The following is a 54977-nucleotide window of genomic DNA, read 5'->3' on the forward strand; positions in this document are numbered from 1 at the left end:
CGAGATGATGCCGAGCGTACGGCCGGTGCGGGCCGTGGTGATCGGGTCCCAGAGCGCGGATTCGATCAGCACGTCGGTGGTGTTCTCGTCGCAGCCGGAATGCTCGCCGCCCATGATGCCGGCGATCGATTCGACGCCATTGTCGTCGGCAATCACGCACATCTCCGGCGTCAGCGAGTATTCGCGCCCGTCGAGCGCCAGCACCTTCTCGCCCTCCTTCGCGCGGCGCACCACGAGGTTGCCGGCGACCTTGGCGGCATCGAAGACATGCAGCGGCCGGCCGCGGTCGAAGGTGACGTAGTTGGTGATGTCGACCAGCGCGCTGATCGGGCGCAAGCCGATGGCGATCAGCCGCTGCTGCAGCCATTTCGGCGACGGGCCGTTCTTGACGCCCCTTACCAGAGTCAGCGCGAAGCCGGGGCAGAGTTCCGGCGCTTCGATCGTCACCTTCACCGGGCACATGCCATCGCCGACATGCGGCATGATCGCGCCGCCGGTAAGCCGGCCGAGCCCGCTCGCGGCGAGGTCGCGGGCGATGCCGTAGACGCTGGTGGCGTCCGGCCGGTTCGGCGTCAGGTTGATCTCGATCACCGGGTCGTCGAGATGCGCGTAAGCGGCGAAGCTGGTGCCGACCGGTGCGTCTTCGGGCAGGTCGATGATGCCGTTGTGCTCGTCGGAGATTTCCAGCTCGCGCTCGGAACACATCATGCCATGGCTCTCGACGCCGCGGATCTTGCCGACCGAGAGCGTCACGTCGATGCCCGGGATGTAGGTGCCGGGCGCGGCGAAGGCGCCGATCAGGCCGGCGCGGGCGTTCGGTGCGCCGCACACGACCTGGACGGGCGCCTTGCCGTCGCCGGTGTCGACGGTCAGCACGCGCAGCCGGTCGGCGTCGGGATGCTGCGCCGCCGTCAGCACCTTGGCGATGACGAAGGGCTTCAGGCTCGCCTTGTCGTCGACATATTCGACCTCGAGGCCGATCGCCGTCAGCCGCTCGACGATCTCGCTGAGCGATGCGTCGGTCTCGAGATGGTCCTTGAGCCAGGAGAGGGTGAATTTCATGACTGTGTTCCGTCTGGTCTTTGCCCGTCCGGGCTTCGCATGTCTGGTCTGGGCACGCTGGTTCGCAGATGGCGCGGCAAGTCGTCCGGCATGTGCAGGAAGGGCAACTGCTCGCGCACATAGGCGTGCAGCGTCGGCTTGAAGTAGGCCGGCATGTCCATGGCGCCGAGCATGAAATAGATATGGCCGTTGAGCCGCTGATCGACATAGGCGATCGGCGAGCCGCAAATGCCGCAGAAGGAGCGCGTCACCGGGCCGTTCTCGAACGTCTTCAGCGCCTTGCCCTCAAGCGCGATCTGGTCGGCCATGAAGCCGACAAAGGCCGACACCGGCGCGCCTGTGGCGCGGCGGCAGTCGCTGCAATGGCAATAGGAGATGTGGTGCGGCTCGGCCGAAGCCTCGAACCGCACCGCGCCGCAGCGGCAGCCGCCCGTGTGCGGGGCGGTCATGTCGAAAGCCCCCCGAACAGCGTCGGCAGGTCGAGCGGCCGAAAACCGTAGTGCGACAGCCAGCGCACGTCGGCATCGAAGAAGGCGCGCAGATCCGGCATGCCGTATTTCAGCATGGCGATGCGGTCGATGCCCATGCCCCAGGCAAAGCCCTGATATTCGTCGGGATCGAGCCCGCCGGCCTTGAGCACGTTGGGGTGCACCATGCCGCAGCCAAGGATCTCCATCCAGTCGGAGCCTTCGCCGAAGCGCACTTCGCCGGGCCGCGAGCGGTCGCACTGGATGTCGACCTCCAGGCTTGGCTCGGTGAACGGGAAGAAGGACGGCCGGAAGCGCATCTTGACGCTAGGCACCTCGAAGAAGGCCTTGCAGAACTCCTCCAGCACCCACTTCATGTTGGCGACATTGGCAGACTTGTCGACCACCAGCCCCTCGACCTGATGGAACATCGGCGAGTGGGTGGCGTCGGAATCCTGCCGGTAGGTCTTGCCGGGGATGACGATGCGGATCGGCGGCTTCTGCCGCTTCATGGTGTGGATCTGCACCGGCGAGGTGTGGGTGCGCAAAAGCTTGCGCTCGCCATTCTCGTCCGGGTGGAAGAAGAAGGTGTCGTGCATCTCGCGCGCCGGATGGCCTTCGGGGAAATTCAGCGCGGTGAAATTGTAATAGTCGGTCTCGATGTCCGGACCTTCGGCAATGGCGAAGCCGAGATCGCCGAAGATCGCCGCGATCTCGTCGATGACCTGACTGATCGGATGGATGCGGCCGCGCTCGGCCGGCGACTGCCGCACCGGCAGCGTCACGTCGACCGTCTCAGCGGCGAGCCGTGCGGCGATCGCCACGTCCTTCAATTCGGCCTTGCGGGCCGTCAGCGCCTCGCTGACGCGATTCTTAAGGCCGTTGATCGCCGGACCCTTCACCTGCCGCTCCTCGGCGCTCATGGCGCCGAGCGTCTTCAGCATTTCGGAGACCGAGCCCTTCTTGCCCAGCGCCGAGACGCGCACCGCCTCGATCGCCTGCTCGTCGGCAGCCGATGCGATCTCGGCAAGCAGCGAGGTTTCCAGGGCTTCAAGATTTCCAGCAGTGGCGTTCACGGCGAAACTCTCTTGATCAGGCGACCGCCGGCACCGGGCGTGTCACCAATTAGGTTGCATCAGACATAAAAGAACCCGCGCCAGCCGTGCCAGCGCGGGTTCCCTAAAATCAGAATTGCGAATGCTTGGGAAGCGCTGGCTTAGGCGACAGCGCTTTCAAAAGCGTTCGGCGTGGTGTTCTTCAGATATTCGAGCGCGACCTTGGCCTTGGCGACCAGCGCGGCGAAAGCCTGCGGCTCGTGGATGGCCATGTCCGAAAGCACCTTGCGGTCGATCTCGATGCCGGCCTTGTTGAGGCCGTCGATGAAGCGGCCATAGGTCAGGCCGTGCTCATGCGTCGCGGCGTTGATGCGCTGGATCCACAGCGCGCGGAACGACCGCTTGCGGTTCTTGCGGTCGCGGTAGGCGTATTGCAGCGACTTCTCCACCGCCTGCTTGGCGATGCGGATGGTGTTCTTGCGGCGGCCGTAGAAACCCTTGGCGGCTTTCAGGACCTTCTTGTGCTTGGCGTGGGCGGTGACGCCTCTCTTTACGCGTGCCATGTCATGATCTCCTTAAAAGCAATTCCGGAAAAGTGGCGTGCGGTTTTCCGTTCGGAATTGCGTAAAAACAAATGCGTTCCAGACCGAATGCTCAGAGGCCGTTCGGCAGAAAATTCTTGATGACCTTCTTGCCGTCCGGTTCAGCCAGAACCATCGTGCCGCGGGCATTTCGAATGAACTTGTTGGACCGCTTGATCATGCCGTGACGCTTGCCGGCCGCAGCCGACAGCACTTTACCCGTACCAGTGACTTTGAACCGCTTCTTGGCGGCCGATTTGGTCTTCATCTTGGGCATTTTGCTTCCTTTCCTGGAGGCCCACGATCGGGCCGTTGTTCGCTTCGGGCCGACCAGAGCCCGAAAAGCAAATGAAACCGCCACGGCATGCCCTGCCGGGCGGTTTTCTTGAACGGCGGTGCTATAGATCAAAGATGGCTTGTGCGCAACACCTCAAGCTCTGCGACGCTCTGTCCCGATCAGCGCCCCCGAATCATGGCAGCGTGAACCACACCGGCAGCATGCCCGACTGCTGCGCGCCGTCGATCAGCTCGAACGCCGGCAGCGCCACCAGGAACACCAGCCCATCGAGCAGCGTGGTGAGAAGCAGGCGCGGCTTGAAGCTGCCGGTATCGCCTTCCTGGTAGAGCGAGAGATTGGGAAAGAAGCGCGGCACGCGCGCCAGGTAGGCTTCGTAGGGGGCGCCGAGCGCCTGCCTGAGGAATTTCTCCTCGCGCAGGATGACGATGTGGAACGCCCCGGCGCACAAAAGCGCAAAGAGAATGATGCCGCTGAACGAGCCGATCTGGGCGCCGACGCCGGCGGCCGCCACGGTCGAGAACACGTAGAGCGGGTTGCGGGTGATCGAATAAGGCCCGCCGGTTACAACTTCGGAGGATTTGCGCCCGCCTATATAGAGCGTCGACCACAGCCGCCCGACAATGCCGAGGAAGATCAACAGCACGCCGAACATCTCGATCGATTCATGCATCCATGTCTCGGGCGCAAAGCTGGACTGGCCGAACAGCAGCGCCGCGAACAGCACCACGATGAGCGCCGCCAGCACCATCCTGCGTATGTACTGGTAACCGCCCAACCCTTTTATTTGGTCTGCAGGCGGGACGTTCACGTCATCGGCCATAAGAAAAATCCGATCGTCGAGGTTTGCCGGCGATCGGATAGAAAACAGGCGCCCCGCCGATCGTCGGGACGCCCTGCTCCGCAATTCAGGCAGATTTTAGAGCACGATACGGTGGCGGCTGGTCAATTCTGCTTGTAGTGGCCGTGATCCCGCGAACGCTTTGGTGGTCGCGCCGGCACGGATCGAAACAAGCTGGAAAGGACGGGCGCCCGCTGTCAGCGGGGCGCCAGCACCATCATCATCTGGCGGCCTTCGAGCTTCGGCTCGGCTTCGACCTTGGCGATCGGCGCCACTTCCTCGCGCACCTTGTTCAGAAGCTGCATGCCGAGCTCCATATGCGCCATCTCGCGGCCGCGGAAGCGCAGCGTCAGCTTGACCTTGTCGCCTTCCTCGAAGAAGCGCCGCACGGCCTTCATCTTGGTCTCGTAGTCGTGGCTGTCGATGTTCGGGCGCATCTTGATCTCCTTGATCTCGATGACCTTCTGGTTCTTGCGCGCTTCGGCCGCCTTCTTCTGGTTGGCGTATTTCAGCTTGCCGAGATCGAGGATTTTGACGACGGGCGGCTGGGCGTTGGGCGATATCTCGACAAGGTCGAGCCCCGCCTCTTCGGCGAGCAGCAATGCGTCGTTGATGGAAACGTCGCCGCGATTTTGGCCTTCGGCGTCGATGAGCTGGACTCGGGGAACCCGGATGTCTCGGTTGGAGCGCGGGCCATCCTTGGTGGGCGCCGCTGCTTTGAAAGGTCTGCGAATGGTCGTGGTCTCCTCGGCCGTTTCGTTAAGGGTTCTTTAGATCAAATACGTGGACGCGCCTATGTGGTGAGCGCGCGGCCGGAGTCAATAGCACAGCCTCGCCAGGAAATCACCTGCCCGCATGCCATTGCGTGCACCAAGCAAAGCCATTTGCCTGCACTAAGCAAAGAAAGCGCGCGAGCACTTTCCGTTGAACCACCGGCTGTGCCAAAAGACCGGCTGGAAGGACAAGGGTCATGACCGCCAGCGCGCCAGTTTTCCTCGACGTCGACGGATCGGGCATCGCCGTCAGGCAGGTGCCGGGCAGCGCACCCGGCATCGTCTGGCTCGGCGGCTACAAGTCCGACATGCTGGGCACCAAGGCCGAGGCGCTCTCGGCCTGGACCGCAAGCCAAGGCCGCGCCTATCTGCGCCACGATTATTCCGGCCACGGCGAATCGGGCGGCGCCTTCGCCGACGGCACCATCTCGAAATGGCTGGCGCAAAGCCTCGCCGTCTTTCGCCGCTTCAGCAAGGGCAAGCAGATCCTGGTCGGCTCCTCGATGGGCGCGTGGATTGCGCTGCGCATGGTGCAGGAATTGCGCAAGGCCGGCGACGGCCGCGTCGCCGGGCTGGTGCTTCTGGCGCCGGCGCCGGATTTCACCGTCGAGCTGGTCGAGCCTATGCTGACCGACGCGCAGCGGCAGGACCTCGAGGAAAAAGGTTTCTTTGCCGAGCCGTCCGACTATTCGGACGAGCCTTACATCTATACGCGCGCGCTGATCGAGGACGGTCGTGCGAACCGGGTGATGACCGGACCGATCGACACCCACTGCCCGGTGCATATCCTGCAAGGCCTTGCCGATCCGGATGTGCCGTCGGGCCATGCGCTGAAGCTCGCCGCCCTGCTGCCGGCCGACGACGTCACGCTGTCGCTCATTCCCGATGGGGACCATCGTCTGTCGCGTCCCGAGGATCTCGACCTGCTGTTGCGCGCGGCGGGCGATATGGTCCAGCGGGTCGCCTGAGAATGCGCCTTTCCATTCCGATATCGGCGTTTGTCGCCGCGATCGTCGGCTTCGGCGGCACGCTCGCCCTTGTCATTGCCGCCGCCAAGGCGGTCGGCGCCACGCAGGTCGAAACCGCCAGCGGCGTGACGGCGATCTGCCTGGCGATGGTGATCGAATGCCTGTGGCTGTCCTGGCGCACGAAGATGCCGATCATCACCGCCTGGTCGACCCCCGGCCTGGCGCTGGTCGCCGCCTCCAGCGGCTTCACCATGGCGCAAGCCGTCGGCGCCTTCATCGTCACCGGCGTCCTCTTGGTCGCCACCGGCCTGTTCAAGCCATTGACCCGGCTGATCGCGCAGATACCGCCTTCGGTCGCTTCAGGCATGCTGGCCGGCATCCTGCTGAGCTTCGCCGTCAATGCGGTCAAGACCATTCCTTCCGACCCCTGGCTGGTGCTGCCGCTGATTGCCGCCTTCTTCGTCATCCGGCTGTTCAATCCGGCGCTCTCGGTGCTGGTCGTGCTGATCGGCGGCGGTCTTGCTGCCTTCCTCACCGGCCGCGTCGGCGGCCTGCCGACGCCGGAACTGTCGACGCTGACGCTGATTGCGCCTGAGTTCAGCGCCGCGGCGATCATCGGCCTTGCGCTGCCGCTCTACCTCGTCACCATGGCCTCGCAGAACCTTTCCGGCATCGCCGTGCTCAGGGCCGCCGGCTACAATCCGGAGCCCGGCCCGCTGATCGGAGTCACCGGCCTGTTTTCGCTGCTCTCGGCGCCGTTTGGCGCCGCGACCACCAATCTGGCGGCGATCTCGGCGGCGATATGCACTGGACCGGACGTCCATCCCGATCCCGCCGAGCGCTGGAAGACCGGTCCGTTCTATGCGCTGGCCTACCTGATCTTCGCCATCTTCGGCGCCTCGCTGGTGGCGATCTTCGCCGTTCTGCCGCAGAGCCTGATCGTGCTGGTCGCCGGCCTGGCGCTGATGGCGCCGCTTGCCAACGCGCTGTCGATCGCGCTCAAGGACGAGGGCGAGCGCATGCCCGCTACCGTCACCTTTGCCGTCACCGCCTCGGGGCTGACGCTGCTCGGCGTCGGCGCGGCGTTTTGGGGCCTGGTTGCCGGCATGGTCGTGCTTTTCCTCGAAAAACTCAAAAAGCGATAATCATTTCAGTTGCTTCGCCGGTTTTGGGCGAACTTGTCTTGAATCGCCGATTTCGCCATCCCATTTCGATTCCACGCAGCCGGTTTGGCTGTCTCCAACGGAAGGATTGGGAGAAATGAATACGACCGCATTGATCCGTCCGGCGTGGACGCCGGCGACCATCGCGCTGATGGTGATCGGTTTCATGGTGTTCTGGCCGCTCGGCTTCGCCATGCTTGCCTATATCATCTGGGGCGATCGGCTCGAGGGCTTCAAGCGCGATGTCAATCGCGCCACGGACGGCATCTTCGCCGGCTGCCGCCGCCGCTCCGACAAGGCCGCCCGCTGGGGCCATGGCTCGGCCCGCACCGGCAACGTCGCTTTCGACGACTGGCGCGAGAAGGAGCTCGAGCGCCTCGCCGAAGAGCGCCGCAAGCTTGACGAGATGCTGACCGAGTTCGACGACTACGCTCGCGAACTGCGCCGCGCCAAGGACCAGGACGAGTTCGACCGCTTCATGGCGAACCGCAACAAGTCGACAGCGCCGACGACCAACGAGTCGGCACCGAAGGGCGACAAGGGCTCGAACCTGCTCGACGACTGAAGCCGCGCGACAGGCTTCGGCATGATAAGGCGGCGTCGCGCAAGCGGCGCCGTTTCTTTTTTGTTCTCTCTGTATCCTCACTCCACTAGTCGTTTTTCTCGAATCGCGTATCGTCCGGCCATGACCCTCGGCTTCTTCCGCACCCTGACCAAGCCCAAATCCAAGCCCGTGGTGGAGCGCGAGCATTGCGTCGCCGGCCGCACGCTGCCGCTCAAGATCGTCGAGAGCGCGCGCGCCCGCCGGCTGACGCTGCGCATCGATTCCGGCGGCCAGGGCCTGCGCATCACGGTGCCGCCGGGTCTGCGCCGCGGCGAGGTGGAGAAATTTCTCGACCGTCATCAGGACTGGCTGGAGCAGCGTCTGGCCAAGGTGCCGACAAGGCCGCAGGTGCGGCCCGGCATCAAGATCCCGATCCGCGGCGTGCCGCACCGCATCGTCCATGAGCCGGCAAAGCGCGGCACCGTCACCATCTTGCGCGACGAGCGCGGCCCGCTTCTGGTCGTGCATGGCGAGCGCATCCACCTGCCGCGCCGCATCGCCGACTATCTGAAGCGCGAGGCCAAGCGCGAGATCGAGAAGCTGGTGGTCAAGCACACCGAAGCGATCGGCAAGCGCGCCAAGGCGATCCGCTTCAAGGACACTTCCAGCCGCTGGGGGTCCTGCACGTCGGAAGGCAATCTGTCCTTCTCCTGGCGCATCATGATGGCGCCGGCACCGGTGATAAACTACCTCGTCGCGCATGAGGTGGCGCATCTGAAAGAGATGAACCATGGCCCGAAATTCTGGAAACTGTGCGAAAAGCTCTGTCCCGACACCGAGCGCTGCAAGGACTGGCTGAAGCGCAACGGCGGCGCGCTACAGGCGATTGTGTTTGAGTAGGGTGGGTTGGGCAGCGGCTGAGAGCCATCGAGTGCCAGCGCAAACGCTGGAGATTGGCCGAAGCCATCTCAGGTTCGTCATCCTAGGGCGAAGCAAGGAGCGAAGCGACGCGGCGCAGACCCTAGGATCCATTCCGTTACGCGCGAGCGCTGCAACGGTGCAGACCCTTGGGTGCCCGCAAGAACGATCGTTGCAGCACACTATCCCATTCTCCGCGGCAGCATTCTTCGGCAAAGGTAACGGAATGGATCCTAGGGTCTCCGCTTCGCTCCGCCCTAGGATGACGAAGGCGTGACTAGCGCCAGCATAGCCTCTCAATCGTCATTCGCCGCATTCAGCTCCTCCGGCCGCAGCCCCTCTTCGCCATGATGCGGCCACGGCAGGAAATTCCGGTCGAAATCATCGCTGCCGAAATAGTCGAGCGCCCGGTGCGCTTCGGCGCCGTTGAAGGCTGCCTTGTCCATCAGATGCGCGATCACCTCGCGCGCCTGCGCGATCTTGAGCCTGAGTTCGGCGATGGTCTGGTCGGCCATGGTTGCTGCTCCCGCCTCTATGCCTGATTGAAAGGTAGCGCTTTCCACTGCGTCGGCAACAGCATGCTTTTTCTCGACTCTTCAGCCGTTTCGTGCCAATCCCGCCCGATGGCGCTCGACATCAAGATCTGCGGTTTGAAGACCGACGCTGCAATGGCAGCTGCCCTTGCCGGCGGCGCCAGCCATGTCGGCTTTATCTTTTTCGCCAAGAGCCCTCGCTATATCGACCCCGCCGATGCTGGCCGTCTGCGCGAAGCGGCGCGCGGCAAGGCCTTGGCGGTCGCCGTCACCGTCGATGCCACTAATACATTTCTGGAGGAGATCGTCGCAAAGTCGCAGCCGGACATGCTGCAACTGCACGGCTCCGAAACGCCTGAGCGGGTAGCGGAGCTTAAGGCGCGCTACGGCCTGCCGGTGATGAAGGTGTTTTCCATCAGCGAGCCAGCCGATATCGAGCGGATAAAGCCATTCGTCGGTGTCGCCGATCGTTTCATGTTCGACGCCAAGCCGCCGAAAGGCTCGGTATTGCCGGGCGGCAACGGCGTCGCCTTCGACTGGCGCATCCTTGCCGGCCTTGACGCCGGCGTCGATTACATGCTTTCCGGGGGGGTCAACGCCGCCAATATCGGCGACGCCTTGAGATTGGCAAACCCGCCCGGAATAGACGTCTCGTCCGGTGTGGAAAGCGCTCCCGGCGTCAAGGATCCGGCGCTGATCGAGCAGTTTTTCCGGGCCGTCAGGGCCGCGCGCGACGACCGCGCCGCCTGAGGACCTAACCCGAGCATGTCCCGGAAAGTGGAATCCGGTTTTCCGAAAAGGACATGCTCAAGAACTAAAAACAGCATGTCCCGGAAAAGTGGGAACCGGTTTTCCGACATGGACATGCTCACTAAGTCAAGGAGCGATCGGCGATGAACAAGCCGGCTATGCCCAATTCCTTCCGCACCGGGCCCGACGAGCAGGGCATGTTCGGCATTTTCGGCGGCCGTTTCGTTGCCGAAACGCTGATGCCGCTGATCCTCGATCTTGAGCGGCACTGGAACGAGGTCAAAAACGATCCGGACTTCAAGGCTGAATTGCAGAACCTTTCCACCCACTATGCCGGCCGGCCCTCAAAACTCTATTTCGCCGAAGGCCTGACGAAGCATCTTCGTGAGATTTCCGCGGCGAAGGGCCTCGGCGGCGGCGCCAAGGTCTATTTCAAGCGCGAGGACCTCAACCACACCGGCTCGCACAAGATCAACAACTGCCTCGGCCAGATCCTGCTCGCCAAGCGCATGGGCAAGAAGCGCATCATCGCTGAGACCGGCGCCGGCCAGCACGGCGTCGCCGCCGCTACCGTCGCGGCACGCTTTGGCTATCCCTGCGTTGTCTACATGGGCGCCACCGATGTCGCCCGCCAGAGCCCGAACGTCTTCCGCATGAAGCTGCTCGGCGCCGAGGTGCGGCCGGTCACCGCCGGCCACGGCACCCTCAAGGACGCCATGAACGAAGCCCTGCGGGACTGGGTCACCAATGTCGAGGACACCTACTACCTGATCGGCACCGCCGCCGGCCCGCATCCCTATCCGGAGCTGGTGCGCGACTTCCAGTCGGTGATCGGCACCGAGGCGCGCGCCCAGATCCTCGAACAGGAAGGCCGGCTGCCGGATGTCATCATCGCCGCTGTCGGCGGCGGCTCCAACGCCATCGGCCTGTTCCATCCTTTCCTCGACGACAAGGATGTGCGCATCATCGGCATCGAGGCCGGCGGGCGCGGCCTCGATGGCGTCGAGCATTGTGCCTCGATGAATGCCGGCGCGCCGGGCGTGCTGCACGGCAACCGCACCTATCTCTTGCAGAATGCCGACGGCCAGATCCTCGACGGCCACTCCATCTCGGCCGGCCTGGACTATCCCGGCGTCGGCCCGGAGCATTCCTGGTTGCGTGACAGCGGTCGCGTCGACTATGAGCCGATCCTCGACGACGAGGCGCTGGATGCCTTCCAGTTGACCACCCGCGTCGAGGGCATCATCCCGGCGCTGGAATCGGCGCACGCCATCGCGCATGCGATGAAGATCGTGCCTGCCATGGACAAGGATCAGCTCGTCATCGTCAATTTGTCCGGCCGCGGCGACAAGGACGTGCACACGGTGGCCAAGATGCTGGGCATGGAGATCTGAGATGACCACCCGCATCGACCGCCGCATGGCGAAGCTCAAGTCCGAAGGCCGCCCGGCCTTGGTCACCTATTTCATGGGCGGCGACCCGGACTACGGCACCTCGCTGTCGATCATGAAGGCGCTGCCGATCGCCGGCGCCGACATCATCGAGATGGGAATGCCGTTCTCCGACCCGATGGCCGACGGCCCGGCGATCCAGGCCGCCGGCCTGCGCGCGCTGAGGGGCGGCCAGACCCTGGTCAAGACACTGAAGCTGGCGGCCGACTTCCGCGCCGCCGACAACGAAACGCCGATCGTGCTGATGGGCTACTACAACCCGATCTACATCTACGGCGTCGACCGTTTCCTCAAGGATGCGATTGCCAGCGGCATCGACGGGCTGATCGTGGTCGACCTGCCGCCGGAGATGGACGAGGAACTCTGCATCCCGGCGCTGAAGGCCGGCGTCAACTTCATCCGACTGGCGACGCCGACCACCGACGACAAGCGCCTGCCCAAGGTTCTGGAGAACACCTCCGGCTTCGTCTACTACGTCTCGATGACCGGCATTACCGGCTCCGCGCTTGCCGACACCGCCAAGATTGCGGCGGCGGTCAAGCGCATCAAGGGCCATACCGACCTGCCGGTCTGCGTCGGCTTCGGTGTCAAGACCGCCGAGCAGGCGCGTGTGATCGGCGCCTCGGCCGACGGCGTCGTCGTCGGAACCGCGATCGTCAACGCGGTCGCCAATGTGCTTGGCCCCAAGGGTGAAAAGACCGCCGATCCGGCCGAGGCCGTCGCTACGCTGGTCAGCGGTCTTGCCCAGGGCGTCCGCTCGGCCCGCCTTGCTGCCGCCGAATAGTTTTCCTATTTGTTGCCAACGCAATTCCCGACGGAAGACCGCCACACTTTTCTTGGAATTGCTCTCGGTCAGGACAGGAGCCGAAGCGAATGAACTGGATCACCAACTACGTCCGCCCGAAGATCAATTCGATGCTCGGCCGGCGCACCGACATGCCGGAAAATTTGTGGATCAAGGATCCCGAGACCGGCGAGATGGTGTTCCACAAGGACCTCGAATCCAACCAGTTCGTCATCCCGTCCTCCGGCCATCACATGAAGATTTCGGCCAGGGAGCGGCTGAAATATTTCTTCGACGACGGCAAATACGAGACGCTGGAAAACCCCAAGGTCGTCCAGGACCCGCTGAAGTTTCGCGACGAGAAGCGCTATATTGATCGGCTGAAAGAGGCCAAGACCAAGACCGGCCTGGAGGACGCGATCCTTAATGCCGTCGGCACCATCGACGGCCTGCCGGTGGTGGTCACGGTGCAGGATTTCGCCTTCATGGGCGGCTCGCTCGGCATGGCCGCCGGCGATGCCATCGTGCACGCCTTCGAGGTCGCCCTGCAGCGCAAGCGGCCGCTGATCCTGTTCGCCGCCTCCGGCGGCGCCCGCATGCAGGAGGGCATCCTGTCGCTGATGCAATTGCCGCGCACCACGATCGGCGTCGACCGGCTGAAGGAAGCCGGTATTCCCTACATTGTCGTGCTGACCAACCCGACCACCGGCGGCGTCACCGCGTCTTATGCCATGCTGGGCGACGTCCATATTGCCGAGCCCGGCGCGCTGATCGGCTTTGCCGGCCCGCGCGTCATCGAGCAGACCATCCGCGAAAAACTGCCCGACGGCTTCCAGCGCGCTGAATATCTGATGCAGCACGGCATGGTCGACATGGTCGTCTCCCGGCTGCAGATGCGCGAGACGATCGCGCGCTTGCTGAAGATGCTGCTCAAGGTGCCGCAAGAGGAACAGCCGCTCGAGCAGGAGATCCTGCCGCCGGCGATCATCCCCGCGGAAGCGCGGCCGCAGGCCTGACGCGACACGCTTCGCCGCGAACCGCGATTGCGCCAACCTTCTTGCGCGCCTAGGATTCGGCTATGACCACACTCGCCGCCGACCGCGAAATCGAACATTTGATGACGCTCCACCCGAAAGGTTTCGACCTTTCGCTGGACCGCATCACCCGGCTGCTCGAGCGCCTCGGCAATCCGCAGGACCGGCTGCCGCCGGTCATCCATATCGCCGGCACCAATGGCAAGGGCTCCTGCGCCGCCTTCGCGCGGGCGTTGCTCGAAGCGGCGGGCCACCTCGTCCACGTGCATACGTCCCCGCACCTGGTGAACTGGCACGAGCGCTACCGGCTGGCGGCCGAGGGTGGCGGCAGGCTGGTCGACGACCAGGTTTTTGCCGACGCCATCGCGCGCGTTGCCGCCGCCAATCAGGGCCAGAAGATCACCGTTTTCGAGATCCTCACCGCCGTCACCTTCCTGCTGTTTTCCGAGCATCCGGCCGAGGCCGCGATCATCGAGGTCGGCCTCGGCGGCCGTTTCGATGCCACCAATGTCATCGCCCGCCCGGCGGTTTCGGTGATCATGCCGGTATCGATGGACCACGAAGCCTATCTCGGCGACCGTGTCGAGCTGATCGCCGCCGAGAAGGCCGGCATCATGAAGCGCGGCTGCCCGGTGATCATCGGCGCCCAGGAAGGCGAAACAACGCTGCAGGTGCTGATCGACACGGCCGAGCGGCTGGAATGCCCGACCTTTGTTTACGGCCAGGATTTCCTGGCCTTCGGGGAAAACGGCCGCATGGTCTATCAGGACGAGGACGGGCTGATGGATTTGCCGCCGCCGCGCCTGCCCGGGCGCCACCAGTTCGCCAACGCCGCCGCGGCGATCGCCGCGGTCAAGGCGGCTGGCTTCGAGATCGGCCACCGCGCCGCCGAAAAGGCGATGGTCAACGTCGCCTGGCCGGCCCGCATGCAGAAGTTGACGCAGGGCCGGCTGGTCGAGCTGGCGCCGAAGGGCGCCGAGATCTGGCTCGACGGGGGTCACAATCCCGGCGCCGGCATCGTTGTCGCCGAGGCGCTGGCCGAGCAGGAAGAGAAGAATCCGCGGCCGCTTATCCTCATCTCCGGCATGATCAACACCAAGGACCAGACCGGTTATTTCAGCGCCTTCAAGGGCCTCGCCCGCCATGTCTACACGGTGCCGGTGAGCACCAGCGACGCCGGCGTGCCCAATGACGAATTGGCGCTGCGCGCCGCCGAGGCCGGCCTGTCGGCCGAGCCGGTCAGTTCCGTCGCCAATGCGCTGATGCTTTTGCGCGACACATGGGACGGCCCGGCGCCGCGCATCCTGATCGGCGGCTCGCTCTATTTCGCCGGCGCCGTGCTCGCCGAAAACGGCACGCCGCCGACTTGATTCTATGATCTACTTGGTTTCGACGGGTGTCGAAAAAACTGCGCCGGTTCAGATTCCGCTTCGTTCGATTCTAGCGGCAACTCAGGTCCCAAATGAATTTGGCGGCCTTCGCCGATAATTCTCTCCAGATTGATGTTGGCGCTACTCATTGCCGTGAGGCGAGCGTAAAAGGTTGATGCGGGTTCGCGCCTCGCTCCACGTTTCGATTTGGTCATTTCAAAACGCCCTTGAAGAATAATTGACAATCGGCGCCTGCCATCAAGATAGCAGCGATAGCTAGCCATCTAGGGCCTGATCTCGTCGCCGCCCGCATATCTCGGCATGTCTGCTACGGCGGCCTCGAAAGCTTCGCGTATTTCTGTTTGGCTAAAGTAGCGATCCCATAATTCGGTCATCAGGTAATTCATGGCATGAGGTAGCAAGGGCAGGTCAGGCCAAGGATTGCTGTCGTGCAGCTCACGTAAAGCGACACCAAAATTGTAGACGGTCGCCGAAAACCGCAACTGCCATGCGTCGTTTGGGTCATTGGGATCTAATGGAGTGCTCATGCCGCATATTCAGCAGCATTTCTCGTTTCCGCGCAATCGGGCCTTAGGCAATCGGTCTAAATTTCAACTGGCCCACTACAGTGGCCGCCCTGCCTTGACGACTACTTCAGCTCGATCTCGATAAAAGCATATTCGCCGTCATTGGCGTTGATAACGTCGTGCTCGACACCCTCTTTGCGGAAATAGGGCGCGCCCTGCTTCATCTCGGCGAAGGATTCGCCGTCCTTGGTCAGCAGCTTCAGCCTGCCGTCCATCAGCGGCACGACGACATAGTCGTGGCCATGGCGGTGCCAGCCTGTGTTGGCGCCCGGCGCGAAACGGTATTCGGTGACGATGACGCGCTCATTGTCGACGTGAACTGTGGCCTTGGCGGTTCCGGTCATGGCGCTCTCCCTTTCCCTGAACAGAGGACATGGAGTGCCCGCAGGCGAGGGCCACAGCGCCACAAGCCATGGCGCCAAAGAAAAGCCCGGCGCGACGGCCGGGCTTCTCGTTCAAATTTTGCGATTGGCTCAGGCGAGGCTGCCATTGATCCAGTGCGATAGCGCGGTCTTCGGCGCCGCACCGATCTTGATATCGGCCATTTCGCCTCCCTTGAAGATCATCAGCGTCGGGATCGAGCGTACGCCATACTGCACGGCAAGCTCCGGATTCTCGTCGATGTTGAGCTTGGCGATCTTGACCTTGCCGTCGAGTTCCTTGGCGATGTCTTCCAGCGCCGGGCCGATCATCTTGCACGGGCCGCACCATTCGGCCCAGAAATCCACCACGACCGGCTCCTTGGCGTTGAGCACATCGGCCTGGAAATTGCTCTTGTCGACCTTGACGGTGGCCATGCTGAAATCCTTTCGAAAACTCGGGTTGCACCAAATGTGGTGGTCGTGGCGGCGATCTTCAAGCAGTTCTTGTGTCACGCCCTCGTGAGTCGGGCAAGGGCGTCATCCATGGCCGCGGCCGGCAGCTCGATCAGCCGCGGCGCCTCGGTGAACAGCAGCGCCGCCGAAACCTCGCGGCCTGGATAGAGCGGCTTGAGCAGCGCGCGGTAGAACGCAAGCTGCAGGACATAGGCCTGCGGCACTTCCGTCAGGCTTTTGGGCGCCGGCCGGTTGGTCTTGTAGTCGATGATCGAAACCTTTTCAGGAGTGACCGCCAGCCGGTCGATCTTGCCGGAGATCGAGCGTAGTTTTCCCTTCACTTCGAGGCTGCCCATGATGGCGACCTCGGCCCGCGACGAGGGCGAGAACAGCGCGCTGAAACGACTGTCGGCAAGGATCGAAAGCACCGCCGCCAAGGCCTTCTCCCGCTCGGCCTCGGGCCAGTCCGCGCCGGCGCGCGCCAGATAGCGCTCCGCTGCAGCCTCACACTCGCCTTCGCCGACCGAAGGCAGCATCTGCAGCAGCTTGTGCAGCGCCAGTCCGCGTTTTACGGCAAAGCCTGGCTCGGCCTCGGCGTCGAGCACCGGTGAGCGCGTGTCGGGCAAGGCTTGCGTCGTCTCGTCGATCAAGGCCGATGCGCCGGAGGGCGACAGCGGTCGCGGCAGCTCCTCATAAGGCGGCAGCGGCCGGAACAGGGTTTCCGGCAACGGCGCTACAGGCTCGGCCGTGCTCTCCGCCTCGCCCGCCGTCAGGGCGACAGGCGGCAGCCTGGTCGTATGGAAGCGATGCACCGCGACCTCGCTTGTCGCCGGGTGCAGCCGCTCGGCGCTTTCCGGCGCACCCAGCAGCGCCCGGCTGACGATCGAATGCCAGGTGCCGGGGCTCGGCGCCCGCTTGCCGTGATAGCCGCAGACGATCAGCCGGTCCTCGGCGCGCGTCATGCCGACATAGAGCAGCCGCCGGTATTCGTCGTCGGCAAGTTCGCGCGCCCGCACTGACGCCGACCGCGAAACGCCATTGGCGATGTCGCTGGCCGAACGCCACAGATAGCCCTTGCCCTTCCAGTGCCGGCCGGAGCTCTCAAAGGCCATCAATCGCGGCAGATGCTGATCGCTGAACGGTGCCGAGCCGCCATCGACCAGGAACACGACTGGCGCTTCCAGGCCCTTGGCGGCGTGCACGGTCATCACCCGGACCTCGTCGCGGGTCTGATCCATTTCTCGCTTGATCTCTGGACCGCTGTCTTCCAGCGTCGAAAGAAACGATTCCAGCCCCGGCAGGCCGGTCCGTTCCTCGGCCAGGCAAAAACTCAGGAATTCGTCGAGGATGTCGCCCGCTTCCGGCCCTAGCCGCGCCGTCATCTTGCGGCGCAGGCCGTCGCGCGCCAGCGCGGCGGCATAGAATTCGAACACCGGCTCGAACGCCGCCTCGGTCGCCCAGGTGTCGAGTCGGCTAACGATGGCGGCCAACGCCTCGTCGCCAATTGCATGCTGTCGAAGCGAGGCGATCAGCGATTGACCGGTTGGCCGATCGCCGGCGAGCGCCAGCAATGTCTCTTCGGAAACATCGAAGATCGGGCTGCGCAGCACGGCGGCCAGCGACAGGTCGTCTTCCGGCTGGATCAAAAAGTGACCGAGCGCGATCAGGTCCTGCACCGCGATATGGCCGGGCAGGCTGAGCCTGTCGGCGCCGGCGACCGGGATCTGACGGTTCTTCAGGCTACGCGACAGCGCGTGAACAAAACGGTCGCGCTTGCGCACCAGCACCAGGATGTCGCCGGCCGTCACCTTGCGGCCCTTGCCTTCGATCATCTCGCCATTCTTTAGCCAGCCCTGAATGGTCGCGGCAACATGCTCGGCGACGCGCACCGCCGGCGCGCTGGCATGGTTGACCGGCAAGGTCCAGTCGTCGGGCTCCTCGACCATTTCGGCGCCGATCGAAGGCCACACTTCGACATAGCCCGGCGCATCGATGCGGATCGCCTTATGGGTCAGCGGATCGGGATCGTGGCTGATGCCGCGCCGCACCCCCGGTTCGGCAAAGACGCGGTCGACGGCGGCAAGCACGTCGTCGCTGGAGCGGAACGACCAGGTGAGCTTCAGATCGGCGAACGAGGCTTCCGCGTCGCGCACGCGCGCGGCAAACAGAAGCCGGCTTTCGGCAAAGGAATCCGGCGCCGCGCCCTGGAAGGAATAGATCGACTGTTTCTCATCGCCGACGGCAAACACCGTGCGCCGGACCGCCTCCCGCTGGCCGAGCCCGGCAAAGAACTCTTCCGTCAGCTTCTTCACCACCTCCCACTGGTCGGGGCTGGTGTCCTGCGCCTCGTCGAGCAGGATATGGTCGATGCCCTGGTCGAGCTTGTACTGCACCCACGGCCCGGCATCCGGCCGCGACAACAGGCTGACGGTGCGGGTGATCAGGTCGTTGAAGTCGAGAAAGCCCCGCCCGCGCTTCAGCTGCTCGTAGCGGGCGATCAGCCAGCCGGCGACATTCAACGCCGCCGCCGTGCCTTCGAGCATCCGGAACAGCGCCAGCCGGTCCGACACATCAAGGATCGCCTTGGCCGCCGCCAGATAGCGCTCCGGCAGGTCGGGCAGGCGGTCGACCAGCGCCTTCCTGAAGATCTTGGGCGGATCGTACGGGTCGCCGTCCGAGCGCAGGAACGCCTTGGCGAGCAGCCGCAGCCGCCGGATCGGATCGGCTTCGGCAAAGGCGCTTTGTGCGTAAGGCAGCACGTTGTTCAAAACCTGCTTCGCGTCGGCGGCCTCCGCGGCGCGGGCGAATTCGGCAAACTGGCCAGGCGAAAAACCGGGCAGGGGCCAGATGGAAGCGGCAATATCGTCGGCATTCTGTCCGGGCCGGAAGTCGAATTCGGCGAACAGCGGCTGGAAATCCCGGTCCTTGCCGAATTTGGCGATGAAGGCGCGCAGGTCGTCGCGCTTGCCGACGATCTCGGCAAGCAGCGTGTCGAGGCCGAATTCGCCGCCGCGCTCCAGCACCATGGCGAAGGCCTCCGCCAGGCCTTCGACACCGGCGCCGGCGCCCGAGATCATGTCGCGGCGGGCGTCGGCGAACAGCGAGGCTTCCATCTGCGGGTCGAGCATCTCGAAATGCGCTGGGATGTTGGCTTCGAGCGGGAACTGGTGCAGCACCGATTCGCAGAAAGCGTGGATGGTCTGGATTTTTAAGCCGCCCGGCGTCTCCAGTGCTTCGGCAAACAATCGCCGGGCGCGGCGCATGGTATCGCGGTCGGCACTGCGGCCGTCGAGCGCCGCAATCTTCACTGCAAGTTCGGCATCAGGCAGGACTGTCCATTCCGACAGGGTCGAAAACACCCGGTTCGACATGTTGGCGGCGGCCGCTCGCGTATAGGTCAGGCATAGGATTCTCGACGGATCGGTGCCGTTGAGCAAAAGCCGGATGACGCGCTGCGCCAGCACATGCGTCTTGCCCGATCCGGCATTGGCCGAGACCCAGGCGGAATTTTGCGGATCGGAGGCGCGCCCCTGGCTGGCCGCGGTGTCGGCGGGGATCGGATATCTCATCCCTCCGCCTCGTCCTCGCTGGCGCCGCCGGCCGACCATTCGAGCACGCGGGCGAGATGATCGTAGTCGCCATCGGCATCGCCTTCGCGGAACGGCAGCGCCCGCGACAGATAGCCGGTCGTCGGATCGGCATAGTAAAGCAGCAGCTTTTCGAGCCTTGCCCAGGCCTCTTCGGCCAGGTCGTTGGCCGTCCTTTGTTTGCGGTTGTATTCGAGGATCGATTCCTCAAAAACCTCGCCATTCGCCTTCAGCCGCACGAAGGCCAGCTGTGAAGGCTCGCGTATGCCGAGGTCCTTGAAGGCGCCGCGCCGCAGCAGCGCGCCTTCAAGCGCCAGCTGCGGTGCCAGCAGCGTGTGTGCCTGCGCCTTCGACGGCGAGGAGCCGGTCTTGTAGTCGAGAATGTCGGCCATGCCGCCGGCCAGCAGGTCGACGCGGTCGGCATAGCCGGAAAGCGTCACGCCGGTGCGGCCGACGACGGTCTTTTCGGCGCGTTCCTCCGCATGGCGCCTGGCGACCGCCTCGGCGCGGGTAAGCTCCCATTCGATGATGCTGGCGGCGAGCTTTTCGAAGCGCGGCCACCACACCGCCTCTATGTCGGGCGGCAGTGCCGCCTCTGCGAAACAGGCCCGGCCGGCGTCGATAAGGCTGGCCAGGGCCCCGGGCGCGCGCGGATCCTCCACCCGCCGCGAGAACAGGTGCAGGATGGCGTGGAACAGCGTGCCGCGCTCGGCCGCACCGGGATCGCGGATCACCGGATCGAGCGGCACCAGGCCAAGGATGCGCCTGGCATAGACCGCATAGGGGTCGCGGCGCAGCGTCTCGATCTCCGTCACCGAGAAATGCTGTGGCCTGAGCCGCAGCGGCGGCTTGGGCTGCGGCCGCGCCGCGAAGGCCTGCCTGTCACCGGCATCGAGTGCGCGCGCCCAGGCAAGCAGCTTATCGCCGCGCCGGCGGGATGCCGCCATCTGGTCCTTGCCGATGAAGGTGAGGATGCGCTGCAGCCAGCGCGACGGCACCGCCGGCGCATCACCGGAGCGGGCCGCGCGCGTCAGCACCACCTCTTTCGTGCCCATCGCCATCTGGAAATCATGTGCGGCAAGGCCGATGCGGCGTTCCGGCGGCTCAAGGTCGATGCCGGTCTTCATCAGCCGCGACATGAACCGGTCGCTCTCGGGCTTTCGCGGCCACACGCCCTCGTTGAGACCGCCGATGACCAGCGTGTCGACGCTTTGCAGCCGCGCTTCCAGCGCGCCCCAGATGGCGATGTTGCGATCGGTGCCTTGCGCCGGCTTGACCGTTTCCGGCGTGATCATCGCCTCCATGACGTCGGGCCATTCGTCGGCGGCGAAGGTGAAGGGCGAGGAGGCGGCGACCAGCCCGCGCAACAGCTCGGCAAGCTTTTCGCCGGCATCGCCCGCATAGATGTCCGTGACGCTGCCATCCGCCGCGCAGCCGAGATTTTCGAGCATCATGACGCTGGCGCGCGTCAGCGTCGCGATATCGGCGTCCGCCTCGCCGCGCATGGTGGTGAGCGGGAAGAGCGCGGTGGATAGACGGCTAAGCAAATCCCGCGCCTGTTCGATACCGCGCACGCTGAGGCGCGGAAACCAGAACGGCTGACGCCTGTCGCCACTGAGACCGGAAAGGCGCGCCTCGAAGAGATCGCCGAGCGAGACGACGTCGGGCCGGCCGGTGCCGCCGCGCAGCGCTACCAGTTCGACCAGCTCGGCGGCCCTGCGCACCCTCGCCCGTTCGAGACCAAGGCTCAACAGCGGGTGCTTCAGAAGCGATAGAAGGCCGACCGGGTCGCCCGGCCGGAACGCCGCCTGCAGCCCCAGCCTCAGCAGGCCGGCCGCCGGCGTGTTGGCAAGCGGCGTACCGCCGGAATCGTCGGCGACGACCCCGAAGCGCAGCAGCTCGGCCGAAACACGCCGCGCCAGCGCACGGTCGCCGGTGACCAGCGCCGCCCGCTTGCCCGGCGCCTCGACCGCGCGCTTCAGCGCAATGGCGATCGCCACTGCTTCGTCACGCTCGTTGGCGGCCTCGACCAATGTCACCCCGGCCAGCGCCTGTTCCACCTCGGTTGCGGCGAAGCGCGACCGCGTCCCGGTCCACAGTTCGGTGGTTTCTGCAGGCCGCAGCGCCTCGCCGACGAGAGCCGCGCGGATCACAAGCGCCGGCGCTGCCGCGATGATCTCCTCGACGTCCCGACGCGGCACGCCGATGCCGCCGATCAGCTTCGCCAGGCCGTATTGCGGATGGCCGAGTGTCGCCGGCCGCGCGCCGGGCGCCGAGATTGCCGCGAAGGAGTGGTCGTCCAGCTCTCGGTCGAGACCGGGCAGCACGACGGCGCCGTTGGGCAGGCCGGCGATCACCGCCAGCAGTTCGGCCGTAGCCGGAATGGAGCCGGTCGAGCCGGCGGCGATCACCGGGCCGGCGGGCGGGTTGCGCTTCAGCCGCGCCGCCTCCAGCCGGATCAGCGCGCTGCGATGCGCGGCGGGATTGGAGCGGTTGCGCTCCTTGAGCAGCTCCGGCCAATTGTCGGTGACGATGCCGAGGAAATCGAGCGTCACCTGCCACCAGCCGGCGAGGTTGCCGGTAACCAGCGTCGCGAGCTTGGCCCAATCGGTGCCTTCGGTCTCGATCTCATCCATCAGCCGGGCAAGGTCGCGCGCCAGCCAGATGGCATCGGCAGCCGAGGTCGGCACGACGAATTCTTCGTTGAACCGCTCCCTGACGTGCTGGGGGAGGGTTTCCTTCCAGGCGCGCACCAGCGGCGCCAGCAGCAGAAGACGCTCCTGTGCCGCGATCGGCGGCGCCAGGTCGATTGCCGGCGACGCCTCGGCATCGAAGGCCGCCTCGTCCTCGTCGAATTCGCCGAGCGGCCGCACTGTCGGCAGGATGGCCGAGCGTTTACCGAGGATGTCGACGAAGGCGCCGCGCAGCGCTTTTGCAGCGCGCCGTGTCGGCACGTAGATGGTGGCATCGGTGAGCGCCAGCGGGTCGCCATCGAAGCGGAAGCCGGGGATGAGCCGGCCGTCGAGCAAGGCCTCCGCCAGCGTCGGCAGGAACGGCGCTCCGGACGGGATGGAAAAGACGCGGCGCGAGCCGCTCATACCGCTTTCGCAAGCGCGCCGGCGACTGCCGCTTCAGCCAGCGGAATGGCGTCCGGAGTGCCGACGGTGATCCAGCGGCCGTGCATCTTCATGCCGAACAGCCGACCGGCGGCGATCGCCTTGTCGAAATAGGCATTGAGCGAATGCGGGCCTTTAGGCGCGTCCTCGAAGATGCGCGGATGGATGATGGCGGCGCCGGCATAGATCAATCCCGTCGGATCACCCTTTGAGCGCGTGAGCGCGCCGTCCGGCGCCGTCAGGAAATCGGTGCCGACGCAGTGCCCGGTGGCCGAGTCGAGATCGGTAAGCATCAGCAGAATATCCATTTTCGCGCCGTCCCATGCAAGGGAAAGGCGCTGCAGGCTGGGCTGGCCGCTGTCGATCCAGAACGTGTCGGCGTTGATGATGTAGAAGGGCTCGCCACCCAGAAGCGGCAGCGCCTTGACGATACCGCCAGCCGATTCCAGCAGCGCCTCGCGCTCGTCGGAGATGACGATCTTCGGCGCCTTGCGGCCGGCGACATGGGCGACGACCTGCTCGGGCAGATAGTGGACATTGACGACGGCCTTGGCGACGCCGGCGGCTTCCAGGCTGTCCAGCCCCCAGTCGAGCAAGGTCTTGCCGGCGACCGTCACTAGCGGCTTCGGCATCGTGTCGGTGATCGGCCGCATGCGCTTGCCGAGCCCCGCGGCCAGCACCATCGCGGTCTTCGGCTTCATGATCAGCGTTCCTCCAGCAGGCCGTGGGCCATGTAGAAATCCCTCAACCCGGCAAGCGCCGGATGCGCCAGCGCCCGCCGCAGATAGTCGCGAATGCGCGGCAGATGTTTCAGATAGTAAGGCTTGCCGTCGCGCTTTTCGAGCCGCACGAAAATGCCGAGGATTTTTGAATTGCGCTGCGCCGCCATGATCGCATAGGCCTCTGCGAAGCCGGCTTCGTCGAACGCACCGGCGGCATGCCGCGCCGCGACATAGGCCGCGACCGTCCGCTGTTCGATCTCGGGCGAAATGCTCACACGCGCATCCATGGCGAGCGAGGCGACGTCATAGGCCGCCGGGCCGATCAACGCGTCTTGCACGTCGACGATGCCGAGCCGGTCATGCCCGGAGCGCTCGCCGCGCCAGATGATGTTGGGTGAGTGGAAATCGCGCAGCATCAGCGTGTATTCGCTGGCCTCGAGCCGGTCGAGCACCGCGTTCCATTCCTTGTGATAGCCTTCCCGCAACCCATCGCTTGCCGGCTTGCCGGTGACCATCGGTACATACCAGTCGACCAAAAGGTCGGCCTCGATCAGCATGGCGTCGCGGTCGAAGGGCGGCACCTCGTGGACCACGCCGGGCGCGGCTTCCATGCGATCCAGCCAGGTCTTGCCATGCATCATGGCCAGCAGTTCCGCCGCCGCTTCGTAGCGTTCGGCGATCGGCTGGCCGTCGCTGCTCAAAAATCCTTCCGAGCCGAGATGCTCCAGCAGCAGAAAACCCTGGTCGAGGTCCTGGGCGTGGATCGCCGGCACGCTGACGCCGGCCGCAAGCAGCGCCTTGTCGATGGCGACGAAGGCGGTCATCGATTGCGCGGTATGGGCGATCACCGCATAGGGCTTGCCGTCGCGCACCGGCGGACCGAGCACCAGCCGCGGCGAGTTCATCAGCACGCGCGGCGCCTGGCCGGGAAGCGAGACGATTTCATAGGAGCGCGCCGAGGCGTCGCCGACGAAATGGCGCCGGCTGGCATCGCCCCATCCGGCGGAAGCCAGGAAATCGCGCATCGCCAGCGATCGCGCTGCGCGCTCGAATGTGCCCGTCAGCCCGCTGAGCCTCGCCACCCGGCCTTCGTCCTGTTCGGCGAGCTCGATCCAGAGCGCGCTCTCCGGCAACCGGCCTCCGGCCCGTTCCGGCCATTCGATCAGCGCCGCGCCTTGCGCCAGCGCGTCATCGAGGCCGAGCTCGTCAAGCTCGTCCGGCGAGGACAGCCGGTAAAGATCGAAGTGATGGACCGGGATGCGCGTCTCGTAACTTTGCACCAGCGTAAAAGTCGGGCTCGGCACTTCCAGGTCGGCATCCTCGGCCAGGGCCCGGATCAGGGCGCGGGCCAGCGTCGACTTGCCGGCGCCGAGATCGCCTTGGAGCGCAACCGCATCGCCGGCCCGCAACGCCATGGCGAGATCTTCGCCAAGCCTCGCCGTCGCAGCCTCGTCGGCAAGAAAACGCTCCAGCACCGCCTCTGTCAAAGCGCGTTACTCGGCCGCTTCCCGGATGCCGCCCGAAGGCGTGTCTGGGAAGGTGCAGATGACTGTCGTGCCCCGGTCCATGCCGGTCTCGATGCGCACCGTTCCGCCATGCAATTCGACGAAGCTCTTGACGATCGACAGGCCCAGTCCGGCGCCGCGTCGGCGGCCGCCATTGGCGCGCGGCTCGAAGCGGCGGAACACCGATTCCAGCACATCGGGCGGCATGCCCGGCCCGTCGTCGTGGACCGAGAACTCGACCCCGTCGGCCAATTGACGGCAGGTGAGCGTGATCGTGCTCGCTTCCGGCGCGTAGTTGGCGGCGTTGCTGAGCAGGTTGTAGAGGATCTGGCGGACTCGGGTCTCGTCGCCATGAAAGCTCTTCGGCGCCGCCGCCGCATCGACCTCGAGCTTGATCGAATGCTCTTCCAGCCGGTCGGCGACAAGCTCGGCCGCCGCCGCAATCGTCCTGTCGATGTTCATCTCGGAAATGTCGAGCTGCATGATGCCGGCGTCAACCGTCGCTAAGTCCAGTATGTCGTTGACGATGGTCAGCAGCACCGAGGACGACGAGCCGACATGCTCGACATATTCGCGCTGCTTCGGCGTCAGCGGCCCGGTGGCGGGCAGCGACAGCAGTTCGGTGAAGCCGATGATGTTGGTCAGCGGCGAGCGCAATTCGTAGGAGACATGCTGCACGAACTCGTTCTTCAACTGATCCGACTTCTCCAGCGCCTCGTTCCGGTCCTTCAGCGCCCGCTCGACATTGACGGTGTCGGTGACGTCGACAAAGGTCATCATCACCTGCCCGTTGGGCAGGTGGATCACGGCATAGCTCAGCACCGTGCCGTTGACCAGCTGGGTCTGGCCGTGGCGGTCGCGGCGCTCGTCGTCGAAGCCGGTGATGGCGGCGACGAAGCCGGCCCACGGACTGTCTGCGGCGCGCTGGTCGCAAATGTCGCGGATCGCCGAGACATGCACATTGGGCTTGATCGCCTCCGCCGACAATCCCCACAGCGCGACGAAGGCCGGGTTGGAGAGACGAAGCCGGCCGTCCGGCCCGAACACGGCGACGCCTTCGGCCAGATTGTCCAGCGTCTCGCCCTGCACGCGCACGGCGGTCTGGTAGCGGCTTTCGAGGTCCATCTTCTCGGTCAGGTTCTCGAACACCCAGGTCACGCCGCCCTTGGGCTGCGGGTTGGCCACCACGCGGATCGTCTTGCCGTCCGGCAAATGCCACCAATGCTCCTGCGATTCGACGGCGCGATAGGCGCCAAGCAGGGTCTCCTTCCAGCGGCGCCATTCCGGTTGCTCGGCGATCTTGCCTTCGCTGCGCAACCGGTCGAGCAGCAGCGCATTGGAAGGGGCGCTGTGCAGGAAGCCGCTGTCGAGGTTCCACAATTTTTGGAATGCCTGGTTGAAGAAGCGCAGCTTCTCGTCGGTATCGAAGATCGCCACCGCGGTGTTGAGCTGGTCCAGCGTATCGGCGTGGCTTTGCACCGTCCGCTCGTATTCGGCGCGGATCGTCTCGGCGGCGCTGGTGTCGCAGGCAAGTCCGGCCGACCCCTCGGCGCCGGCGAAATCGGTCACCGCGAACATGCGGCGGTCGCCTTCGATCACCGTCGACAGTGTCTGCTCGAAGACGGGACGCGATTTGTGCTGCTCTGCGATCTGCTCGCGCGCCTGGCCGCCGAGGAACTCCTTGGCCTCGCGCACCGCCGCTTCGGCGCTTGGCGCCTCCACCGCTTCGGCATAGGCGCGGTTGACCCATTTCAGCCGCCCGTCGGCCGAGCGCAGCCAGGTCGGCATCTTCAGCGCGTCGAGCAGGCCGAGCATGGTGTCGTAGTCGGCGCCGAGCCGCTGGTTCTCGATCTTCAGCCGGGCCTGGGTGCGCAAGGTCTCCGACAGCGAGATGAAACGCACCAGAACATGCGCCGCGCTCTTGCGGCCATGCACTTCGAGCGGCATGCCCGCCTGCGTCTCGATGACGAGGTCGAAGGCCTTGGTCCTCTCGCGCAGCGCGGCGACCGCATGCTCGAGCGCCGCCGCCGAGCGCGGCATCAGCCAGCGGCCGAAGGCGAGAAAGGCGGCCCGGTCGTCCGGCGCGCCGCTTTCGAGCGGCAGGCTGCCGATGAGCTCAGGCTTTTTGTTGTCAGAAGTCCAGACGATCAGGCGCTGGTCACGCAGATTGAGCAGCGCCTCGGAACGCTGTAGCGCCGCATTGACGTCGGCGATGCGGGCCCTGAGCTCGACGTTCTGCGCTGCCGTGCGCGTCCGCTCGCGGATCAGAAAGATGGCGGAGACAAGGGCAGCACCCATGACGCCGACGAACATGGCAAGCTGCATCACCTCGACGGTGTTGACGGAAAGGCCTGCCTTCTCGGCGATGCCGGTATCGGCATGCGCCGCAACGCCGAACAGCGGGCCAGCTAGCGCCGAGCCGGCAAGCAGCCTGCCGATGCCGGCGCCGGTGCGCCAAGCAAGACCGCCGCCTGTCGCGGCGGAGCCGCTCGTTGTCGAATCCTCATGGCCGCCGGAAACGGCCTGTCCCGCGCGTGGCGGGTTTTCCCCCGGCATGTCTTGGTCCTCTTCGCCGCTTTGCAAGACCGCCCTGATGCGCCGCGGGCCTCTGTCCCCGGACCGCGAATCACAACAATAGCGCCTGCCGGAATCGGCGTGAAGAATCATTCGGCGCAAAAAAGAAGCCGGGCGGAAAGTCAACACCCGGCTTCAATATATGGTAGATATTTTCGCTTTGGTTAATAGCGGTAGTGTTCGGGCTTGAACGGTCCCTGCGGCGTCACGCCGATATAGGCGGCCTGTTCGCCCGACAGCTCAGTCAGCTTGGCGCCGAGCTTGTCGAGATGCAGCCGCGCCACCTTCTCATCGAGATGCTTGGGCAGCACGTAAACCTGGTTCTGGTACTGGCCGTGCTTGGTGAAAAGCTCGATCTGCGCCAGCACCTGGTTGGTGAACGAGGCCGACATGACGAAGCTCGGATGGCCGGTGGCGTTGCCGAGGTTGAGCAGCCGGCCTTCCGACAAAAGGATCATCCGTTTGCCGTCCGGGAAGGTGATCATATCGACCTGCGGCTTGACGTTGGTCCATTTCAGATTGCGCAGCGCCGCCACCTGGATCTCGTTGTCGAAGTGACCGATGTTGCCGACGATCACCATGTCCTTCATCGACCGCATATGGTCGAGCGTGACGACATCCTTGTTGCCGGTGGTGGTGATGACGATGTCGGCGGTCGGCGCGGCGTCCTCCAGCGTGACCACCTCGAAACCGTCCATCGCCGCCTGCAGCGCGCAGATCGGGTCGACCTCGGTCACCTTGACGCGGGCGCCGGCGCCCTTCAGCGAGGCAGACGAGCCCTTGCCCACGTCGCCATAGCCGCAGACCACGGCGACCTTGCCGGCCATCATCGTATCGGTACCGCGACGGATGCCGTCGACCAGCGATTCCTTGCACCCATATTTGTTGTCGAACTTCGACTTGGTGACGGAATCGTTGACGTTGATCGCCGGGAACGGCAGCAGGCCCTTCTTCTGCAGTTGGTAGAGCCGGTTGACGCCGGTCGTCGTCTCCTCGGTGACGCCGCGGATCGCGTCCTTCTGCCGGGTGAAGAAGCCGGGCGAAGCCGACAGGCGCTTCTTGATCTGGGCGAACAGGATTTCTTCTTCCTCGCTGCCGGGGTTCGACAGCACATCCTCGCCGGCCTCGGCGCGGGCGCCGATCAGGATGTACATGGTGGCGTCGCCGCCATCGTCGAGGATCATGTTGGAGGTGCCGCCGTCAGCCCACTGGAAGATGCGGTCGGTGTAATCCCAATAGTCCTCCAGCGTCTCGCCCTTGACGGCGAACACCGGGATGCCGGCCTCGGCGATCGCCGCCGCGGCATGGTCCTGGGTCGAGAAGATGTTGCACGAGGCCCAGCGGATGTCGGCGCCCAGCGCCTTCAGCGTTTCGATCAGCACCGCCGTCTGGATCGTCATGTGCAGCGAGCCGGTGATGCGCGCGCCCTTGAGCGGCTTCTTGTCGCCGAATTCCTCGCGGCAGGCCATCAGGCCCGGCATCTCGGTTTCGGCGATCTCGATCTCCTTGCGGCCCCAGCCGGCAAGCGAGATGTCGGCGACCACATAGTCCTTGCTACCTGTCATGGCAGTGCTCCGGTGTGATTTGTCCTATCAGCGCGCCGGCGCCGGGAGGCGCATGGAAGGGCGCGGATTGCCGGCCTGACTAGCAGATCGGTCTGAAAACGACAATGGGATATAAAGAAATCTTTATTCGTGCATGTCTTCGGAGCCAATTCATGTCGCTGTGACCCGAGGGTGCGCAGTGGTTTTGGGACAACGACATGGATAAAAACAGGCCTTAGATTTCCTCGCCGAAGCGCGAGGCGATCAGCTGCTCCAACGCGTCCATGGCCGGTACGGCTTCCGGCCCGCTGGCGGTGACGCGGATCGAATAGCCGGGGCTTGCCGCCAGCATCATCAGGCCCATGATTGAGGTGCCGCCGACCTTCATGCCATCCTTCTCGACATGGATGGTGGCGTTGAAGCCGCTGGCGACCTGGACGAACTTGGCCGAGGCGCGGGCATGCAGGCCGCGCTGGTTGACGATCGGGAAGTCCCGCACGACGGCGTCCTTCTCCGGCGCATGCGCGTTCATTTGCTGCTCAGGAGCTGACTGGCGACATTGATGTATTTGCGTCCCGCCGCCTGGGCCTCGTCGAGCGCGGCGGCCATGTTGTCGCCCTTGCGGATCGAGGACAGCTTGATCAGCATCGGCAGGTTCATGCCGGCGATGACCTCGGTGCGGCCGGACTCCATCACCGAGATTGCGAGGTTCGAAGGGGTGCCGCCGAACATGTCGGTGAGCACGATGACACCGGCGCCGGTGTCGACGCGCGCGACCGCGTCGACGATATCGGCCCGGCGCTGCTCCATGTCGTCGTCGGCGCCGATCGCCACGGTCTCGAAATTGTCTTGTGGCCCGACGACATGTTCGACGGCATGCCGGAACTCGGTGGCCAGTTGACCGTGCGTTACGAGCACGAGTCCGATCATTCTCTGGTGGCTCCCGTCATCGCCGTTTCATGGGCGTATTTTATGTTCGCCAGCCATTCCAGGCGGCGGGAGCGCTATCTTGTCGACGCACGGCCGGTTGACAAGCCCAAAATTGCGCCGGTCCGAGCCATTTTGACGCATTGCAGCAAAAAACCCGGAGCCGATCACAAAAAAGGCGCCATGCGCAGCCGCGCCATCACCACAGGCAACGCCACGGCGATGTTCTGCCGGGCGACATCGACGCGCGGCACCGGGCAGCCGGCGATCGTTTCGGTCGCCTCGTCCTGAAGTCGCGCCATCTCGCCACCTGGCACCAGCCGCACCGCAAGGTCGATCACGCCGGCAGGCTCGAAGGATAGCGGCCGCGGCCCGATCCCCGGCACTTCGGCGAGACCGGCGATGCTGGCGGGGGCATGGCACACCAGCCGGCCGCCATGATTGGTGGCAAAGAGCTGGTCGTCGCCGATCAGCCGGGAAAACTGGCCGCGCGCGCCGCAATGGTCGATCAGCGCCAGCGCCAGCGTGGTCTTGCCCGAGCCGGACGGCCCGGCGATGAGGATGCCGCGCTCGCCGATCAGGATGGCGGTCCCATGGATGTTCGGGAGCTTGGCGGCGGAATCGGGCATGTTCCTGTCGGGAGTCAGCCTTCGGCGGGCAGCGTCACCACGAAACGCGCGCCCTTGATTTCGCCGGGCTTGGTGCCGGGGATGTTCTCGGCTGTCAGCGTGCCGCCATGCGCCTCGACGATCTGGCGGCTGATCGACAGGCCAAGTCCGGAATTCTGGCCGAACGCCTCGCTGGCCGGCCGGTCGGTGTAGAAGCGCTCGAAGATGCGGTCGATGTTGTCGGCCCTGATGCCCGGGCCATTGTCGTCGACGGTGATGATGTTGAGCTTGCCGGCGCGTGCCAGCGATATGGCGATATGGCCATGGTCCTCGGGAACGAAGGAGCGCGCGTTCTCGATCAGGTTCGTGATGACCTGGCCGATCCTGAGATCGTGGCCGGTGACGAAATAGCCTTTTGCGCCTTGCGGCAGCTTGGCGACCTTGAGCTCGATCTCGATCGCCTTCTTGTTGCGCGTCGCCTCGCGCGAGACGGCGATGAGATCGGTGATGAACTTCTTCAGGTCGACGGTTCCTGCGTCTTCCCGCGCGAGTTCGGCGTCGAGGCGGGAGGCGTCGGAAATGTCGGTGATCAGCCGGTCGAGCCGCCTGACGTCATGCTGGATGATCTCCATCAGGCGCGCGCGCGATGCATCGTTTTTCGCCAAAGGCAGCGTTTCGACCGCGCTGCGCAGCGAGGTCAGCGGGTTCTTCAATTCATGCGACACATCGGCGGCGAAACTTTCGATCGCCTCGATTCTCGCGTACAGCGCATTCGTCATGTCGCGCACGGCGATCGACAGATTGCCGATCTCGTCCTGGCGGTCGGAAAAGTCCGGGATCTCCTCGCGGCTCTTGACACCGCGCCGCACCCTGACGGCAGCAGCGGAAAGCCGCCGCAGCGGATTGGCGATGGTGGAGGCAAGCAGCATCGACAGGATGGCGGTGACCAGCGCGGCGATGCCGAACACGCGCAGGATCGCCTTGCGCTCGGCCGAGACGATCTTGTCGATGTCGCCGCCTTCGGTCGACAGCATCAGCACGCCGAGCACGGCGCGGAAGCGCTGGATCGGCACCGCCACCGAGACGATCTGCTCGCCCTGCTCGCTCACCCGCACGATGGTCGACGGGCCGCCGGTCAGCGCCTTGACCACTTCCGGGAAGGCCGCGCCGTTGCCGCCGGGCTGCTCGTGATAGACGGGCAGATCCTTGTTGCGGAAGAAGTCGAAGACGAATTTCTCGACCCGTTCGACGATGCCGGGCTGCTCGTCGTCGACCGGCGGCAGGTCGTAGCGCAGGATCTGGCCGCGCGAATAGAGATGGCGCGAATCGAGCAAGAGGTTGGCGTCGCGGTCATAGATGCGGGCGCGGGTGCGCGTCGGCGAGATCAGCCTGCGCAGCACCGGCGCCACGCGCTCCGGGTTGATCGGGAAATCGAGATTGTCGAGCTGGTCGGAGCCCGGACCGAGGCTTTCGCCGGCCTGCAGCTCGAGCAGCTTTTCCGGATCGATGCTGATCGAATCGGTCTCGACCGTCGCCGAGGCCGCGATCGCCCCGGCGATGATCTCGCCCTGCGTCATCAGGCTTTCGACGCGCGCGTCGATCAGCCCGTCGCGGAAGGTGTTGAGGTAGAGAATGCCGGTGACCAGCACGGCGAGGCCGGCCAGGTTGAGGAACAGGATGCGGCGCGTCAGGCTGGAGAAGATGTGATGGCCGAGAAACCGGCGCATCGGCACCGTGATCCTCGACACGAATGCGGGCACGATTCGTGGCGGACGCCTCGCCGCGCCCGCTCGCCTGCCTCGCTCTACGTCCACTGCCATCGAATAGCAGGCCCTGCTTAGTTAGTGAGTAGTGAGTGGGCAGTAGGGAATAGAGAAATGGTGGCTGACCGCGACTATGCTTGAGTGGCCGCTCGCATCGTTCGAAACCGACTACTGACTATTCCCTACTGCCTACTGCCTATCTCATGCTTCGCGGAACCGGTACCCGACTCCGTAAAGGGTTTCGATCATCTCGAAGTCGTCGTCGACGGCTTTGAACTTCTTGCGCAGCCGCTTGATGTGGCTGTCGATGGTCCGGTCGTCGACATAGACCTGCTCATCATAGGCCGAATCCATCAGCGCATCACGGCTTTTTACCACACCGGGGCGCTGCGCCAGCGAATGCAGGATCAGGAATTCGGTTACCGTCAGCGTCACCGGTTCGCCTTTCCAGGTGCAGGTGTGGCGCTCCTGGTCCATCACCAGCTGGCCGCGCTCGAGCGAGCGGGCCTGTTGGCTTGGCGCCTTGGCAGCCGCCTCGCGGGCGCTGGTGCGGCGCAGCACCGCGCGCACCCGCTCGACCAGCAGGCGCTGCGAGAACGGTTTACGGATGAAGTCGTCGGCGCCCATTTTGAGGCCGAACAGCTCGTCGATCTCGTCGTCCTTCGAGGTCAGGAAGATCACCGGCAGGTCGGATTTCTGCCGCATCCGGCGCAACAGCTCCATCCCGTCCATGCGCGGCATCTTGATATCGAGGATTGCAAGGTTCGGCGGCCGCGCCGCGAGACCCTCCAGCGCCGACGCGCCATCCGTATAGGTCTCGACGCGGTAGCCCTCGGATTCGAGCGCGATCGACACCGAAGTCAGAATGTTGCGGTCGTCGTCGACAAGCGCGATTGTTGCCATTTCAAGCGGCTCCCTCATGAGCTGTCCCTTCTGTCGTCGAGAAGGGGCTTTTGCAGGACAAATTGGGTACAAAATGTGGCATAGGCTCCGTCCCAAGTCACGGGCGGCCTGCCGCTACACACGATCGCACCTGTACCGGGATTGGACGAACCCAGCCTGCCAATCCTTTGGGCAATCTGTGCGATCTTTTGCACATATAAACGATTTAAACAACTTTCAAATTCTTTAAATCGATTAAAGATTTGATATCATTCGGCTTTTCTGGTTTTCAACTTGCTAGCTCCTTCCGCCGGCTCCGGAAATACCACCGGTTCGATGCGGCAAATCCAGAGAGGAAACTTGATGTCGGAAGCCGGCAAACGCAACCCCGACTGCGCTATCGACGCGATCGGCCTGAAGACAACCGGCACGGTGCGCTATAATTTCGGTGCCGCCGAACTCTATGAGGAGGCGCTCCGCCGCGGCGAGGCCAGGCTGACGGCGCATGGCGCGCTGCTTGCCGAAACCGGCCAGCACACCGGCCGCTCGCCGAAGGACAAGTTCGTCGTGCGCGACGACGCGACCGACCGCCAGGTCTGGTGGGACAACAACAAGGCGATCTCGCCGGCGCAGTTCGAGGCGCTTTATGCCGATTTCCGCGCCCATGCGGTGGGCAGGGACCTTTACGTGCAGGACCTGATCGGCGGCGCCGACGCCGATCTGAAGCTGCCGACCCGGGTCGTCACCGAATTTGCCTGGCATTCGCTGTTCATCCGCAATCTCCTGATCCGCCCCGAAGCCGCGGAGCTCGAGCATTTCGTGCCGCAAATGACGATCATCGACCTGCCATCCTTCCGCGCCGATCCGACCCGCCATGGCACCCGCACCGAAACGGTGATCGCCGTCGATCTCACGCGCAAGATCGTGCTGATCGGCGGCACCTCCTATGCCGGCGAGATGAAGAAGTCGGTGTTCACCATGCTGAACTACCTGCTGCCGGAAAAGGGCGTGATGCCCATGCACTGCTCGGCCAATGAAGGACTGGCCGGCGATGCGGCCGTCTTCTTCGGCCTGTCGGGAACCGGCAAGACGACGCTGTCGGCCGACCCGTCGCGCACCCTGATCGGCGATGACGAGCATGGCTGGGGTCCGCACGGCATCTTCAATTTCGAAGGCGGGTGCTATGCCAAGACGATCAGGCTCTCGGCCGAGGCCGAGCCGGAGATATACGCCACCACCCAGCGCTTCGGCACGGTGCTGGAAAATGTCGTGCTCGACGCCGACCGCATGCCGGATTTCAACGACGGCAGCCTCACCGAAAATACCCGTTGCGCCTATCCGCTGGATTACATTCCCAATGCCTCGAGGACCGGCCGCGCCGGCCATCCGAAGAACATCATCATGCTGACCGCCGATGCCTTCGGCGTCATGCCGCCGATCGCCAGGCTGACGCCGGCGCAGGCGATGTATCACTTCCTATCCGGCTATACGGCAAAGGTCGCCGGCACCGAGAAGGGCGTCACCGAACCGGAAGCGACGTTCTCGACCTGCTTCGGCGCGCCCTTCATGCCGCGCCACCCGTCGGAATACGGCAATCTGCTGCGCCAGCTGATCGCCGGCCACCGCGTCGACTGCTGGCTGGTCAATACCGGCTGGACCGGCGGCGCCTACGGCACCGGCCGCCGCATGCCGATCAAGGTGACGCGCGCTTTGCTTGGCGCCGCCCTCGACGGCTCGCTGAACGCGGCCGAATTCCGCACCGACGCCAATTTCGGCTTCGAGGTGCCGGTGGCGGTTGCGGGCGTCGACAGCGCCATCCTCGACCCGCGCTCGACCTGGGCCGACAAGCCGGCCTACGACCGGCAGGCCTCCAGGCTCGTCAACATGTTCACCGTCAACTTCGAGAAATTCGAGCGCCACGTCGACGCAGCCATCCTGGGAGCGGCTCCGCATTTGCAGGAGGCGGCCGAATAGCCGCGGCTCGATCGGGACGTCAGCCTTTGCCTAGGCCACCGCGTCAGCGCTTCCAGAAATCGCGGTGCGGTGCGAGCAGCTCGTCCGCGATTTCGGGGAAGGGGCCAAAAACCTCGATCTTTTTCTGACCGGAGTCGAGCACGCTGCGCGAAGAAAGGCTCATCGTCGGATTCTGTGCATGATCCCCGGTGAGCGCCAGAAGCTCAGTCTCCTCGAAGCCGTAGACCAGCCGGCCGATATTCGCCCAGTAGAGCGTCCCGGTGCACATCGCGCAGGGCTCGCCGGTTGAGACCAGCGTGCATTGCCACAGGAACTCTGGCTCGTAGGCAGCCGCCGCGCGCCGGGCCAGTTCGGTCTCGGCATGGCGCACCGTGTCGAGATTGCCCTGCCGCATCAGCACGCGATCGTCCGGCCCGACCAGCACGCAGCCGAATGGATGATGCCCATGTGCCGCTGCCTCGCGCGCGATGGCGTCGGCAGATCGGAGATGGGCAAGCATTTGATCGCGGGTCATGGCAAAATCCTATCACGCCGACGCACCTGTGTCCTCGCGTGTCCTTCTCGGCTTGCGTCCGGGCCTTTTCTTTTTGCCGTCGCCACGTCATGACTGACGCATGAGTGCCGACGACATCATCATCGCCGACGAAGCGGTCATCCATCCGGGCGATCTGCATGAGGATTTCATCCGCTCCTCCGGCCCGGGCGGCCAGAACGTCAACAAGGTGGCCACCGCCGTGCAATTGCGCTTCGATGCCGCCAACGCGCAGGGCCTGTCGGAGCGCGTGCGCCAGCGCGCCATCAAGCTTGCCGGCCAGCGCGCCACCAAGGACGGCGTCATCGTCATCGAGGCGGGGCGCTTCCGCACTCAGGAGCAGAACCGCGCCGACGCCCGCGCCAGGCTGACGGCGCTAGTCGCCAAGGCCGCCGAACCGCCGCCGCCGCCACGCAAGAAGACGAAGCCGTCGAAGGGCGCTATCGAGCGCCGCCTGAAGACCAAGGCCGGGCGTTCGACCGTCAAGCGGCTGCGCGGACGGGTCGAGGGCGATTGAGGGGTCCATAGGCGGAACGACTGCTTTCGGGTCGCCGCATTTGCCGGTTGATGGCATGCTTGGTGAGTCAATCGGATCGCATCCCATGCTCGTCTTGCCCAAGGGCGTCCGCCATATGCCGGGTTATCTTTCGCGCGCCGCCCAGGAGGCGCTGGTGGAAGAGGTGAGGAAAGTGGTGCAGGCGGCACCGCTCTACGTGCCGGCCATGCCGCGCACCGGCAAGGAAATGAGTGTGCGCATGACCAATTGCGGAACGCTCGGCTGGGTCACCGACAGGGAGCGGGGCTATCGCTACCAGCCGACGCACCCGCTGACGGGTGAACCCTGGCCGCCGATCCCCGAGATGCTGATGCAATTGTGGCGCGAAGTCTCTGCCTATCAGCATCCGCCGGAGGCCTGCCTCGTCAATTTCTACTCGAGCGACGCAAAGATGGGCCTGCACCAGGATCGCGACGAGGAGGATTTCGAGGCACCGGTGGTCTCGGTATCGCTGGGCGACGACTGCCAGTTCCGGGTCGGCCAGACGACGCGCGACGGCGCCACAAAATCGTTCAGGCTGAGAAGCGGCGATGTCGTGGTGCTGGGTGGCGAGGGCCGCCTCGCTTTTCACGGCGTCGACCGCATCTATCCCGCCACCTCGGCGCTGCTGAAGAATGGCGGCCGGATCAACCTGACGCTGCGGCGGGTGACGGCGCCTGGCTCAGCGATAACATGATCTTAAGGACAGAGGGACTACGAAGAAGCAGCAAAAGCCGAGATCGTCATGGAATCCAGCCGGAACAGGAACCGAAGCCTCGCTGATGTGGCTATCGTGACCGTGACCGCGATTGTCGCCCTCTGGATGGCCAGGTATTACTTGCGTACATTGTGGACCCTTGGTCCGAACGGCTTTTCAGAACTCTCGCGAACCCTTCCCTACTGGGATTTCAGCAATCTCTGGGCCGGCTCCCGGATGGCCATCGAGGGTCATGTCGCCCTTCTGTTTGACGTGGATGCCTATCGGGCGGCATTGCGCGGTATTTTCTCGCCCCATCTGCCAAATCAGGAATGGAGCTATCCGCCGAGCATCCTTTTGCTTGGCGCGCCTCTCGCGACCTTGCCGATCCTGCCCGCTTATCTGATCTGGACCTTTGGCACAATTTTATGCCTCTGGCTGGCAATCCGGCCGCTGAAACTGGGTGGTTTCGCCGAACTGGTCGTCGTCTTCAGTCCCGCCGTCGTCATGAATGCGGTTTTTGGCCAGAACGGCGCGCTGACAACTGCCCTGCTGATCGCGGGCCTCGCCGCGGCGCCAAGGCGACCGCTGCTGGCGGGTGTCCTGTTCGGCTTGCTGACGATCAAGCCGCATCTTGGCATTCTCGTGCCTTTCTGCCTGCTCGCCAGCGGCAATTGGCGGGCCATTTTTGCTGCCGCAGCGACCACGGTCGCGATCATCGTCGCCACCGGCCTGTTTTTCGGCTTCGATGTCTGGTCGAATTTTCTCACTGAGACCAGGCCGTTGATGACCGGGATCATGGAGGCACCTTTTCCGCAGCCCTATCAGTCCAATGCGGTAACCGTGTTCTTCACGGCGCGAGCCGCCGGCCTTGGCCTTGCGGCCGCTTATGCAATACAGGCGATCGCGAGCGCTGCCGCCATCGCCGCCGTGATCTGGCTCTGGCGGCCGGGACAACAGGTCGAGCATCGTGAAAGGGTGGTGCTTACCGCCGTTCTTGCCATTCTTGCCACGCCCTACGGCTACACCTACGACACGGTCAGTGTCGCCGTCGCGGTTGCCCTGTTGTCCACAATGGTTTCGCGGCCTCCGGGACTTCTGCTCGCGATCTGTTGGCTCTACGCTTTTGTTTCGCACATCTTGTACAGCGTCGGGTTTTGCCTCGGGGTTCTGGTGCCGCTGTTTCTCGCCGCGTGGATGCTGTTTTCGATATGGACGAGAGGCCGGAAGGCTGAAATCTCCAGAGAGCCGTCGCTGGCGTAGCGGTTCAGGGCTGCAGCCGATCCACGGCGCGGCGGCCTCAAAGCTTTCTGAGCGCCACTTCCTCGACCAGATGGTTGGCGCCCTTGCGCAGGATGAGGTCGGCGCGCGCCCGTGTCGGCACGATGTTCTCGCGCAGGTTCTTCAGATTGATGTTGGCCCACAGGCCTTCGGCGATGGCGCGCGCGGCATCTTCCGAGAGTTGCGAATAACGGTGGAAGAAAGAGTCCGGGTTGCGGAAGGCGGTCTCGCGCAGCCGCATGAAGCGCTGGATGTACCACTGATGGATCAGCTTCTCGTCGGCATCGATATAGATGGCGAAGTCAAAGAAGTCGGACAGGAACGGCACGATCTTGCCGTCCTTCGGCAATTTGCCCGGCTGCAGCACGTTGATGCCTTCGAAGATCAGTATGTCCGGCCTGTCGATGGTGACGAACTCGCCGGGGATGACGTCATAGGTCAGGTGCGAATAGACCGGCGCGCGGACATCGCGTTGCGCCGACTTGATGCCGGACAGGAATCTCAGCAGCGCGCCGACGTCGTAGCTTTCCGGGAAGCCCTTGCGCTCCATCAGGTTCTCGCGGCGCAGGATCTCGTTTGGCAGGAGGAAACCGTCCGTGGTGATGAGATCGACTTTGGGGCTCGACGGCCAGCGCGCCAGAAGTTCCTTGAGCACGCGCGCCGTGGTCGATTTGCCGACCGCGACCGAGCCGGCGATGCCGATGATGAACGGCGTCTTCGCCGTTTCCCCGGCATTGAAGAAGGCCTGGCGCTGCCTGAACAGAAGCTGGCTCGCCTCGACATGCGCCGAGAGCAGCCGCGACAGCGACAGATAGATGCGCTTGACCTCTTCCAGGTCGACCGGGTCGTTGAGCGACCGCAGCCGATCGATCTCCTCCTCGGTCAGGGTCAGCGGCGTGTCGGCGCGGAATTGCGACCATTGTTCGGCCGAGAAGAAGCGATAGGGGGAATATTTCTCGGTAGGAGCAAGCTGGTCCATCGAGTCTCCTGCCCTCCTCGCCGTCAATCCCGTGGCCGGGATGCCTTTTCGGCGACACCCGAGCGGCTGGTGCGGCCCTCGAGCTCCTTCAGCACGTCGTCCAGCGCGATGCCGGCTATGCCGAGGACGACCAGCCAATGATATATAAGATCGGCGCTCTCCGAAACGAGGGCCTGTCTGTCGCCGCGAATAGCGGCGATCACCGCTTCGACCGCTTCCTCGCCGAGCTTCTGCGCCGCCTTGTCCATGCCCTTGGCGAACAGCTTCGCCGTCCACGAGTCCGGATCGCCGGAATGGGCGCGCTGATGGATGATGGTTTCCAGCTCGGCGAGCGAAAATTGAGCCATATTAGCCGTTTAAGTCCGATGAACGGCCGAGTCCAGCCGCATCGGCAGCCCGGCCCTGGCCATGTGCGCCTTGGCCTCGGCGATCGTGTAGGTGCCGAAATGGAAGATCGATGCGGCAAGCACCGCGCCGGCATGGCCGTCGCGGATGCCCTCCACCAGATGATCGAGCGTGCCTACGCCGCCCGAGGCGATCACCGGAACGCGCACCGCGTCCGCTACCGCGCGGGTCAACGCGATGTCGTAGCCGGCCTTGGTGCCGTCGCGGTCCATCGACGTCAAAAGGATTTCGCCGGCGCCGCGTTCGACCATGCGCCTGGCGAAGTCGACGGCATCGATGCCCGTCCTCTCGCGCCCGCCATGGGTGAAGATCTCCCAGTGGTCGGCCGCGCCTTGCGCCGACACCTTCTTGGCGTCGATTGCCACGACAATGCACTGGTTGCCGAACTTGTCGGCGGCTTCCGCGACGAAATCCGGGTTCTTCACCGCCGCCGTGTTGATCGACACCTTGTCGGCGCCGGCCAGAAGCAGCTTGCGGATATCGGCAACCTGGCGCACGCCGCCGCCGACGGTGAGCGGCATGAAGCACTGCTCGGCCGTGCGGGCGACGACGTCGAAGATCGTCTCGCGATTGTCCGAAGATGCGGTGATGTCGAGAAAGCAAAGCTCGTCGGCGCCGGCCGCGTCATAGGCCTTGGCGGCCTCGACCGGGTCGCCGGCATCGACCAGATCGACGAAATTGACGCCCTTCACCACACGGCCGTTCTTGACGTCGAGGCAAGGAATGACGCGGGCCTTCAGCATCACTTGCCTTCCATGGTCGAAAGCAGGTCGACCACCAGCTCGCCGACCAGCGGCGGCACGTCGCCCTTCGGGTCGAAGGCCGGATCGTAGGCGGAGATGGTGAGACCGGCGACGGTTAGCGGACCGGCAAGGCCGCACATCGCCGAGCGCACCTGCTCGGGCGCCGGACCGCCGGGCGTGGTGTAGCGGTTGGCCTGCAGCTTTTCCGGGTCGTGCACGTCGAGGTCGACATGCATGTGGACCTGGCTTGCGCCGTCGGCCTTCAGTCTTTGCGCAGCCGCCGCCCAGTCCGGGCACTCGGTGCGGATGATGGGCAGCTTGTCCAGCAGCTCCTTCTCGGCCGTGTCGAGGTCGCGCGCGTTGACAAGCACGCAGCGCGCCGGATCGATCGGCTTGAACCCTGGGATCTGTGCTGCCATCGGCCGCCAGCACAGGCCAAGCACGGTCGCCAGCGCCATGCCGTCGAGAAAACCCGAGGTGGAGGTCTCGGGTGTGTTGAGGTCGCCATGCTGGTCGGCCCAGATGATGGCGTCGGCGCCTTCTGCGGCCACCGCGCCGGCGCTGGTCAGGCAGTTTCCGGCCAGAACGATGGGAAACCGCCCCCTGTCCAGGGCAATACGAACCTCGCCCGACACGGCGTTGCAGACGGCAAATCCGGTCGCGATCTCACGCTCCTGGTCGTCCTCGATCACCCTGCCGATGTCGTGCACATCGACCTCGTGACCGGCGAGCTTCAGCGCCTCGGCCAGCCCGCCCGAGATCAGCGCGTCGGGGCCCTGGCCGCATCCGCCGTGATAGCGGCCGCTGTCGTAGGACGCCAGGATGATCGAGATGTTCAAGATTTTGCCTCCGCGTGGTTGCCGCGCAGGATCGCCAATGCCTCGGCCGCATCGATGCGCCCATCATAGAGCGCGCGGCCAGAGATCGCGCCTTCCAGCTTCCTGGCGTCGGGCATGGTCATGCGCACGATGTCGGCGATCGATGCCAGCCCGCCGGAAGCGATCACGGGGATGGACACGGCCTCGGCAAGATCGATCGTCGAATCCCAGTTGATGCCGGAGAGCACGCCATCGCGATCGATGTCGGTGTAGACGATCGCCGCCACGCCTGCGCCCTCGAATTTCTTCGCCAGTTCGATGACGCCCAGCTCCGAGGCTTCGGCCCAGCCCTCGACGGCGACCTTGCCGCCCTTGGCGTCGATGCCGACGGCGATCTTGCCGGGAAATTCTCTGCAGGCTTCCTTGACCAACTCAGGCTCGCGCACTGCCACGGTACCCAAGATAACGCGCGCCAGGCCGCGGTCCAGCCAGTCCTCGATCTGCGGCAGCGTGCGGATGCCGCCGCCGAGCTGGACGGGGTTCTTCGTCGCCTTGAGGATGGCGCCGACCGCCGCGGAATTGACGCTCTGGCCCTTGAAGGCGCCGTTGAGGTCGACGACATGCAGCCACTCGAAGCCCTGGTCCTCGAAGGCCTTGGCCTGGGCCGCCGGGTCATCGTTGTAAATGGTGGCGGTCGCCATGTCGCCGTGCTTCAGGCGCACGCATTTGCCGTCCTTGAGGTCGATGGCCGGAAACAGGATCACGATCAGCTGCCCTCGACGACGACGAAATGGCCGGTCGATGCCGCCAGCCGGAACTTCAAGGCTTCCTGGTATTCGGGCGATTCGTAGCAGGCAAGCGCGGTCTCGTAAGAATCGAACTCCACCACCACATGGCGGTTGCCCGTCGGCCCTTCCGGACTTGTGTAGCGGCCGGCGCGAACCGGGAATTTCGCGCCATACTTTGCGAAGGCCTTGGCATTGGCCTCGATATATTGCTTGTAGACATCCGTGTCGCGGACATCGATCAGCGCGATCCAGTAGCCTTTCTTGCTCATCTAGGGCCTCCAGCGCAGGAAATTGGTGATCAGCGCCAGCCCGAGCGCCTGGCTCTTTTCGGGATGGAACTGCGTGCCGGCAAGATTGTCGCGCGCAACCGCAGCCGTCACAGGCCCGCCGTAGTCGGCGACCGCCAGCACCTCCTCGGCCTTCCGGGCATCCAGATGATAGGAATGGACGAAATAGGCGTGCAATCCTTTGGCACCGGTCTCGATGCCGGAAAACAGTGGATGCTTGCGCTTGAGCTCGATCGTGTTCCAGCCGATCTGCGGGATCTTCAGCGTCGGATCGGCCGGCGTAATCTCCTTCACGTCGCCGGCGATCCAGCCAAAGCCCTTTGTAACGGTCTTTTCCAGGCCGCGTTCGGACATCAGCTGCATGCCGACGCAGATGCCGAGAAACGGCCGTCCACGGACGATCGCAACCTCCTCCACCGCTTCCCACATGCCGGCGACGGCGTGCAGACCGGCGGCGCAATCGGCATAGGCGCCGACGCCGGGCAGCACGATGCGGTCGGCGCTGCGCACCCGCTCGGCATCGGCGGTCAGCTCGATCGCCGCGGCAATGCCCGCCTCATGCGCGGCGCGCTCGAAGGCCTTGGTGGCCGAGCGCAGATTGCCCGAGCCGTAGTCGATGATCGCAACCCGCATCGCTCTCAGGACCTTCCCGGCGTGTGGGTCAGTCCCAGCGCCATGCCCGTCTGCGCCGGACGCGCCAGGTTGCTGTCGGGGACGATGCGCGGCATCGGCGGAGGCTCATCGACGCCATCGGTTTCCAGCGCGTGGCGCATTTCGGCGTCGCCGAGATTGTTGGCCTCGACCACCCCCCATTCACGCCAGCCGCGGCGGCGAAGCGCAGCCATCCGCAGGCCCTGTCCCTCGAACCCGACATAGAGCGAGACAAGCAGCGACAGAGCCGAGCCAGCCCATTCGAGGCCAAGTTTCTCGCCGAGCACCGACAGCATCGCCATGACCGCGAAGGCGAGAACAGCCTCGATCCACAGCCGGCGCCAGGCGAGCCATAGCGGCGGGACGAGAAAACCGAGCCAGGTGAAGCTGTCGCGCACCAGGCTCGCGTCGGCCCTGTTGCTGCCGGCTGGCGGCTCCATGACGACATAGGTGGCCATCGGGTTATCCTTTCAGGGACCCTTTGGTGGACGGCACCGCGTTCGGCTGGCGCGGATCGGGTTCCAGCGCCGCGCGCAAGGCCCGCGCCACCGCCTTGAAGCAGGTTTCGGCGATATGGTGACTGTTGGCGCCGTAATGGTTGGTCACATGCAGCGTTATGCCGGCATTCTGCGCCAGCGCCTGGAAGAATTCGCGCACCAGTTCGGTATCGAAGGTGCCGACCTTCGGCGACGAGAAGGCGACGTTCCAGACCAGGAACGGCCGGCCCGAAACATCGATCGCGGCCCTGGTCAGCGTTTCGTCCATGGCAAGCTCGATCGAGGCATAGCGTATGATGCCGCGCCGCTCGCCCAGCGCCTTGCCCAGCGCCTGGCCGAGCGCGATGCCGGTATCCTCGACCGTGTGGTGGTCGTCGATATGGAGGTCGCCCTTGGCCTTCACCGTCATGTCGATCAGCGAATGGCGCGACAGCTGGTCGAGCATATGGTCGAAGAAGCCGACGCCGGTCGAAATGTCCGACTTGCCGGTGCCGTCGACATGAACCGAAACGGAAATCTCGGTTTCCCTGGTCTTGCGGCTGACTTCGGCCGAACGCGTCATCGCTCTGTCCTTTTTGCCCGCGCACGGAGGCTCCGGGGCTTGAAAACGAAAGCCTTCTATCAGCATGATCCGGCGATTGCCAGTTGCCATTCCGGGCGGTATCGGCCCTGCCGGCGGCAGTTTGCAATCACCTGCCTCATGCATACATATGGCCGATCAAACTCACTCGTACCGCGCCAATCGCCTTTTTAAAGGGATAGCGCGAATCGGAGCCGGAAATGTCGAATGAACTCACCATGCACGCCACGACCATCGTCACCGTGCGCAAGGGCAACAAGGTCGTGATCGCCGGCGACGGCCAGGTCAGCCTTGGCCAGACCATCATGAAAGGCAATGCCCGCAAGGTCCGCCGCATTGGCAAGGGCGGCAATGTCATTGCCGGTTTTGCCGGCGCCACGGCGGACGCCTTCACCCTTCTCGAGCGGCTCGAGGCCAAGCTTGAGCAATATCCCGACCAGCTGACCCGCGCCTGTGTCGAGCTTGCCAAGGACTGGCGCACCGACCGTTATCTGCGCCGCCTGGAAGCGATGATGCTGGTCGCCGACAAGTCGGTCTCGCTGGCGCTCACCGGCACCGGCGACGTGCTGGAGCCCGAACATGGCGTCATGGCCATCGGCTCCGGCGGCAACTATGCGCTGGCCGCGGCCCGCGCGCTGATGGACACCGACAAGGATGCCGAGGAGATCGCCCGCAAGGCGATGCAGATCGCCTCCGACATCTGCGTCTACACCAACAACAATTTCGTCGTCGAAACGCTCGATGCGGGTTGAGGCAGCCGGCCATGATCCCAAAAAGCGGGAACCGGTTTTTGGAAAAGATCATGGTCGAACAGGAAGATAGCTACGATTTTCGGCCGGTCACCGAAAAGGACCTGCCGATGATCGCCGGCTGGCTGGCCGCACCGCATATCGCCGAATGGTGGGACGATCCGGATAAGGAAATCGCCGAGATCCGCGAGCACATCGACTCGGTTTCGGTCGAGCCGCTGATCGTCGAGCTCGACGGCAGGCCGATCGCCTATCTGCAAAGCTACGATCCGCATCTGGAAGACGACCATCCCTATGCCGACCAGCCCTTCGGCACGCTGGGCATCGATCTGTCGATCGGCCCGGCGGAGCTGGTCGGCATCGGCCATGGCTCGGCGATCGTGCGCCAGTTCGTCGAAGCGCTTTTCGAGGAAGGCGCGCCGCGCGTCATCATCGATCCGCATCCCGACAACGGTCGCGCCATCCGCGCCTATCAAAAGGCCGGCTTCAGGCCGATCGGCCGCCGGCATTCGGAATATGGGGACGTCGTGCTGATGGCCGTCGACGCGGCCGAAGCCGACACGCAAGAGGGGAACTGACGACAATGACCGCATCCGGGGAAGGCAGGACGCTTTCCGCCTATGAAGACAGCTGGCGCATGGGCCTGCTGCTGGTGCTGGCGCTGGTCATTTTCCAGGCCGGCGCCCTTTACGGCATGGGCCATCCGCCGATCTGCACCTGCGGCTACGTCAAGCTCTGGCACGGCGTGGTCAACAGCTCGGAGAACTCCCAGCACATCGCCGACTGGTACACTTTCTCGCATATCATCCACGGCTTCCTGTTCTATGCGCTGGCCACATTCGTGTTTCCGCGCTCGCCGGTCGGGCTGAGGCTCGCCTTCGCCGTGCTCATCGAAGGCGGCTGGGAGCTGCTGGAAAACAGCCCCTTCATCATTGACCGCTACCGCGCCGGCACCATTTCGCTCAACTATTACGGCGACTCAATCATCAACTCCGTGTCCGACACGCTGGCCATGGTGCTGGGATTTGTGATGGCGCGAAAGCTTCCTATATGGATGGTCGTTGCCCTGGCGCTCATTTTCGAGTTCGGCACGGGCTACATCATCCGGGACAATCTGACGCTCAACGTGATCATGCTGCTGCATCCGTTCGAGTCCATCAAGCAGTGGCAAAGTGGAATTTGAGTATTATGAGCACCTTCTCCCCCCGCGAAATCGTTTCGGAACTCGACCGCTTCATCATCGGCCAGAAGGACGCCAAGCGCGCCGTGGCCATCGCCTTGCGCAACCGCTGGCGCCGCCAGCAGCTGGAAGGCCAGATGCGCGAAGAAGTGATGCCGAAGAACATCCTGATGATCGGCCCGACCGGCGTCGGCAAGACCGAGATCTCGCGCCGCCTGGCGCGGCTCGCCGGCGCGCCCTTCGTCAAGGTCGAGGCGACCAAGTTCACCGAGGTCGGCTATGTCGGCCGCGACGTCGAGCAGATCGTGCGCGACCTGGTCGAGGTCGCCATCGGCTTGGTGCGCGAGAAGATGCGCGAGGACGTCAAGGCGCGCGCCCACATCAATGCCGAGGAGCGCGTCTTGGAAGCGCTGGTCGGCAAGACGGCGAGCCCGGCCACGCGCGATAGTTTCCGCAAGAAGCTGCGTGACGGCGAGCTCGACGACAAGGAGATCGAGATCGAGGTGGCCGACACCGGCACCGGCGGCATGCCCGGTTTCGAAATCCCCGGCATGCCGGGCGCCAATATCGGCGTGCTCAACATCAACGACATGCTGTCGAAGGCGATGGGCGGCCGCAAGACCAAGAGCCGCAAGACGACGGTGAAGGAATCCTACGCGCTTCTGATAAACGACGAATCCGACAAGCTGCTCGACCAGGACGAGGTGGTGCGCCGCGCGCTGGAATCGGCCGAGAATGACGGCATCGTCTTCATCGACGAGATCGACAAGATCGCCTCGCGCGAAGGCGGCATCGGCGCCGGCGTTTCACGTGAAGGCGTGCAGCGCGACCTGCTGCCGCTGGTCGAAGGCACGACGGTTGCGACCAAATACGGGCCGATCAAGACGGACCACGTGCTGTTCATCGCCTCGGGCGCCTTCCATGTCTCCAAGCCGTCGGACCTTTTGCCGGAACTGCAGGGCCGCCTGCCGATCCGCGTCGAACTGCGCGCGCTGGAGAAGGAGGATTTCGTCCGTATCCTGACCGAGACCGAGGCGAGCCTGATCAAGCAGTATATCGCGCTGATGAAGACGGAAGGTGTCGACCTGACCTTCACCGACGACGCCATCGATTCGCTCGCCGGCATCGCCGTCGATCTCAACGCCAGCGTCGAGAACATCGGCGCCAGGCGCCTGCAGACGGTGATGGAGCGGGTGCTGGACGAGATCTCCTATGACGCGCCGGACCGCAACGGCACGACGGTCACCATCGATGCCGACTATGTGCAGAAGCATGTCGGCGACCTGTCGCGCAACACCGACCTGTCGCGGTTTATTCTTTAGCCAGGGTCTTTCGGGCCGGTCATCATGCCGGCCCGAAATGCAAAGTGTGGCCAAATGGAAGCAATCGGCCACCATTCTTGGCGACAGAATTGCTGCCGTCTCTCGACTCTCCAGGGCGCTTTACCTAGTTTGCGGCCGATTCAGAGGCGGCGGCGCATGAAACGCATATTTCTTTTTCTCGGCCTGGCATTGGCGGCGGCTGTGGCAACGGCCGATGCCGCGACCATGGTTCCGCCCGGCAACCGCAACGCCGTCCAACCCGACATACCGGGCGCCTCCAGCCGGCGTACCCAGGCCACCAACACCACTTTCCAGGCCAAGTACCGCAAGGTCTACGCGCTGTTGCAGAACGACGCCGATCTGCGTGCCAAGATCAGGAAGGCAGCCGCGACCTATGGCATCGATCCGATGCATATCGTCGGCGCCATCGTCGGCGAGCACACCTACAATGTCGACGCCTATGACCGGCTGCAGACCTATTACGTCAAGGCGATCTCCTATCTGGGAAGCAAGCTCTCCTTTGCCTATGATGGCGAAGACGTCAGCGAATTCGTGCAGCGGCCGGAGTTCAAGAAATGCGCCGGCCTGAGCGACAGCTACGATTTGTGGGAATGCCGCGAGCAGGTCTGGAACCATTCCTTCCGCGGCAAAAGCGTCGGCGGCGAGAATTTCCCCAACGACCGATTCGGCGCCACCTTCTTCCAGCCCTATTATGCCGGCCAGACCTTCGGCCTCGGCCAGCTCAACCCGCTGACGGCGCTGCAGATGAGCGATCTCGTCCACAAGGTGTCCGGCCTGCCCAAGCTCGATGTCGGCGATCCCAATTCGGTCTACAAGACCATCATGGATCCGGATCTGACGCTGCCTTACGTCGCCGCGACGATCCGGAAGTCGATCGATGCGTATAAGAGCATCGCCGGCTTCGACATCTCGAACAATCCGGGTATCACCGCCACGCTCTACAATGTCGGCAACCCCGAGCAGCGCGCTTATGCGCTGAAGGCCGAAAACGCCAAGCGCCGCGCCGCCGGCGAAGCGGAAAAGCTGCCCGAGGAGAATTATTACGGCTGGCTGGTCAACGACAAGCTGGACGAGCTGAAGGCGCTTTTCTAGCTCAGGCCGCCAGCAGCGATTTCAGCTTCACCGCCTGCGATCCCAGCGCCTCCGGCGCCGGCTTCGCTCGTCTGCCGATCAGCATTTCCGCCAGGCGGATGTCACGCGCCACCGCATTGCCCGGGCCGATGCCGCTCGCCGCCACCAGCCTGCCGTCTTCGGCCAGATGGAACAGGATGAAGGCGCCGCCGTCGAGGTCGCGCCGCACGGTCGAGCGGCCTTCGTCCGAAAGCCCGGCGATCTGCAGGGTGAGCCCGTACTGATCCGACCAGAACCACGGCACGGCGGCATGAACCTCGCCGGCGCCCAGCATGTTCCTGGCGGCAAGCGCGCCCTGCTCCTGCGCGTTGCGCCAGGCTTCGAGCCGCACCCGCCGGCCGCCATAGATCGCGAGTGGAAACGAGCAGCAATCGCCGGCGGCGAAAATGTCCGGGTCGGCGGTGCGCAACTGGTCGTCGACGGCAATGCCATTGTCGATCGCAAGGCCTGCCTCGGCGGCAAGCGCGGTCACCGGCACGGCGCCGATGCCGATCACCGCGAGATCGGCGACGACCTCCTGCCCGTCGGCAAGCGTGATGCGCACCTCGGTGCCGCTGTCCGAGATCGACGCGATCCCCTGGCCGGTCAGCACCCTCGCGCCTTCGGCTTCGTGCGCCTTATGGATGATTTCGGCGATTTCGGCCGGCACCCCGCGCATCAGGATGCGCGGCTGCGCCTCGATGACCGTGACGGCGGCGCCGAGCTTGCGCGCCGCCGCGGCAAGCTCGAGGCCGATGAAGCCGCCGCCGATGATGGCGACGCGGTTGCCGGGGTTGAGATGGGCGCGGATGGCGAGTGCGTCGTTGAAGGTCCTGAGATAGACGCAGCGCCCGCCGAGGCCCGGCATCGGCAGCTTGCGCGGCAAGGATCCGGTCGCGAGCAGCAGCTTTGCATAGGGCAGCGAAGAACCGTCCGACAGGCGCACGACATGGCCGGCGCGGTCGATCGCGGCGGCCCGGACGGAATGGACGTGCCGGATCGACCGTTCGGCGAGCAGTTCGTCGCTGGCGATCGTCTTGATCGCCGGCACCTCGCCGGTCATCGCCTCTTTCGACAGCGGCGGCCGCTCATAGGGCAGATGCGGCTCGTCGCCGACCAGCGTCACCGGTCCTTCATAGCCGAGATCGCGCAGGGCAAGCGCGGCGCGGCCGCCGCACTCACCTGCGCCGATGATCACCATCCCCGCCCGCATGGCGATCACCCGATCTGGATCAGGATCTTGCCGGCATCGATCTTGACCGGATAGGTCCTGAGGTTGACGCAGGCCGGGGCGCCGCGCGCGGCCCCGGTCTTGTAATTGAAGCGGCCATTGTGCTTCGGGCATTCGATGATGTCGTCCATCACCAGCCCGTCGGCCAGATGCACCTTCTCATGCGAGCACAGGCCGTCGGTCGCGAAATACTCGTCGTCCGGGCTGCGGTAGACGGCGAAGGTGCGACCGCCGTGATCGAACCGCATCACGTCCTCTTCGTCGATGTCTCCGGCCGCGCAGGCCTCGACCCAGTCGCTCATGTCGTCCTCCGGCGAATTCTTCGTTGTCGGTTGCGTCGGGAACCGGTCACTCGGCCGCCGCCGCCACCGGATTGTCGTTGTGCAGCTCTTCCCGGTAGGGCTTCGCCGTCGGCGGCAGCTCGCGCTTGAGGAAATAGTCCTCGTTGCGCAGCTGGCGCAGGAAGGCGGGGATCATCTCGCGATAGCCGGCCAGGATCGACGGCGTCGGCGCCGGCAAATCGTGCTTGATCAGCTCATGCAGCTTCGGCAGCGCGTGATAAGGCACCATCGGGAACATGTGATGCTCCACATGGTAATTCATGTTCCAATAGATGAACCGGCTGATCGGGTTCATCAGCACGGTGCGGCTGTTCAGGCGGTGGTCGATGACATTGTCGGCCAGCCCGCCATGCTGCAGCAGCCCGGTCATGACGTGATGCCAGGCGCCATAGAGGCGGGGCAGGCCGACGAGCATCAGCGGCAGCCATGAATGCAGGTAAAGCGCCAAGGCGATGGTCGCGACATAGATGATCAGCCAGATGCGGGCGACGCGAATGGCCCGCGGCTGCTCCTGTTCCGGAATGAAGGTCTTTTCCGCGGCGCTGACCACGCCGGCGGCATTGCGCACCATATCGGCCATCGCGTGCCAGGCGTCGAAGATGCCGAAGAAGTTCAGGACCAGGCGGGCAAGGTCCGGCGGCCGCATGACGGCGATCTCCGGGTCGCGGCCGATGATAATGGTGTCGGTGTGATGGCGCGTATGGCTCCAGCGCCAGGTCACCGGATTGCGCATGATCATGAAGCAGGCGAGCTGATAAATGGCATCGTTCATCCACTGCGTGCGGAAGGCCGTGCCGTGGCCGCACTCGTGCCAGCGCGAATCGGTCGAGGAGCCATAAAGCGTGCCGTAGACGAAGAAGAACGGCACGCACCACCACATGCCCCAGAACCAGGCGCCGCCCGCGCCGCTGGCAATCAGCGCCGCCAGCCAGATGATGGTGTCGCGGATCGCCGGCTGGTCGGAGCGCTGCATCAGCTCCTTCATCTGCTTGCGCGGGATCTCGGTATGATACCACTCGGCCGCCGCAAGCCCGTTCTCGACTGCGAGCCGGGCGTCACGGCCGGTCAGGCTGTAGTCGCGTCCGGACAATGCCGGAGACGTGATTGCCGTCATTGCGGGGTCCTCCATCAGCACTTGGCGAATGGCCCCTGGCGGTGCCGGGTTCGCGCATGGCTGGCTTCCACTTCACCATAGCGCCAAGCCATGATAGTCTCAACGTCACAAAGATAGTTTCTATCATTTCCTATCAAAATGAGCTACCATGAGTCGGACAGACGATGGAGCATTCATGGCAAAGCGGCCGACAATCACCGATCTCGCGCGCGCTTCCGGTTTCAGTGTCGCGACCGTCGATAGGGTGCTGAACAATCGCTTGCCGGTGCGCGAGGAAACGGCGCGCCGCGTCTACGAGGCCGCGACCGATATCGGCTATCACGCCGCCGGCCTGATCAAGCAGCGCATGCGCCAGGAACTGCCGGAATACCGTCTCGGTTTCCTGCTTCTGCGCGGCAACGACGTCTTCTACGGCGATTTCGCGCGCGAGCTGGAACTTGCGGTCTCGCAGTCGCAGCGCTTCCGCGGCACCGCGACGATCGACTTCGCCACGTCACTGGCGCCCGACGAGATCGCCGCCCAGATGCGCAAGCTGGCCGCGAAATCGAGGGCCATCGCCGTTGTCGGCCCGGACCATCCGACCCTGACCGCAGTCGTGGAGTCGCTGAAGGCGAGGGGACAACCGGTCTTTTCGCTGCTGTCCGACTTCGCCGCCGGCATCCGCGAGGGCTATGTCGGCCTCGACAACCGCAAGGTCGGCCGCACCGCGGCCTGGATGATCGCCAAGGCGGCGAAGAAGTCCGGCAAGGTCGCGCTTTTCGTCGGCAGCCACCGCTTCCACGGCCATGAATTGCGCGAGATCGGCTTCCGCTCCTATTTCCGCGAGCATGCCCCGGACTTCACCGTGATGGAGACGCTAGTCAATCTGGAAGCCAGCCAGGTGACGCATGATGCGATGCTCGATCTTCTGGCGCGACACCCGGATCTCGCCGGCTGCTATGTCGCCGGCGGCGGCATGGAAGGCGCGGTCGCTGCGCTCAGGACAGCAAAGCCGGCAGACATGCCCGTGGTCATCTGCAATGAGATCGACGCCACATCGCGCGCCGCACTTGCCGACAACATCCTCACCATGGTCATCTCGACGCCGCTTGCAGCGCTTTGCCGCGAGCTGGTCGGGCTAATGGCGCATGCCATCGAGAGCGGCGCCGCCAATGCGCCCGGCCAGACTTTTCTGCCCTTCGACATCTATCTGCCGGAAAATATTTAAGAGAATTCCCCGGGGATGGTGTGATCCATCAGCCTGATAGGATTCTTTCACGGTTTAAATTCGCTCTGGTTTCGCTCAAAGGCAGCGCGTCGGTTCCGCCACGACCTCCGCCCCGCGCGGCCAGCATCGAAAAACCGGCATGGTCATTCCGAATCGCCCTTGACGTCTCCCGGCGAAATGGAATAAATATTTCACCAACTAGGCATTTTGGTTCTTTCGTTCCGGAACGTCTGTTTCAAACGGAGGCCTTGGCGTTCCATTGCATGGCGGAACGCCGTCGGAGCGAGGACGCCGTCGGGAGAGATTCCCCGGGAAAACGGGGATTCCGGTTCAATCGGTGCAGCCGGACACCAAGTGGAGGAGAAACAAAATGAAGAAACTTATTTTGGGCGTCGCTTTTGCAGCGCTGATGAGTTCATCCGCTTTCGCCGCCAAGATCGGCGTGTCGATGGCCAAATTCGATGACAATTTCCTGACCGTGCTGCGCAACGGCATGATCGAGCAGGCCAAGGGCATGAACGGCGTCCAGCTGCAGGTCGAGGATGCGCAGAACGACGTCGCCAAGCAGCTCGACCAGATCAAGAACTTCGCCGCCTCGGGCGTCGACGCCATCATCGTCAACCCGGTCGACACCTCGGCTACGCAGGCGATGTCCGATGCCGCCGCCGCTGCCAAGATCCCGCTGGTCTATGTCAATCGCCAGCCGGTCAATGTCGATAAGCTGCCCGATAACCAGGCCTTCGTCGCTTCGAACGAGGCCGATTCCGGCACGCTCGAAACCAAGGAAATCTGCCGCCTGTTCAAGGAGGCCGGCAAGAAGGAAGCCAATGTCTATGTCATCATGGGCGAGCTTTCCAACCAGGCCGCCGTGCAGCGCACCAAGGACATCGACGACGTCATCGCCACGCCGGACTGCAGCTTCATCAAGATCATCGATAAGCAGACCTCGAACTGGGATCGCGACCAGGCCCAGAACCTGATGACCAATTGGCTTTCGACCGGCAAGCCGTTCGACGGCGTCATCGCCAACAATGACGAAAGCGCCATCGGCGCCATTCAGGCGATGAAGGCCGCCAACATCGACATGAAGTCGGTTGTCGTCGGCGGCGTCGATGCCACCCAGGATGCGCTTGCCGCCATGCAGGCCGGCGACCTCGATGCGACCGTGTTCCAGGACGCGGCCGGCCAAGGCAAGGGCGCGCTGGATGCGGCGCTGAAGCTGTCCAAGGGCGAAAAGGTCGAGCACAAGGTCTATGTCCCCTTCCAGCTCGTCACGCCCGCGAACATCGACAAGTTCCTGAAGAAGAACTGAGCCGCGGATATCGGAGCGGCGCTCGCTGGAGCAATTCCAGGAAAAGTGTGAAACGGTTTTCCGTCCGGAATTGCGACCAAATAAGGAGATAGAGCGGGTTGGCGTTTCTATGAAACGACGAACCGCTCTGGCGGCGCCGCTCCGTCGTCCTCGCGCCTTGAGGCGCGAGAGGCCACAGCGGCTGACGGAGGAAAAGACGTGTCACAGACATCCCATGGCGTCGGCGGGCTGGCCTATGATGCCAAGAAGCGCTCATGGCCGGCGGAGTTCAACGTCTTCCTGGCGCTCGTCATCCTTGTCGTCATCTTCGAACTGATCGGCCGGATTTTTCTCGGCGACAGTTTCCTGTTCAACACCCGCGAGAACGTTTCCGGAATCTTCAACGAAGCCCGCCTGCAGATCATCATCCTGCAGGTGTCGATCGTCGGCATCATCGCCATCGGCGTGACGCAGGTGATCATCACCGGCGGCATCGACCTGTCCTCGGGTTCTGTCGTCGGCGCGACCGCGATGATCGCCATGAGCTTCGCCCAGGTGGCGACGGTCAACGGCAACCCCAATCCCAAGGCGATGTTCCTGGCGCAGGGCTGGACCGACCTGCCGGTCATCGTGCCGGTGCTGGTCGCGATCGGCTGCGGCCTGCTGGCCGGCCTCGTCAACGGTTTGTTGATCGCCTACACCCGCATTCCGCCGTTCATCGCCACGCTCGGCATGATGATCACCGCGCGCGGCATCGCCAAATGGTGGTCCAAGGGCCAGCCGATTTCGTTTCCAACCGACAGTTTCGCCGCGATCAGCATCGGCGCGAGACCTGTCATCATCTTCCTGGCGCTGGCGGTGCTGTTCCAGCTGATCCTGACCTACACCCGATACGGCAAGCATTGTTACGCGATCGGCTCCAACGAGGACGCCGCGCGCATGTCCGGCATCAAGATCGCCAACCACAAGGTGCTGGTCTATGTCATCGCCGGCATCCTCGCCTCGCTCGCCGCGGTGGTTCTCTGTTCGAAGAACCTCACCGCCCAGTCCGGCATGGGCGTGATGTACGAGCTCGACGCCATCGCCATGGCGGTCATCGGCGGCGTCTCGCTGTCGGGCGGCCGCGGCTCGATCATCGGCACGGTGATCGGCGCGCTGATCTTCGGCGTCATCATCTCCGGTTTCACCTTCCTGCGCCTCGACGCCTATTACCAGGAGATGGTCAAGGGCGTGATCATCGTCGGCGCGGTGGTTCTGGACCAGTGGCGCCAACGCATGCGGGCATTGAGGGCTTGACCATGTCGGACATCGTCCTGAAGACCGAAAACCTGACCAAGCGCTATGGCGGCGTGCATGCGCTGGACGGCGCGAATTTCGAGCTGCGCAAGGGCGAGCATGTCGCCATCATGGGCGACAACGGCGCCG

57 protein-coding genes (2 of these 57 only partly in view) are annotated in these 54977 nt (G+C 64.3%); 22 read left to right on the forward strand and 35 right to left on the reverse strand.

Annotated elements, in window-relative coordinates; all coding sequences use genetic code 11:
• The 7 genes from pheT to infC form a co-directional block, all read right to left on the reverse strand.
• Positions 1–1062, reverse strand: partial view of a phenylalanine--tRNA ligase subunit beta gene (pheT, locus tag FJ974_RS02370; protein WP_140531132.1) — the beginning only. 1347 nt of this gene lie to the left of the window's left edge; only the first 1062 of its 2409 coding nucleotides appear in the window; the start codon lies at positions 1060–1062; its stop codon lies off the left edge, out of view.
• Positions 1059–1511, reverse strand: a complete 453-nt coding sequence (locus FJ974_RS02375) for a GFA family protein (protein WP_140531129.1) — start codon at positions 1509–1511, stop codon at positions 1059–1061. The genes pheT and FJ974_RS02375 overlap by 4 nt, the downstream gene beginning before the upstream one ends.
• Complete coding sequence (pheS, locus tag FJ974_RS02380; protein WP_140531127.1) at positions 1508–2605, reverse strand: phenylalanine--tRNA ligase subunit alpha; 1098 nt, start codon at positions 2603–2605, stop codon at positions 1508–1510. Before pheS ends, FJ974_RS02375 begins: the two co-directional genes overlap by 4 nt.
• Before the next feature lie 140 nt (positions 2606–2745).
• Positions 2746–3147 carry a 50S ribosomal protein L20 gene (gene rplT / locus FJ974_RS02385; RefSeq protein WP_042637600.1) on the reverse strand — a complete coding sequence of 134 codons (402 nt, stop codon included), beginning with the start codon at positions 3145–3147 and terminating at the stop codon, positions 2746–2748.
• Positions 3148–3238: 91 nt separating this feature from the next.
• Positions 3239–3442, reverse strand: a complete 204-nt coding sequence (gene rpmI, locus FJ974_RS02390) for a 50S ribosomal protein L35 (protein WP_140531556.1) — start codon at positions 3440–3442, stop codon at positions 3239–3241.
• 193 nt (positions 3443–3635) lie between these two features.
• Positions 3636–4283, reverse strand: coding sequence for a methyltransferase family protein (locus FJ974_RS02395; RefSeq protein ID WP_140531124.1), 648 nt, complete (start codon positions 4281–4283; stop codon positions 3636–3638).
• Positions 4284–4498: 215 nt separating this feature from the next.
• Positions 4499–5035 (reverse strand): translation initiation factor IF-3, encoded by a 537-nt coding sequence (gene infC / locus FJ974_RS02400; RefSeq protein ID WP_140531121.1) that lies wholly within the window; start codon positions 5033–5035, stop codon positions 4499–4501.
• 236 nt (positions 5036–5271) lie between these two features.
• Between infC and FJ974_RS02405 the strand changes: the two genes are divergently transcribed.
• The 4 genes from FJ974_RS02405 (at position 5272) to FJ974_RS02420 (ending at position 8649) form a co-directional block, all read left to right on the forward strand.
• Complete coding sequence (locus FJ974_RS02405; protein ID WP_140531117.1) at positions 5272–6042, forward strand: alpha/beta hydrolase; 771 nt, start codon at positions 5272–5274, stop codon at positions 6040–6042.
• A 2-nt stretch (positions 6043–6044) separates the two neighbouring features.
• Complete coding sequence (locus FJ974_RS02410) at positions 6045–7187, forward strand: benzoate/H(+) symporter BenE family transporter (RefSeq protein ID WP_140531114.1); 1143 nt, start codon at positions 6045–6047, stop codon at positions 7185–7187.
• 115 nt (positions 7188–7302) lie between these two features.
• Positions 7303–7770 (forward strand): DUF2852 domain-containing protein, encoded by a 468-nt coding sequence (locus FJ974_RS02415; RefSeq protein WP_140531111.1) that lies wholly within the window; start codon positions 7303–7305, stop codon positions 7768–7770.
• A gap of 120 nt (positions 7771–7890) precedes the next feature.
• Positions 7891–8649, forward strand: coding sequence for a M48 family metallopeptidase (locus FJ974_RS02420; protein WP_140531108.1), 759 nt, complete (start codon positions 7891–7893; stop codon positions 8647–8649).
• A 314-nt stretch (positions 8650–8963) separates the two neighbouring features.
• Here FJ974_RS02420 and FJ974_RS02425 read toward each other — a convergent pair whose 3' ends face one another.
• Complete coding sequence (locus FJ974_RS02425) at positions 8964–9182, reverse strand: hypothetical protein (RefSeq protein ID WP_140531103.1); 219 nt, start codon at positions 9180–9182, stop codon at positions 8964–8966.
• Between the two features lie 108 nt (positions 9183–9290).
• Here FJ974_RS02425 and FJ974_RS02430 point away from each other — a divergent pair, with 108 nt between their 5' ends.
• The 5 genes from FJ974_RS02430 to FJ974_RS02450 all read left to right on the forward strand — a co-directional run bounded on the left by FJ974_RS02430 (position 9291) and on the right by FJ974_RS02450 (position 14589).
• Positions 9291–9950: a phosphoribosylanthranilate isomerase gene (locus tag FJ974_RS02430; protein WP_140531554.1), complete on the forward strand. Its 660-nt coding sequence runs from the start codon at positions 9291–9293 to the stop codon at positions 9948–9950.
• 143 nt (positions 9951–10093) lie between these two features.
• Positions 10094–11344 (forward strand): tryptophan synthase subunit beta, encoded by a 1251-nt coding sequence (gene trpB, locus FJ974_RS02435; protein WP_140531100.1) that lies wholly within the window; start codon positions 10094–10096, stop codon positions 11342–11344.
• Between the two features lies 1 nt (position 11345).
• Complete coding sequence (gene trpA, locus FJ974_RS02440; RefSeq protein ID WP_140531097.1) at positions 11346–12185, forward strand: tryptophan synthase subunit alpha; 840 nt, start codon at positions 11346–11348, stop codon at positions 12183–12185.
• A gap of 89 nt (positions 12186–12274) precedes the next feature.
• Positions 12275–13201 carry an acetyl-CoA carboxylase, carboxyltransferase subunit beta gene (gene accD, locus FJ974_RS02445; protein WP_140531095.1) on the forward strand — a complete coding sequence of 309 codons (927 nt, stop codon included), beginning with the start codon at positions 12275–12277 and terminating at the stop codon, positions 13199–13201.
• 62 nt (positions 13202–13263) lie between these two features.
• Positions 13264–14589: a bifunctional folylpolyglutamate synthase/dihydrofolate synthase gene (locus FJ974_RS02450; RefSeq protein ID WP_140531092.1), complete on the forward strand. Its 1326-nt coding sequence runs from the start codon at positions 13264–13266 to the stop codon at positions 14587–14589.
• Between the two features lie 284 nt (positions 14590–14873).
• Here the strand turns inward: FJ974_RS02450 and FJ974_RS02455 are convergent, their stop codons facing one another.
• The 14 genes from FJ974_RS02455 to FJ974_RS02520 all read right to left on the reverse strand — a co-directional run bounded on the left by FJ974_RS02455 (position 14874) and on the right by FJ974_RS02520 (position 33240).
• Entirely contained in the window at positions 14874–15137 is a 264-nt protein-coding gene (locus FJ974_RS02455; RefSeq protein WP_140531089.1) for a hypothetical protein, read from the reverse strand.
• Positions 15138–15238: 101 nt separating this feature from the next.
• Positions 15239–15520 carry a cupin domain-containing protein gene (locus FJ974_RS02460; RefSeq protein ID WP_140531087.1) on the reverse strand — a complete coding sequence of 94 codons (282 nt, stop codon included), beginning with the start codon at positions 15518–15520 and terminating at the stop codon, positions 15239–15241.
• A 129-nt stretch (positions 15521–15649) separates the two neighbouring features.
• Positions 15650–15973 (reverse strand): thioredoxin, encoded by a 324-nt coding sequence (gene trxA / locus FJ974_RS02465; protein WP_140531084.1) that lies wholly within the window; start codon positions 15971–15973, stop codon positions 15650–15652.
• A 74-nt stretch (positions 15974–16047) separates the two neighbouring features.
• Positions 16048–19560: a double-strand break repair helicase AddA gene (gene addA / locus FJ974_RS02470; protein WP_140531082.1), complete on the reverse strand. Its 3513-nt coding sequence runs from the start codon at positions 19558–19560 to the stop codon at positions 16048–16050.
• A complete protein-coding gene (gene addB / locus FJ974_RS02475) occupies positions 19557–22676 on the reverse strand; it encodes a double-strand break repair protein AddB (RefSeq protein ID WP_140531079.1) in 3120 nt (1039 codons plus the stop codon). Before addB ends, addA begins: the two co-directional genes overlap by 4 nt.
• On the reverse strand, positions 22673–23395 hold the full coding sequence (locus tag FJ974_RS02480; protein WP_140531077.1) for a nucleotidyltransferase family protein: 723 nt from the start codon (positions 23393–23395) through the stop codon (positions 22673–22675). Before FJ974_RS02480 ends, addB begins: the two co-directional genes overlap by 4 nt.
• A gap of 2 nt (positions 23396–23397) precedes the next feature.
• The gene (tsaE, locus tag FJ974_RS02485; protein ID WP_140531074.1) at positions 23398–24903 is read right to left on the reverse strand and encodes a tRNA (adenosine(37)-N6)-threonylcarbamoyltransferase complex ATPase subunit type 1 TsaE; all 1506 of its coding nucleotides are present in this window, start codon (positions 24901–24903) and stop codon (positions 23398–23400) included.
• 6 nt (positions 24904–24909) lie between these two features.
• Entirely contained in the window at positions 24910–27477 is a 2568-nt protein-coding gene (locus FJ974_RS02490; protein ID WP_140531071.1) for a sensor histidine kinase, read from the reverse strand.
• A gap of 182 nt (positions 27478–27659) precedes the next feature.
• Complete coding sequence (ahcY, locus tag FJ974_RS02495) at positions 27660–29060, reverse strand: adenosylhomocysteinase (protein WP_140531068.1); 1401 nt, start codon at positions 29058–29060, stop codon at positions 27660–27662.
• A gap of 214 nt (positions 29061–29274) precedes the next feature.
• Entirely contained in the window at positions 29275–29571 is a 297-nt protein-coding gene (locus FJ974_RS02500; protein ID WP_140531065.1) for an HPr family phosphocarrier protein, read from the reverse strand.
• The gene (locus FJ974_RS02505; RefSeq protein WP_027166957.1) at positions 29568–29969 is read right to left on the reverse strand and encodes a PTS sugar transporter subunit IIA; all 402 of its coding nucleotides are present in this window, start codon (positions 29967–29969) and stop codon (positions 29568–29570) included. The genes FJ974_RS02500 and FJ974_RS02505 overlap by 4 nt, the downstream gene beginning before the upstream one ends.
• Positions 29970–30133: 164 nt before the next feature.
• Positions 30134–30595, reverse strand: a complete 462-nt coding sequence (locus FJ974_RS02510; RefSeq protein WP_140531060.1) for an HPr kinase/phosphorylase — start codon at positions 30593–30595, stop codon at positions 30134–30136.
• 14 nt (positions 30596–30609) lie between these two features.
• Complete coding sequence (locus FJ974_RS02515; protein WP_140531058.1) at positions 30610–32394, reverse strand: stimulus-sensing domain-containing protein; 1785 nt, start codon at positions 32392–32394, stop codon at positions 30610–30612.
• Between the two features lie 144 nt (positions 32395–32538).
• Positions 32539–33240: a response regulator transcription factor gene (locus FJ974_RS02520; protein ID WP_006201274.1), complete on the reverse strand. Its 702-nt coding sequence runs from the start codon at positions 33238–33240 to the stop codon at positions 32539–32541.
• Positions 33241–33582: 342 nt separating this feature from the next.
• Here FJ974_RS02520 and FJ974_RS02525 point away from each other — a divergent pair, with 342 nt between their 5' ends.
• The gene (locus FJ974_RS02525; protein ID WP_140531056.1) at positions 33583–35193 is read left to right on the forward strand and encodes a phosphoenolpyruvate carboxykinase; all 1611 of its coding nucleotides are present in this window, start codon (positions 33583–33585) and stop codon (positions 35191–35193) included.
• Positions 35194–35236: 43 nt separating this feature from the next.
• Here FJ974_RS02525 and FJ974_RS02530 read toward each other — a convergent pair whose 3' ends face one another.
• Entirely contained in the window at positions 35237–35707 is a 471-nt protein-coding gene (locus tag FJ974_RS02530) for a nucleoside deaminase (RefSeq protein WP_140531053.1), read from the reverse strand.
• A gap of 100 nt (positions 35708–35807) precedes the next feature.
• On the opposite strand from FJ974_RS02530, the gene arfB reads away from it, so the two are divergent.
• The 3 genes from arfB (at position 35808) to FJ974_RS02545 (ending at position 38220) form a co-directional block, all read left to right on the forward strand.
• Positions 35808–36242 (forward strand): alternative ribosome rescue aminoacyl-tRNA hydrolase ArfB, encoded by a 435-nt coding sequence (gene arfB, locus FJ974_RS02535; RefSeq protein WP_140531050.1) that lies wholly within the window; start codon positions 35808–35810, stop codon positions 36240–36242.
• An 85-nt stretch (positions 36243–36327) separates the two neighbouring features.
• Positions 36328–36957: an alpha-ketoglutarate-dependent dioxygenase AlkB family protein gene (locus tag FJ974_RS02540; protein WP_140531048.1), complete on the forward strand. Its 630-nt coding sequence runs from the start codon at positions 36328–36330 to the stop codon at positions 36955–36957.
• 48 nt (positions 36958–37005) lie between these two features.
• Positions 37006–38220 (forward strand): glycosyltransferase family 87 protein, encoded by a 1215-nt coding sequence (locus FJ974_RS02545; RefSeq protein ID WP_140531045.1) that lies wholly within the window; start codon positions 37006–37008, stop codon positions 38218–38220.
• 37 nt (positions 38221–38257) lie between these two features.
• On the opposite strand, the gene coaA is transcribed toward FJ974_RS02545, so the two are convergent.
• The 9 genes from coaA to hisB are packed head-to-tail and all read right to left on the reverse strand — an operon-like array spanning position 38258 to position 43968.
• Positions 38258–39217, reverse strand: coding sequence for a type I pantothenate kinase (coaA, locus tag FJ974_RS02550; protein ID WP_140531043.1), 960 nt, complete (start codon positions 39215–39217; stop codon positions 38258–38260).
• Positions 39218–39240: 23 nt separating this feature from the next.
• Complete coding sequence (locus tag FJ974_RS02555; protein ID WP_140531040.1) at positions 39241–39564, reverse strand: phosphoribosyl-ATP diphosphatase; 324 nt, start codon at positions 39562–39564, stop codon at positions 39241–39243.
• A gap of 9 nt (positions 39565–39573) precedes the next feature.
• A complete protein-coding gene (gene hisF, locus FJ974_RS02560) occupies positions 39574–40368 on the reverse strand; it encodes an imidazole glycerol phosphate synthase subunit HisF (protein WP_181177032.1) in 795 nt (264 codons plus the stop codon).
• Positions 40365–41204: an arginase family protein gene (locus FJ974_RS02565; RefSeq protein ID WP_140531035.1), complete on the reverse strand. Its 840-nt coding sequence runs from the start codon at positions 41202–41204 to the stop codon at positions 40365–40367. Before FJ974_RS02565 ends, hisF begins: the two co-directional genes overlap by 4 nt.
• On the reverse strand, positions 41201–41947 hold the full coding sequence (gene hisA, locus FJ974_RS02570) for a 1-(5-phosphoribosyl)-5-[(5-phosphoribosylamino)methylideneamino]imidazole-4-carboxamide isomerase (protein ID WP_140531032.1): 747 nt from the start codon (positions 41945–41947) through the stop codon (positions 41201–41203). The genes FJ974_RS02565 and hisA overlap by 4 nt, the downstream gene beginning before the upstream one ends.
• Before the next feature lie 2 nt (positions 41948–41949).
• Positions 41950–42240, reverse strand: a complete 291-nt coding sequence (locus tag FJ974_RS02575) for a DUF1330 domain-containing protein (RefSeq protein ID WP_140531030.1) — start codon at positions 42238–42240, stop codon at positions 41950–41952.
• Positions 42241–42891, reverse strand: a complete 651-nt coding sequence (gene hisH, locus FJ974_RS02580) for an imidazole glycerol phosphate synthase subunit HisH (protein WP_140531027.1) — start codon at positions 42889–42891, stop codon at positions 42241–42243.
• Between the two features lie 5 nt (positions 42892–42896).
• Positions 42897–43367, reverse strand: coding sequence for a DUF2628 domain-containing protein (locus FJ974_RS02585; RefSeq protein ID WP_140531024.1), 471 nt, complete (start codon positions 43365–43367; stop codon positions 42897–42899).
• A gap of 4 nt (positions 43368–43371) precedes the next feature.
• A complete protein-coding gene (hisB, locus tag FJ974_RS02590) occupies positions 43372–43968 on the reverse strand; it encodes an imidazoleglycerol-phosphate dehydratase HisB (RefSeq protein WP_140531022.1) in 597 nt (198 codons plus the stop codon).
• Between the two features lie 218 nt (positions 43969–44186).
• On the opposite strand from hisB, the gene hslV reads away from it, so the two are divergent.
• The 5 genes from hslV to FJ974_RS02615 all read left to right on the forward strand — a co-directional run bounded on the left by hslV (position 44187) and on the right by FJ974_RS02615 (position 48350).
• Positions 44187–44738 carry an ATP-dependent protease subunit HslV gene (gene hslV / locus FJ974_RS02595; RefSeq protein ID WP_140531019.1) on the forward strand — a complete coding sequence of 184 codons (552 nt, stop codon included), beginning with the start codon at positions 44187–44189 and terminating at the stop codon, positions 44736–44738.
• A gap of 50 nt (positions 44739–44788) precedes the next feature.
• Positions 44789–45313 carry a GNAT family N-acetyltransferase gene (locus FJ974_RS02600; RefSeq protein WP_140531017.1) on the forward strand — a complete coding sequence of 175 codons (525 nt, stop codon included), beginning with the start codon at positions 44789–44791 and terminating at the stop codon, positions 45311–45313.
• 5 nt (positions 45314–45318) lie between these two features.
• A complete protein-coding gene (locus FJ974_RS02605) occupies positions 45319–45918 on the forward strand; it encodes a DUF2585 domain-containing protein (RefSeq protein ID WP_140531014.1) in 600 nt (199 codons plus the stop codon).
• Positions 45919–45923: 5 nt separating this feature from the next.
• Positions 45924–47237 carry an ATP-dependent protease ATPase subunit HslU gene (gene hslU, locus FJ974_RS02610; protein WP_140531012.1) on the forward strand — a complete coding sequence of 438 codons (1314 nt, stop codon included), beginning with the start codon at positions 45924–45926 and terminating at the stop codon, positions 47235–47237.
• A 156-nt stretch (positions 47238–47393) separates the two neighbouring features.
• On the forward strand, positions 47394–48350 hold the full coding sequence (locus FJ974_RS02615; RefSeq protein ID WP_140531009.1) for a DUF1402 family protein: 957 nt from the start codon (positions 47394–47396) through the stop codon (positions 48348–48350).
• Position 48351: 1 nt separating this feature from the next.
• Here FJ974_RS02615 and FJ974_RS02620 read toward each other — a convergent pair whose 3' ends face one another.
• The 3 genes from FJ974_RS02620 to FJ974_RS02630 are packed head-to-tail and all read right to left on the reverse strand — an operon-like array spanning position 48352 to position 51054.
• Positions 48352–49581, reverse strand: a complete 1230-nt coding sequence (locus FJ974_RS02620) for an NAD(P)/FAD-dependent oxidoreductase (protein WP_140531007.1) — start codon at positions 49579–49581, stop codon at positions 48352–48354.
• A gap of 5 nt (positions 49582–49586) precedes the next feature.
• Positions 49587–49901 carry a MocE family 2Fe-2S type ferredoxin gene (locus FJ974_RS02625; protein ID WP_140531004.1) on the reverse strand — a complete coding sequence of 105 codons (315 nt, stop codon included), beginning with the start codon at positions 49899–49901 and terminating at the stop codon, positions 49587–49589.
• Between the two features lie 46 nt (positions 49902–49947).
• Positions 49948–51054: a fatty acid desaturase family protein gene (locus FJ974_RS02630; RefSeq protein ID WP_140531001.1), complete on the reverse strand. Its 1107-nt coding sequence runs from the start codon at positions 51052–51054 to the stop codon at positions 49948–49950.
• Positions 51055–51229: 175 nt separating this feature from the next.
• Here FJ974_RS02630 and FJ974_RS02635 point away from each other — a divergent pair, with 175 nt between their 5' ends.
• From FJ974_RS02635 to FJ974_RS02650, 4 genes are all read left to right on the forward strand, one after another.
• Entirely contained in the window at positions 51230–52261 is a 1032-nt protein-coding gene (locus FJ974_RS02635) for a LacI family DNA-binding transcriptional regulator (protein ID WP_140530999.1), read from the forward strand.
• A 370-nt stretch (positions 52262–52631) separates the two neighbouring features.
• Entirely contained in the window at positions 52632–53573 is a 942-nt protein-coding gene (locus tag FJ974_RS02640) for a sugar ABC transporter substrate-binding protein (protein WP_140530996.1), read from the forward strand.
• Between the two features lie 198 nt (positions 53574–53771).
• The gene (locus tag FJ974_RS02645) at positions 53772–54848 is read left to right on the forward strand and encodes an ABC transporter permease (RefSeq protein ID WP_140530994.1); all 1077 of its coding nucleotides are present in this window, start codon (positions 53772–53774) and stop codon (positions 54846–54848) included.
• Between the two features lie 2 nt (positions 54849–54850).
• A protein-coding gene (locus FJ974_RS02650; RefSeq protein ID WP_140530991.1) for an ATP-binding cassette domain-containing protein crosses the window boundary here: on the forward strand, positions 54851–54977 show its beginning. It continues 644 nt past the right edge of the window; 127 of the gene's 771 nt are visible here — the first part of the coding sequence; it begins with the start codon at positions 54851–54853; its stop codon lies beyond the right edge, outside the window.

It is taken from the genome of Mesorhizobium sp. B1-1-8 (assembly GCF_006442795.2).
Classification (GTDB): Bacteria; Pseudomonadota; Alphaproteobacteria; order Rhizobiales; family Rhizobiaceae; genus Mesorhizobium.

What these genes read in the sequence shown, in the direction of transcription:
- FJ974_RS02515 (WP_140531058.1), bottom strand. Translation starts at nt 32,394, where the DNA reads ATGGCAGTGGACGTAGAGCGAGGCAGGCGAGCGGGCGCGGCGAGGCGT.
- FJ974_RS02425 (WP_140531103.1), bottom strand. Translation starts at nt 9,182, where the DNA reads ATGGCCGACCAGACCATCGCCGAACTCAGGCTCAAGATCGCGCAGGCG.
- FJ974_RS02520 (WP_006201274.1), bottom strand. Translation starts at nt 33,240, where the DNA reads ATGGCAACAATCGCGCTTGTCGACGACGACCGCAACATTCTGACTTCG.
- FJ974_RS02480 (WP_140531077.1), bottom strand. Translation starts at nt 23,395, where the DNA reads ATGAAGCCGAAGACCGCGATGGTGCTGGCCGCGGGGCTCGGCAAGCGC.
- FJ974_RS02575 (WP_140531030.1), bottom strand. Translation starts at nt 42,240, where the DNA reads ATGAGCAAGAAAGGCTACTGGATCGCGCTGATCGATGTCCGCGACACG.
- FJ974_RS02500 (WP_140531065.1), bottom strand. Translation starts at nt 29,571, where the DNA reads ATGAACGCGCATGCGCCGGAGAAGGACGCCGTCGTGCGGGACTTCCCG.
- hisB (WP_140531022.1), bottom strand. Translation starts at nt 43,968, where the DNA reads ATGACGCGTTCGGCCGAAGTCAGCCGCAAGACCAGGGAAACCGAGATT.
- addB (WP_140531079.1), bottom strand. Translation starts at nt 22,676, where the DNA reads ATGAGCGGCTCGCGCCGCGTCTTTTCCATCCCGTCCGGAGCGCCGTTC.
- FJ974_RS02635 (WP_140530999.1), top strand. Translation starts at nt 51,230, where the DNA reads ATGGCAAAGCGGCCGACAATCACCGATCTCGCGCGCGCTTCCGGTTTC.
- FJ974_RS02600 (WP_140531017.1), top strand. Translation starts at nt 44,789, where the DNA reads ATGGTCGAACAGGAAGATAGCTACGATTTTCGGCCGGTCACCGAAAAG.
- FJ974_RS02375 (WP_140531129.1), bottom strand. Translation starts at nt 1,511, where the DNA reads ATGACCGCCCCGCACACGGGCGGCTGCCGCTGCGGCGCGGTGCGGTTC.
- FJ974_RS02420 (WP_140531108.1), top strand. Translation starts at nt 7,891, where the DNA reads ATGACCCTCGGCTTCTTCCGCACCCTGACCAAGCCCAAATCCAAGCCC.
- FJ974_RS02620 (WP_140531007.1), bottom strand. Translation starts at nt 49,581, where the DNA reads ATGCGGGCGGGGATGGTGATCATCGGCGCAGGTGAGTGCGGCGGCCGC.
- hisH (WP_140531027.1), bottom strand. Translation starts at nt 42,891, where the DNA reads ATGCGGGTTGCGATCATCGACTACGGCTCGGGCAATCTGCGCTCGGCC.
- ahcY (WP_140531068.1), bottom strand. Translation starts at nt 29,060, where the DNA reads ATGACAGGTAGCAAGGACTATGTGGTCGCCGACATCTCGCTTGCCGGC.
- FJ974_RS02415 (WP_140531111.1), top strand. Translation starts at nt 7,303, where the DNA reads ATGAATACGACCGCATTGATCCGTCCGGCGTGGACGCCGGCGACCATC.
- FJ974_RS02605 (WP_140531014.1), top strand. Translation starts at nt 45,319, where the DNA reads ATGACCGCATCCGGGGAAGGCAGGACGCTTTCCGCCTATGAAGACAGC.
- FJ974_RS02630 (WP_140531001.1), bottom strand. Translation starts at nt 51,054, where the DNA reads ATGACGGCAATCACGTCTCCGGCATTGTCCGGACGCGACTACAGCCTG.
- FJ974_RS02540 (WP_140531048.1), top strand. Translation starts at nt 36,328, where the DNA reads ATGCTCGTCTTGCCCAAGGGCGTCCGCCATATGCCGGGTTATCTTTCG.
- FJ974_RS02615 (WP_140531009.1), top strand. Translation starts at nt 47,394, where the DNA reads ATGAAACGCATATTTCTTTTTCTCGGCCTGGCATTGGCGGCGGCTGTG.
- addA (WP_140531082.1), bottom strand. Translation starts at nt 19,560, where the DNA reads ATGAGATATCCGATCCCCGCCGACACCGCGGCCAGCCAGGGGCGCGCC.
- FJ974_RS02405 (WP_140531117.1), top strand. Translation starts at nt 5,272, where the DNA reads ATGACCGCCAGCGCGCCAGTTTTCCTCGACGTCGACGGATCGGGCATC.
- FJ974_RS02490 (WP_140531071.1), bottom strand. Translation starts at nt 27,477, where the DNA reads ATGCCGGGGGAAAACCCGCCACGCGCGGGACAGGCCGTTTCCGGCGGC.
- FJ974_RS02505 (WP_027166957.1), bottom strand. Translation starts at nt 29,969, where the DNA reads ATGATCGGACTCGTGCTCGTAACGCACGGTCAACTGGCCACCGAGTTC.
- FJ974_RS02510 (WP_140531060.1), bottom strand. Translation starts at nt 30,595, where the DNA reads ATGCCCGATTCCGCCGCCAAGCTCCCGAACATCCATGGGACCGCCATC.
- FJ974_RS02525 (WP_140531056.1), top strand. Translation starts at nt 33,583, where the DNA reads ATGTCGGAAGCCGGCAAACGCAACCCCGACTGCGCTATCGACGCGATC.
- FJ974_RS02640 (WP_140530996.1), top strand. Translation starts at nt 52,632, where the DNA reads ATGAAGAAACTTATTTTGGGCGTCGCTTTTGCAGCGCTGATGAGTTCA.
- FJ974_RS02395 (WP_140531124.1), bottom strand. Translation starts at nt 4,283, where the DNA reads ATGGCCGATGACGTGAACGTCCCGCCTGCAGACCAAATAAAAGGGTTG.
- rpmI (WP_140531556.1), bottom strand. Translation starts at nt 3,442, where the DNA reads ATGCCCAAGATGAAGACCAAATCGGCCGCCAAGAAGCGGTTCAAAGTC.
- FJ974_RS02410 (WP_140531114.1), top strand. Translation starts at nt 6,045, where the DNA reads ATGCGCCTTTCCATTCCGATATCGGCGTTTGTCGCCGCGATCGTCGGC.
- FJ974_RS02530 (WP_140531053.1), bottom strand. Translation starts at nt 35,707, where the DNA reads ATGACCCGCGATCAAATGCTTGCCCATCTCCGATCTGCCGACGCCATC.
- trpA (WP_140531097.1), top strand. Translation starts at nt 11,346, where the DNA reads ATGACCACCCGCATCGACCGCCGCATGGCGAAGCTCAAGTCCGAAGGC.
- FJ974_RS02555 (WP_140531040.1), bottom strand. Translation starts at nt 39,564, where the DNA reads ATGGCTCAATTTTCGCTCGCCGAGCTGGAAACCATCATCCATCAGCGC.
- FJ974_RS02455 (WP_140531089.1), bottom strand. Translation starts at nt 15,137, where the DNA reads ATGAGCACTCCATTAGATCCCAATGACCCAAACGACGCATGGCAGTTG.
- coaA (WP_140531043.1), bottom strand. Translation starts at nt 39,217, where the DNA reads ATGGACCAGCTTGCTCCTACCGAGAAATATTCCCCCTATCGCTTCTTC.
- arfB (WP_140531050.1), top strand. Translation starts at nt 35,808, where the DNA reads ATGAGTGCCGACGACATCATCATCGCCGACGAAGCGGTCATCCATCCG.
- trxA (WP_140531084.1), bottom strand. Translation starts at nt 15,973, where the DNA reads ATGGCCACCGTCAAGGTCGACAAGAGCAATTTCCAGGCCGATGTGCTC.
- FJ974_RS02430 (WP_140531554.1), top strand. Translation starts at nt 9,291, where the DNA reads ATGGCGCTCGACATCAAGATCTGCGGTTTGAAGACCGACGCTGCAATG.
- rplT (WP_042637600.1), bottom strand. Translation starts at nt 3,147, where the DNA reads ATGGCACGCGTAAAGAGAGGCGTCACCGCCCACGCCAAGCACAAGAAG.
- hslV (WP_140531019.1), top strand. Translation starts at nt 44,187, where the DNA reads ATGTCGAATGAACTCACCATGCACGCCACGACCATCGTCACCGTGCGC.
- FJ974_RS02625 (WP_140531004.1), bottom strand. Translation starts at nt 49,901, where the DNA reads ATGAGCGACTGGGTCGAGGCCTGCGCGGCCGGAGACATCGACGAAGAG.
- FJ974_RS02450 (WP_140531092.1), top strand. Translation starts at nt 13,264, where the DNA reads ATGACCACACTCGCCGCCGACCGCGAAATCGAACATTTGATGACGCTC.
- FJ974_RS02545 (WP_140531045.1), top strand. Translation starts at nt 37,006, where the DNA reads ATGGAATCCAGCCGGAACAGGAACCGAAGCCTCGCTGATGTGGCTATC.
- FJ974_RS02460 (WP_140531087.1), bottom strand. Translation starts at nt 15,520, where the DNA reads ATGACCGGAACCGCCAAGGCCACAGTTCACGTCGACAATGAGCGCGTC.
- trpB (WP_140531100.1), top strand. Translation starts at nt 10,094, where the DNA reads ATGAACAAGCCGGCTATGCCCAATTCCTTCCGCACCGGGCCCGACGAG.
- hslU (WP_140531012.1), top strand. Translation starts at nt 45,924, where the DNA reads ATGAGCACCTTCTCCCCCCGCGAAATCGTTTCGGAACTCGACCGCTTC.
- FJ974_RS02585 (WP_140531024.1), bottom strand. Translation starts at nt 43,367, where the DNA reads ATGGCCACCTATGTCGTCATGGAGCCGCCAGCCGGCAGCAACAGGGCC.
- accD (WP_140531095.1), top strand. Translation starts at nt 12,275, where the DNA reads ATGAACTGGATCACCAACTACGTCCGCCCGAAGATCAATTCGATGCTC.